The following is a 57,671-nucleotide window of genomic DNA, read 5'->3' as shown; positions in this document are numbered from 1 at the left end:
AATGCGATGCAAAGGCGAAGGGTAACCCGAGCGCGGCAGCCAGCTGAGCGCTGTACAGGCTTGAACCCAGCAACCAGATTGGCACATGCAATCCCTGACCCGGTACGGCCTGAACTGCCTGATGCGGCTGAACTTCACCGAAATACATCTGCAATTCCTGCACATCTTTCGGGAAGTTATCGATTTCGCCGGAAAGATGACGGCGAAGAGCAATCATGGTGCGCTGATCGGTACCCGGCGCACGGCCAAGACCCAGATCGACACGGTTCGGATACAGCGTGGCCAGCGTGCCGAACTGTTCGGCAATCACCAGCGGGGAATGGTTGGGCAGCATGACACCGCCGGAACCGACGCGAATAGATTTCGTGCCGCCCGCGATGTAACCCAGCAATACCGATGTCGCCGCGCTGGCGATGCCGGTCATGTTGTGGTGTTCTGCCATCCAGTAACGTTGATAGCCCCATTTCTCAGCATGTTGCGCCAGTTCCAGGGACGATTTAAAGGCCTGCGCGGGATCAGAACCTTGTGGAACAGGTGCCAGATCGAGAACGGAAAGGGGAACGGTGTGTTTATCAGACATAGTCACGGCTCACTCGTTGAGGGGCGAAAAGAAAGCGGCTCGCCCGCTAAAAATGCTCATAATTAGAACGAGTATTACCCATTCATCGCAGATTGAATACTGCATTTGTGCCTTTCCTGATCCTCTTATTCATACGTAGTGACTATGGATTATGTTCAATTTATCGTTTCAACCAATATGTTGTTTTGTGTTAAAACGTCTTTGTCTGCGCCGCTATGATTGAACGTCACCTATGATGAACTTATTACTCCGAAAATGGAGCGCGGTTAAAACGGACGATAAAGGAATGGAAACTCCATGCCGTTGAAAAAACTGGCGAGAAAAAAGGATCAGGCAACACATGAGCAAACGTATTTTATTGACCCTTCTGCTGGTCGCCGTAGCGGTGTCTTTAGCGGTCTTATTCCGCGCGCACAATCAGGATTTATTGTTGCAGGGCGAAGTGGATGCGCCTGAGGTTATTGTCGCCTCGAAAGCCAAAGGGCGCGTGATTGAGCGCCATGTTGAGCGGGGGGATGATGTCAAAGCCGGCCAGTTGCTGATTACTCTCGACAGCCCGGAAATGATGGCGCAGCTGCGTGCACTGGAAGCAGCACGTGATCAGGCGAAAGCTCAGCTCGACCTCTCCGTAAACGGTACACGTGAAGAAAGTATTCGTAACCTGAAAGCCACGCTGGCGCAGTCTCAGGCCGAATATATCAACGCCCGCGATCTCTACAACCGCAACGCCAGGGTCGCGGCGAAAGGCTTTATTTCTGCCTCTGATTTAGAAGATTCCCGCCGTGCCCGCGACAGCGCCTATCAGCAGGTGCTGGTCGCCAAAGCCAATCTTGATGAAGGCACTAACGGCGACCGCGTTGAACAACGCGAAAGCTACGCCGCACAGCTGCGTCAGGCGGAAGAAAATTTACTTGAGCTGAAAGCGCAAACCGACGACTTACAGGTCAAAGCGCCGGTTGATGGAGAAGTGGGGCCGATCCCGGTAGAAGTTGGCGAGCTGGAAAGTGCTAACAGTCCGTTGCTGACATTAGTCCGCCTGCCGGATGCCTATTTTGTTTTTAACCTGCGTGAAGATATTCTGGCTGGCGTGCGCAAAGGCGACAAAGTGCAAATGCGCGTGCCTGCGTTGAACAATCAGCTGATTGAGGCTGAAGTGCGCTACATCGCGCCGCTAGGCGATTACGCCACCAAACGTGCGACGCGTGCGACGGGCGACTTCGATCTCAAGACCTTCGAAGTGCGTCTGTACCCGGCGAAACCGGTGCCCGGTCTGCGTCAGGGCATGAGCGCGCTGTGGCAGTGGAAGGCGAAGTGAAGCGGGTCAAAGCGCCGCGCAGTGAAAGGATAAAGGCCGGATGGCGCTGCTTTAGCCGTGCTTTTAACCGCGAGGTCAGTTTTGCCTTCCGTAAACCGGTGATTCACTGGCTGTGCTGGATTTTCCCCTTGCTGCTGTTCGGGCTTATCAGCAGCAATTTTTCGGAAGGCACTTTGCTGGACTTACCGGTATCGGTAGTCGATAACGATCACAGCAGTCTCTCGAAAACACTGGTCCGTAAACTCGATGCCGGTTCCCACGCTCATGTGCAGGTTTTCAACGGTGGATTGCAGGAGGCCGAATACCGGCTGCGCACGGCACAAGATTACGCGCTGCTGTATATTCCCACGGATTTCGAAGCCGACGTGTTGGCCGGAAAACAGCCGAGCGTTGTTCTGTACTATAACGCTTTGTTCTATGGTGCCGGTTTATACTCCACGCAGGATTTCAGCGGGCTTATCACCGAACTCAACACCCGCTACCGTTCGATTATCGCCAAGGAAATCGGCAAAACGCTGCCGTCGCTGGCGAGCGTTGATCTCTCCTACGGTAGCCTGTTTAACGCCAGCGGCAGTTACATTTACTACCAGCAGTTCGCCGCCACCATTCACCTGCTGCAACTTTTCACCGTGACTTGCATGATCTACGTGATGGCACGCAGTCAGGCGTTGCTCAGCGCACCGTCGTTTACCCTGGCGTTGCTCGGAAAACTTGCCCCGTACACATTGTGTTTCACGACCTTGCTGATGGTGGAAATCGCCATGCTGGTGGGGTTCTTTGATGCGCGGGTTAGCGGCAATCCGCTCTATATGTTGCTTGTCGGCTTTTTCTATGTGATTGCCGCCCAGAGCCTCGGGCTGCTGCTGTTCACCTTCACTAAAACCACCATTACCGCCTACACCATGATGGGGATCTTCGTCAGTATCGCGCTGACCTTCTCCGGCATGGCGGTGCCGGTGCTCTCGATGCCGCTGCCTGCACGTATTATCTCCGGCATCGAACCGCTCAGTTACGCGCTGGCCGCGATGTTTGACGTCTTCCTGCGAGAGGTCTCAGTGCGCGGCATTCTGATGGTTTGCGCCATCCTGCTGATTTACCCGCTGATCACCGGCTTCCTCGTGCGCAGGCGGTTATACCTGCGGATGAAACAACAGGAGCCAGGAAAATGACCCGTCGTGAATGGTTCAAAACCTGGTGGGGTACGTTCAGCAAAGTGCTTACCGGCCTGCTCGATAAACCAATGTGGATGATGTTGCTGATCTCGCTGTGCGTAATGAGCCTGGTCTACGCCAACCGTACGGTGTGGGATTTGCCGGTGGCGGTGGTTGATCAGGACCACAGCTCCGCCAGCCGGATGCTGACCCGTCAGCTTGACGCTACATCGAAAGTCAAAACCGTGCAGTACGAAAATCTGGCGGATGCGGAACACGATCTGGCGCTGCGCCAGCTGTTCGCGGTGATTATCATGCCGGTCGATCTTGAAAAGAAAATTCTCGCCGGTCAGAACATTGTGATCCCGGTGTACGGCGATGCCACCAACCGGCTGGCGAACGGCCAGATCCAGCAGGATGTACTGGCTGCGTACCAGTCGATCCTTACGCAGTACAATAGCGATCTCCTGTTGCGTAACGGATTCAGCGAACGACAGGCCAGCGTGGTGTTGTCGCCAATGGTCGGCCAGACGCTCGATCTGTTTAACCCCGGCATCAGTTTCGCGGCAATCATTTTTCCCGGTCTGCTGGTGATGTTATTACAGCATTCTCTGTTGATCGCCAGCGTGCGCGTCAGCATCGTTCTTAACAGCGGCCCCTCCGGGAAACCGGCAATCCCGGCATTTCTCGGCGGGATTTCTGCGCTGATCCCGGTGTGGTTATTTTTGTCGATCGTTCTGTTCGTGCTGTGGCCATGGATTTTAGGCTACCGGCAGACGGCGAGTATTCCTGAGATCCTCTTGCTGACGTTTCCGTTCCTGCTGGCCGTGTTAGGGCTGGGTAAACTGGTGACGGAATGCCTGCGCAGCGTTGAACTTATCTACCTGACGTTAGCTTTTCTGACCACGCCTGTCTTCTACATTTCCGGCACTATCTGGCCGCTTCAGGCGATGCCCGCGTGGGTGAGGGGGATTTCTTCCATGCTGCCTTCGACGTGGGCGACCAAAGCGATTGCCGGGGTGAATCAGATGGGGTTGCCGTTCAAAGACGTCGGCGGCGATATTCTGATGCTGCTGCTTCTCTGCGGGTTTTACACCTTTATCGGTATCGCGGTGGGGATGTTGCGCGATGGCGTCCGGCTGCGGACGATGTTCAGACGTAAGCATAAAAGCGCATGATCAAAAAAGGGATATGACCGCAACGTCATATCCCTTTTGCTTTAAGCGCCAGAGTATTACTGACGCAGCTCCAGCCCGGCGACACGCTGCCAGTAACCGTTACAGTCAGCTTTATCGGTCAGATGAAGCGGTGCTAATCCGCGCTCGTTGTTACGGAAGGCTTCCAGCGTGGTGAGGGAATCCATGCTTTCCGGGGACAGCCGCACGATATCCACCAGCCCCTGCATCGACATCAATTCATTGCCGAGATTGTAGCAATAGCCACTCTGTGTCTGGATACCATTAAGCACAAACACCTGCTGATTTTCCTGCGACAGCACTTTGCGACCCTGCGGATAATCAATGCAGCAGGTTTCGCATTCGTCCTTGGCTTTATTTTCCGAACGCGCGGTGAAACAGCGTGCCGAGTACGCCAGCGGCAGGTGTCCGTAGGAGAGCACTTCCACTTCAAACTTATCGCGAATACCCAGATCCTGACACTGATTCAGCAGATTCACCAGCCAGTCGCGGGAAAGCTCGACGGGCATACACCAGCGCACCATCCCCTGTTTTTGCAAAATCTTAAGTGTGACCGCGTTGTAGCAGTTCAGTGCATGGCCAGCCACAAACGGCAGGTTGCGCTCCGCCGCCATATTTACGGCGCCGAAATCATTAGCTTCCAGGAGAAACTCACCGTTTTCGACGTAACGCTTCAGCTCATTCAGTTCGGAAGGCGCCTGTAATAAGGCCAGCGTGGAGATGACGACCTGTTTGCCGGTCGCTGCCAGCTGGCGCGCGATTTCCATCCAGTCGTTCACTTTCATTTCACGGCGTTTGGTGCAGACATTTTCCCCGATATAAATTACGTCGGCGCTGCTTTCTGCGGCGGCCTGATAAAACGCTTCAACCTGCGCTTTCGGCCAGTAATAAAGGATCGCTCCTAAAGAATATTTCATCATCGTCTCTTAAGTCACTGCCATTTGCGGTGATACGCACCGAGCGTGGTTTGCGTACCTTCAGACATTGCACCCAGCGTGCTCATCCACGCGGCATCGGTTTTGAAATTCTGTGGATCGGCCATGCAACGGTCGATCGCCGCACGCCAGACGCGGGCGACCTGGCTGACATACGCCGGGCTGCGCTGGCGCCCCTCAATCTTCACTGACGCAATATTGGCGGCAAACAGTTCCGGCAGAAGCTCCAGCGTATTCAGGCTGGTCGGCTCTTCCAGCGCGTGATACTTCGCACCATCCACCAGATAACGGCCTTTGCACAGCGTCGGATATCCGGCATTTTCGCCTTCGTCATAACGGTCGATCAGCACGTCGTTCAGGCGGGATTCCATGCCCTGTGCGGTTTGCTGCCAGCGGACGAAGCGCGCCGGCGAACACGCGCCAACGGTGTTCGGGGATTCACCGGTCAGATAGGAGGACAGATAGCAGCGGCCTTCGGCCATGATGCACAGGCTGCCGAACGCGAACACTTCCAGCGGCACAACCGTCGTGCGTGAGAGCTGGCGCACCTGATGCATGGAAAGCACACGCGGCAACACCACGCGGGCGACGTCGAAATTACGTTTATAGAAACGGATCGCTTCGTCGTTGGTAGCGGATGCCTGCACCGAGACGTGGCGTTCGACATGAGGATATTTATTGGCGGCGTAATCAAGCATCGCGATATCCGCGAGGATTAAGGCATCGGCACCGAGCTGCGCGGCCATGTCCACGGCGCGTTCCCAGCGCTGATAACCGTCAGGGTGCGCAAATGTATTGATGGCAATATGCAGTTTGCGGCGATGACGGTGAACATAGTTGGCCGCCTCCTGGAGCTTTTTCTCGGTGAAATTCAGGCCGGCAAAATGACGCGCATTGGTATCGTCTTTCAGGCCGATATAAACCGCATCGGCACCATTATCGACTGCCGCTTTCAGCGCAGGTAAATTCCCTGCCGGGCAAAGTAGCTCCATAATCATTCCTTGCTGCAACCGGACAGCGTAGCTGAAGGGTTGATAGTGATGAGAAGCCATTTGCCGACGTAATTCATTCATCAGCGAAGGCTTTGATTGGCTAACCATTTTAGAGAAGCTATAGGTGCAATATTTTGATTTGAGGCAGTTTATGGGGTATTGAGAGGGGGGTTAGGGCCGGGGAGGTTGTACGTGAGGTTTTTCTGTTGCAGTATTTATTGATGCAGGCCGCTGAATGAGTCTGGTGATGTGGCAAAATAGTGCCGAGAGTTGCCCAAAAAGTTACCGAAAGGAGTAGTGCCAGTGTTGCAAAAACTACGTGCACGTATGGTTCGTCAGGGGCCATCCCTGTTAAGTGTGCCTTTAAAATTCACCCCTTTCGCGCTACGGCGTCAGGTTTTGCAGCAGGTGTTGAGCTGGCAGCTACGTCAGGCGCTGGCCGACGGTGAACTGGATTTTTTGGACAGCCGTTGGTTAAAAATTGATGTCACCGATCTCAGTCTGAGCTGGCAGATGTCAGTGGAAGCTGGAAAACTGGTGATCCGCGAAGAAGGCGTCGCCGATGTCAGTTTCAGCGGTTGCGCCAATGATCTGATCCTGATCGCCGCCCGCAAAGAAGATCCGGACACGCTGTTCTTCCAGCGCCGTCTGCGCATTGAGGGTGATACCGAACTCGGTCTGTATGTGAAGAATCTGATGGATTCTATCGATCTTGATACCATGCCTGTGCTGTTGAAAAACGGTCTGTTGCATCTGGCCGATTTTGTCGAAGCGGGTATGCAGGAGGACCGTGAGCCGCAAGCTCCGGTAACTGAACCATGTTAATCCGAACTGAAATTCCTGTTGATGCAGCGGGCATTGACCGTCTGTTGCGTTCCGCTTTCCCGACGGGCGCAGAAGCCGATCTGGTGCAGGAACTGCGCGAAGACGGTTTACTGACGCTGGGCGTGGTGGCAACCGATGACGAAGGCGGCGTAGTGGGGTATGTCGCATTTTGCCCGGTCGATATTCAGGGTGAAGACCGCAACTGGGTCGGACTGGCACCGCTGGCGGTGGAAGAATCTCTGCGCCGTCAGGGGCTCGGCGAAAAGTTAATTTACGAAGGGTTAGATTCCCTGAACGAATTCGGTTACGCCGCGGTGGTTGTGCTGGGTGACCCGGCTTATTATGGTCGCTTCGGTTTTAAACCGGCGGCGTCGCATGACTTGCATTGCCGCTGGCCGGGCGCGGAACAAACTTTCCAGCTGTTCACGCTCACTGACGATGCGCTCACTAACGCCAGCGGAGAAGTGGTCTTCCCGCCTGCGTTCAACCGGTTCTGATTTACCCACGGGTCTGTGTTCAGGCCCGTTGGCTTTCTTCCTGACTGTCGCTTTCTGACCATCCCAGATAACGTTCCAGTGATTCCGGGGCGGCTTTCACCAGCAATTCCTTCTGTGCTTTAGTGAGTTTTTTCACTTTCAGCTCCAGCTTTGACGCCAGCGAGCGATCGCCCGCCGCGCAGTGAAACGCCAGCTGCAATTCGCCTTTTCCACGTAGCGCTTTCGCCCCTTTACCGGATTGATGCTCACCCAGACGCCGTGCAACGTCGGTGGTGATCCCGGTGTAAAGCACACCGGTCGGGGTTCTCAACATGTATAAATACCAGTTCGATGCGGCAGACATAGGCTCGGTGCATTTAGCAAAATTTGCGTAAGTTTACCTGAAGCGCATAAAGGAGTGACGTAAAAACGCAAAGCGGCGCGTTACACTGTGGGCAAAGAATGGAAAGGGCACCGCTGATGAATAATCCTGACGATCTGAGACACATCCTGAAGTTTCTCAATAAAAATCACGTACTGGCGTTGTGCGCCGTTGCCGACGGCGAGATGTGGAGCGCCAACTGCTTTTACGTGACCGATTCAGAAAGCCTGTCGCTGTATTTCATGACCGAAATGAAAACCCTGCACGGCACACTGATGGCAAAATCCCCGCAGGTGGTCGGCACCATCGCCCCGCATCCCAAAACCATCGCGCTAATCAAAGGCATTCAGTATCGCGGAGATGCCACGGTGCTGACCGGCGAAGAAGAGCACCGCGCGCGCCAGCTTTACTGCACGCATTTTCCCGTCGCCATCGCGATGAAAGCGCCGGTCTGGCGGCTAAAACTCAACTACATCAAGATGACGGATAACGCACTCGGCTTTGGGAAAAAGCTGATGTGGGATCGGGTGGTGTCTGACAAACATCCGTAACAAGATATGTCTTATAGCGCCGCTATAACAATCAGGTAACACTCAATTATCTCTCTGTGAAACGCCGTTTTTTAAAAGGAAGTGATATGGCAAAAGTTCTTCTTCTTGGTGGAAGTGGTCTGGTGGGGCGCGAACTGTTGCGCCTGCTACAACTGGATCCGCGTGTCAGCCGCATTGTCGCGCCAAGCCGCCGTCCGTTGCCACCGGGCAGCAAAGTGGTCAATCCGCTGGGAGCGAACTTGACCTCTTTGGTTGTCGCGCTGGATGAACCGATCGATTTGCTGTTTTGCTGTCTCGGCACCACGCGAAAGCAGGCGGGAAGCGCGGCGGCGTTTCGGGCTGTGGATTATGATCTGGTCGTCGACAGTGCCAAAGCGGCCCGGGAACTCGGTGCCCGCCATTGCCTGGCGGTCAGTGCTCACGGAGCTGATGCAACTTCGCGTTTTCTCTACAACCGCACCAAGGGAGAAATGGAACAGGCGCTGATGCAGCAGGGCTGGCCGCTGCTGACGCTGGTCAGGCCGTCATTGCTGGTGGGAAAACGCCATCCGCCGCGTCTGCTCGAGCAACTTAGCGCGCCGCTGTTCAAACTGTTGCCCGGTAAACTGAAAGCGATTGATGCCGATGTCGTGGCGAAAGCGTTGCAGGAGCAGGCGTTTAATGCCGGACTGGGCGGGATTACTGTGCTGGAGTCCGATCAGATAGCCGCCAGTATTGAAGATCTTTAATTGCGAGTAAAGACGTTGCCCAGACAGCACTTTCCTGTGCACCGGGGCAATGTCGTAGATCCGCAGCGGGGATCTCTGTGATAGGGTAGGAGCAAAAAAGCAAAATTTGCCCCCTCCCAATCAGCTCTCCTGCATTTCCCCGTGCGTTCTCTTCTGTCTGCTCAGTAATTCCCGTAAAGCCCTTAGCGTTTCCTGTAATTCTCCGTCGTTGTTCAGCCGCTGACACCCTGAGGGCAATGCATTGTCATACTCTCTCGCACGACGCAGACGACAGGCAATCTGCGTGGCATCTTCGCGTCCGCGCCGGGTCAGTCGTTCCGCCAGCACCGTCTCGGACACCTGCAAACAGACCGGCAGCAAAAGCGTGCCATAACGCTGACGGGCGCTTTCCAGATGCGCCCGCGAACCGTTCACCACCACCTGACAACCGAGCTGCATCCAGCTGTCGATTTCAATCCCGACGCCGTACCAACACTCATGCGCCTGCCATTGCAGCGCGAACAAACCTTGCTGCTGACGTTGGATAAATTCGGCTTCACTCAGCGCGATATGATTCTCGCAACCAGCGTCCGCCGGGCGGGTGATGTAACGATGCGCTACGGCTACGCCCGCCGGTAACTCCCGACGCAGCGCCTCCAGCAGGCTGTCTTTCCCGGAACCCGATGCGCCCATCAGATAAAGTAAACGACTCATCCCGCCTCCGTTTAAAACACCTGAATGCCCTGCCGCCAGACGTTTTGCACATAGTGATGTTCGCCATGCGCCCGCGCCAGCACCAGATCCGCGCGTTTGCCTTCGGCAATTTCACCGCGATCTTGTAACCCCAGTGCGTTAGCCGGATTGCGTGTCACCAGCTTCACCGCCTGCGGCAGGGTGAATGCGTTGCTTTCATCACCGGCGATGCGGAATACCGCGTCGAGGAGGCTGGCGGGGTAATAGTCGGAAGACAATATATCCAGCAGCCCGAGTGACGCCAGCTGATGCGCCGCGACGTTGCCGGAATGCGAACCGCCGCGCACGATATTCGGTGCACCCATCAGCACCTGCAAACCGTTGGCGTGCGAGGCACGCGCTGCTTCTTCGGTGGTCGGGAACTCGGCAATCACACTCCCGAGCGCCAGCGATTCCTCAACGTGCGCGGTGGTCGCATCATCATGGCTGGCCAGTGAAATATTACGCGCGCGGCAATGGGCGGCGATCGCTTCGCGGTTAGGCTGCGCCCAGCGGCGCGACAGCGCGATCTGCTCCTCCTGGAATTCATCCATTTGTGCGTCATTCATGTGGTATTTGCCCTGATAATACTCACGGTATTTCTGCGGCGTAGAGAACTGGCGCTGGCCCGGCGAATGGTCCATCAGGGATACCAGCGACAGTACCGGCGTATCCATTAACTCCTCGAATAGCGGCAGCGTGGTGTTGTGTGGCAGTTCGCAGCGCAGATGCAAACGGTGCTCAGCGCGGTTCAGCCCGGCGTTCTGGCTGTTGACGATGGCGTTGATCATCTTTTGCAGATTATCCAGACGGTGCCCGCCGTCACGTACATCCCCGACTGCCACGGCGTCGAGTACCGTAGTGATGCCGCTGGCAATCATCAGCGCATCGTGACTGCTCATGGCCGAATGCGCTGGCCAGTCCACTTTCGGGCGCGGCGTGAAAAATTTATCGAGATTGTCGGTGTGCAGCTCGATCAGGCCCGGCATCAGCCAGCCGCCCTGTGCGTCCAGCGCCTGTGGCAGCTGACTGCGGGTGTCGGCGAAGGCGCTGATCACGCCATTTTGCATCTCCAGCGATCCTGCGACGATTTGATCGTCGAGCACCAGTTTGACGTTATTGATGATCATACGGACATCTCCGGGGCGGTTTCGGGGTTCATTTCGTACAGGCGATCGGCGACGCGCTCGCGTACATCTGCATCATGGAAAATGCCGACCACCGCCGCACCGCGTTGTTTCGCCTGTTCGATAAGCGTGACGACAGCGGCGCGGTTGATCGCATCAAGCGAGGCAGTCGGTTCATCGAGCAACAGCACCGGATAATCGACCACAAACCCGCGGGCGATATTTACGCGTTGCTGCTCGCCGCCGGAAAACGTCGAGGGCGCAAGATGCCACAGGCGCTCCGGCACGTTGAGATGTGTCAGCAAAGCGCTGGCACGGGCTTCGCTTTGGGCTTTCTCGACGCCGAGCTCCAGCAGCGGTTGCATCACCAGATTCAGCGCGCTGATGCGCGGGATCACCCGCAGAAACTGACTCACCCAGCCAACGGTATGGCGACGTACCGCCAGGATTTCCCGCGCTTCGGCGCTCACCATGTCGATTTGCTGACCCTGATGTTCGACCCAAATCTGGCCGCTGTCCGGCAGGTAATTGCCGTATAACGAGCGCAATAATGTGGATTTCCCGCTGCCGGAATGGCCGTGCAGAACTACGCACTCCCCGGCATTCACCGACAGGCTGGCATTATTGAAAACCGGTAATCTGGCGCTGTTCTGGTTATGCAGCACAAACGTTTTACTGAGATTTTCGACCCTGAGCTTCGTCGTCATTTTGGTCACTCTTTCTCTGAAAGGAGGTTAGGAAAGCACGGAAGAAACGAGCAGCTGTGTATACGGATGATGCGGATCGTCGAGCACGCGGTCGGTTAATCCACTTTCCACCACCTGACCCTGTTTCATGACCAGCAAACGGTGCGCCAGCAGGCGCGCGACGCCTAAATCGTGGGTAACAATCACCACCGCCAGCTGCATTTCCACCACCAGCGTGCGCAGCAAGTCCAGCAACCGTGCCTGAACGGACACATCCAGCCCGCCGGTCGGCTCATCCATAAATACCAGACGCGGATGCGTGACCAGATTGCGGGCGATTTGCAGACGCTGCTGCATGCCGCCGGAAAATGTGGTCGGCAGGTCATCGATGCGTGACACCGGGATCTCGACGTCCTCCAGCCACTGGCTGGCTTTCTGGCGGATATCGCCGTAATGCCGCTCACCGACGGCCATCAGGCGTTCGCCGATATTGCCGCCCGCCGATACCTGACGGCGCAGGCCGTCCATCGGATGCTGATGCACCACGCCCCAGTCGGTACGCAGCAAACGGCGGCGGTCGCTTTCCGCCATGTCATACAGCGACTGCGCCGGTGTCTGGCCGTTGTTGTAAATGACATTTCCCTGCTGCGGCGTAAGCCTCGCGGAAATCGACTGCAACAGCGTGGTTTTGCCGGAGCCGGATTCGCCGACAATGCCCAGCACTTCGCCCGGATACAAATTGAATGACACATCGCAAAAGCCTTTTCCCGGCGCATACAGATGAGTCAGATTATTCACCGACAGCAGCGGCTCAGCGGTGAGATGTAATGGCGTAGTCATCGGCGGTTAACCTCGTTGGAAGCCTGTTGCTCAACTTGCTGAGCGCAGAAATCAGTGTCTGAGCAGACGAACATGCGGTTGCCCTGATCGTCGAGTACCACTTCGTCGAGATAGCTGTGGCGCGAACCGCAGATGGCGCAAGGTTCGTCCCATTGCTGGACGGCGAACGGATGATCGTCGAAATCCAGACTTTCGACTTTAGTGAACGGTGGCAGGGCGTAGATACGCTTTTCACGTCCGGCACCGAAAAGTTGTAAGGCAGGCATCATGTGCATTTTCGGGTTATCAAATTTGGGGATCGGCGAGGGATCCATCACATAGCGATCGTTGACCTTCACCGGATAGGCATAGGTGGTGGCGATATGCCCGAAGCGCGCAATGTCTTCATATAACTTCACCTGCATCACGCCGTACTCCTCGAGCGCGTGCATTTTGCGGGTCTCGGTTTCGCGCGGTTCGATAAAGCGCAGCGGCTCGGGGATCGGTACCTGAAAAATCAGGATCTGATCTTCCTGTAACGGCGTCTCCGGAATGCGGTGACGGGTCTGGATCAGGCTGGCGTCGGCGGTTTTTTCAGTCGTTTTCACGCCCGCTACGCTCTGGAAGAATTTGCGGATCGACACGGCATTGGTGGTGTCGTCGGCGCCCTGGTCGATCACTTTCAGCACATCGTTTTCACCGATCACGCTGGCGGTCAGCTGGATCCCGCCGGTGCCCCAGCCGTAAGGCATTGGCATTTCGCGTCCGGCGAACGGCACCTGATAACCGGGGATCGCCACGGCTTTGAGGATGCCACGGCGGATCATGCGTTTGGTCTGTTCATCGAGATAACCGTGGTTATAGCCGGTGAGCGCTGGCGCTGAATTATTGTTCATTGGCGGAGTCCTTTTTTCTCGAGGCGCGCAGGCGTTTCAGTAGTTCCAACTCCGCCTGAAAATCGACGTAGTGCGGCAGCTTGAGGTGCGAAACGAAACCGGCAGCCTCTACGTTATCGGCGTGTGAGAGCACAAATTCTTCGTCCTGCGCGGGGCTTGTGATCAGCTCGTTGTGCTCGCGGGTTTGCAAAGCGCGGTCGATCAGTGACATCGACATCGCCTTGCGTTCGGCGCGGCCAAACACCAGGCCGTAGCCGCGCGTGAAGTGTGGCGGCTTATCTTCCGGTGCGACAAAACCGTTCACCATCTCGCATTCGGTCAACAGGATCTCGCCGATATCAATCGCAAAGCCCAGTTCCTCCGGCACGATTTCCACTGTCAGCCAACCGGTACGGATTTCCCCGGCGAACGGATGCGTGCGGCCATAGCCGCGCTGGGTGGAATAACTCAGCGCCAGCAAGAATCCTTCGTCTCCGCGCACCAGTTGTTGCAGACGCGCCGCGCGGGTGGCCGGAAACACCGGCGGTGTCCGGGTAATGTCTTCCGGTTCGGATCCATCGTCCTGTTCAGCAATTGCCAGCTGTTGCTGCGTCAGCAAATCAAACACATGGCCGCAGTTTTCCGGCTGCGGTTCGTCGGCAACCGGGGTAAACGGCGCTTCGCCTTCGGCCAGCAACGCAAAATCCAGCAGCCGATGGGTGTAATCGTAGGTTGGCCCGAGCAACTGGCCGCCCGGCAAATCTTTGTAGACTGCTGAAATACGGCGCTCAAGGCGCATCGCAGCGGTGTCGAGCGGCTCGCTGGTCGCCAGACGCGGCAGGGTGGTGCGATAAGCGCGCAGTAGGAAAATTGCTTCGACCAGATCGCCGCCGGACTGTTTGATCGCCAGCGCCGCCAGCTCGCGGTCGTAAATCCCGCCTTCGCTCATCACGCGATCGACTGCCAGACCCAGCTGTTGTTCTACCTGGTCACAGCCCAGTTCATTCACTTGCGGATTGCCCCGGCGTTCGCACGCCAGCAGCTGATGGGCGGCGGCTATCGCCTTTTCGCCCCCTTTCACAGCGACGTACATCAGCACACCTCCACGCGCGTGGTGCGCGGTATGGCAATCAGTTCTTCGCCGCAGGTGAACATAAAGTCCAGTCCCAGCGGGAAACGGTGAGGGCGGCGGGTCAGATAATCGCGCACGGCGTCCGGTAACTGTGGCGAAATCGTCCGGCTGCTTTCGATGCCGGGGCCGGAAAGACGCAAGGAGGTGCCGCCGGTCAGGCCAGCAAGCTGAACGATCACGCTGGTCGCCAGCTCCGGTGACATTTCATCCCCGCAGGGGAAAGCCAGCAGGGTGGCGCTGTCGAGCGCCGGATCGGCGAGAGCGAAACTGACGGCGGCAGGATTGTCGGTCAGCACCGCGCCGGTGTGAAAACGCAGATTTTTGCGCAGAATCTCATCGTTGAGCGAGGCGCTGAGCCACAGCGGCGTATCCTGATCGATAAGCGTCAGCAATATGCAGGCGCTGGCGGAACCGAGCGCGCCAAATCCCTGCATGGCGGGCAACTGAATGCAGACGCCCGGTTCGCTCAACGCTTTGAGTATCCGGCGGAAACTGTATTGCGCATCGGCAACCGGGTTTTGAAAACTGGCAACAAGTGACATGAATTATTCTCCGCGAACCAGGGTAAAGAAATCGACGCGACTGGTCGCCACTTCACGGGCGCGCAGCTCGCGGCGCTCCTGCTGTATGGCCGCCAGCGGGGCGATAATCCGTTTGTGCAGCAGCTCGTCCATGCCTTGTATTTGCAGCAGGGCGTCGATCACCGCGCACAGTTCGGCGTGAGGCTTATTGCGACCGGTGACGTAGCTGTAACCATAAACGCCGCCTTCCATCTGGATCACCGCGCGGGTGACGGTCATATCACCCATCACGAAGCGTTTTCCGGTGCCACCCATGCGGCCCTGAAGCTGCGTCAGGCCGGTTTCAGCAGCGCGTATGCGTTCAAACTGCGGGGATAAATTCAACGGCTGCCAGTGCGCGAGCAGTTCGTCGGGGCGGCTGTGAGCCAGCACCGACATCCAGCGCTGGCGGGTTTGCAGGTGATCCATTCAGTGCTCCATGGTCAGTTCGATCATGTCGGCGCGGGTCAGGCTGACAGAGTATTCCGCCACCGTGTCGCTGCCTTCACGAATGTTCAGAGTACGTACACACAGCAGCGGTGCCTGCGGAACGATTTCGAGTAATTTGCTCTCTTTGGCCAGTGCGCGGCGCGCATTGATGCGGGTCGTGCGGCGGCTGAGTTTCTGCTTAATCTCTTCGCGGATAAAATCGTGCAGCGAGCCGCTGTGGAAGTTTTGTAATGCAGGCCACCAGTCGAGATCCGGCAGATAGTGGTCAATCACGCAGACCGGCACGCCGTTGACGCGGCGCAGCGTACGCAGGTGAATAACCGTTTCGCCCTCCTGTCGCGACAGCGCTGTCGCCACGTGATCGGTACAAGGGCGCAGCACTGCCAGCAGCCGTTCGCTGGTCGGGTGGCTGCCCTGATCCAGCAGGTTCTGGCTGAACCTTGCCTGCGAATGCAGTGGATAATCGTAAGGGCGCATCAGCACCAGCGTGCCAATTCCCTGACGGCGTTGCAGCCAGCCGCGATCGACCAGCTCATCCACCGCGCGACGCAGCGTATGGCGGTTTACCTGAAAACGTTCGGCAAGCTGCTGCTCCGGCGGCAAATAGTCGCCGCAGCGGTAACCGTTGCGCAGTTCCTGTTCCAGCTCGGCAGCGATTTGCTGATACACGGTGGTGTGACTGGTCGGATGTCTAGATAAGTTCATCACAATGAATACCTCGCATGGGATAAACGGGCAGTGGCAGTGAATTTTGAAGACGGGGAGCGGGTCATGATGCGAACCTCAGTAGGGCGTTGGCATCATGTTGGCGCAGCTTAATGACAGTTGGGTGAAGATCAGATTGCAGAGAAGTGAAGATGAGGAATATTGCTGAATGGAATTTGAAAGTATCGAGGGGAAGCGCTTCCCCTCTGAATAGCTCAAATTTTTTATCTCAGGTAATGAATCACCTGATTGCCGCTGCCGCGCCAGATGAGCGACGGGTCTTTCAACTCCTGCACGAATTTTCCGTCGACCAGTACGTTGATGAGCGTGACCACTTCCTGTTGCTTAGCGGTCAGCTCGTCAAGGGTGTAACCGGTCCACATCCACACGTCTTTGCCCGGACACTCAGCCTGTACCCGTGACAGCAACTGGCGGATTGCCGGCAGGTTTTGCGGATGCAGCGGATCGCCGCCGGAGAGCGTCAAACCCTGACGCGGGATCACCGTGTTTTGCAGATCGGCGATGATCCGGTCTTCATCTTCCTGCGTAAAAGGCTTGCCTGAGTCCAGCCGCCAGGTGCTTTTGTTGTAGCACCCACGGCATTCGTGGACGCAGCCGGAAACAAACAGCACGCAGCGTGTTCCCGGCCCGTTAACGACATCGATCGGGTAATATTGATGGAAGTTCAACGTCTCAGCCCAGTTGACCATTGCCTAAATGTTTCACGCGGCGCTTCACTTCTTCCTGCTTACCGGCGTTGAACGGACGTGCGTCCGGGCTGCCGAGATACCCGCAGACACGGCGGGTGACCGACACGCGTGAAGGCTCGTGGTTGCCGCATTTTGGGCAGGTGAAGCCTTTGCTGGTGCACTCGAATTCGCCGGTGTAGCCACAGTCGTAGCATTCGTCGATTGGCGTGTTGGTGCCATAATACGGCACGCGGGTGTAGCTATAATCCCACACGTCTTCAAGCGCTTTCAGATTGTGTTGCAAGTTCGGGTACTCGCCGTAGCAGATGAAACCGCCGTTACTCAGTGGCGGATACGGGGCTTCAAAGTCGAGTTTTTCGTACGGATTCACTTTCTTCTCGACGTCCAGATGGAAGCTGTTGGTGTAGTAACCTTTGTCAGTCACGCCTGCCACCAGCCCGAATTCGGCTTTATCGAGACGGCAGAAGCGGTCGCACAGGTTTTCGCTTGGCGTACTGTACAGGCTGAAGCCGTAGCCGGTTTCGTCTTTCCAGCTTTCGGTGGCGTCTTTCAGGCGGCCGACAATCGCTTCGGCTTTTTCGCGCAGCTGGCTGGCGTCGAAGACATGAGTCTGATTGCCATACAGCGCATTGATAGTTTCATGCACGCCAATGTAGCCGAGGGAAATCGACGCCCGGCCATTTTTGAAGATGCCGGAAATATCGTCGTCAGCTTTAAGACGCACGCCGCACGCGCCTTCCATATACAGAATCGGTGCAACACGGGCTTTGATACCTTCCAGGCGCGCAATGCGGGTCATCAGGGCTTTTTTCGCCAGCAGCAAACGCTCGTCGAGCAGTTTCCAGAACGCGGCTTCATCCTGTTTGGCTTCCAGCGCGATGCGCGGCAGATTCAGGCTGATCACCCCTATATTGTTGCGGCCTTCGTGGATCATCTCGCCGTTTTCTTCATACACGCCGAGGAAGCTGCGGCAGCCCATGGGTGTTTTGAAGGAGCCGGTGACTTTCACCACCTGATCGTAATTCAAAATATCCGGGTACATGCGTTTACTGGCGCATTCCAGTGCCAGTTGTTTGATGTCGTAGTTGGCATCACCCGCTTTATGATTCAGCCCGTCACGTATCGCAAACACCAGTTTCGGGAACACGGCGGTTTTACGGTTTTTACCGAGCCCTGCAATGCGATTGCGCAGGATAGATTGCTGGATCAGGCGCGATTCCCACGAGGTGCCGAGACCGAAACCGAAGGTGACGAACGGTGTCTGGCCGTTGGCGGTGTGCAGCGTATTGACTTCATATTCCAGCGACTGGAACGCGTCATAACACTCTTTCTCGGTGCGGCTGTGGGCGAAGGCCTCGACGTCGGCGACCTGCCATTCCTCGGCGATAGCCCGGTGTTTTTCGTAGCTGGAAGTGACAAATGGCGCGAGCACTTCATCGATGCGGTTAATGGTGGTGCCGCCATAAATATGGCTGGCGACCTGTGCGATGATTTGCGCGGTCACCGCGGTGGCGGTGGAAATTGACTTCGGCGTGTCAATTTCGGCATTCCCCATTTTGAAACCGTGATTCAGCATGCCTTTAAGGTCGATCAGCATACAGTTGAACATCGGGAAGAACGGTGAATAATCGAGGTCATGATAGTGAATTTCACCGCGCTCATGCGCCAGCACCACTTCACGCGGCAAAATATGTTGTTTGGCATAATGCTTGGCAACGATACCGGCCAGCAGATCCCGCTGCGTCGGGATCACTTTACTGTCTTTATTGGCGTTCTCGTTGAGCAGCGCCATATTGCTTTGCTCTACCAGACCACGAATTTCCTGATTCAGACGTCCGCGCATTTCGCGTTTAACGTCGCGATCGTGGCGGTATTCAATATAGGCACGCGCCAGTTTTTTATGCGGGCCAGCCATCAGCTGATTCTCAACCGCATCCTGAATATCATGGATATCGACGCGGGCCTGGTCTTGCAGACTATCAGCCACAACGCGGGCGACCTGCTCACAGTAACCGATGCTGTCAATGCCAGCGGCGGCGGCGGCGCGTTGCACGGCTTGTTTGATCAGAACTTCATCGAAAGGGACCTGACAACCATCCCGCTTGATCACGATGGGCTGCATTTTAGTGGAATTAGCGGGAACGGATCCGAGTCTGTCTGCCTTCACAATGACACTCCTTTTGGGCTCATTCCCGCGCCCCACAAGGCCTGCGGGCCTGTTGTGCGGATTTTGCGTGAAATCGCTATATATTGGGTTTGGTGTGTACTATACACACTACATATAGGAATGGCGCGAGCGTTAATTCTCGTTTTATTGACCGGGGACAAAGAATTTTTTCGTCGGAAGAAACCATGACCAAATGTAAATTCTGGCCCGAATTTTGCCTATTGTTTTTAAAGGAGATGCATTAAAAACAACCGGGCAGGGCGCCCGGTTGAGAGGAAAATTTTCAGACTATTCAGCCAGTAACCAGGCACATTCGTAAGGACGAAGGTGACCGGAAAGCGGCGCATCGGCATAATTACTCAGCAGCGTTTTAGCGTTAAATTCCGGCAGGCTGAGCGCCTGTTCCTGCGCGCTCAGGTTGGCTACAACGCGCAGTGTATGGCCGTTCGCGGAGCGGGAATAGCACCACAACTGCGGATGTTCCGGCGCCATATCCTGATAATCGCCGTGAGTCAGTACGGGCAATGTTTTACGCAGGCGGATCACATGCTGGTAGGTGTAAAATACGGAGTCTTTATCCGCCAGCGCCTGTTCGGTATTAATATCCTGCGCATTGTGGCTGACTGAAATCCATGGCGTACCGTCGCTGAAACCGGCCTGCGGTCCTGCGTTCCACTGCATCGGCGTGCGGCTGTTATCGCGGGATTTGCGCGCCAGAATGCGCAGCAGTTCTTCGTTGCTGCGCCCGTCGGATTTAAGTTCGGCAAACATATTCAGGCTTTCCACATCGCGGTATTGCTCGAGATGTTTAAACCCCGGATTGGTCATGCCGATTTCTTCGCCCTGATAAATGTACGGTGTGCCCTGCAATCCGTGCAGCACCATCGCCAGCATTTTTGCGGAGGTGGTGCGCAGTGCGCCTTCATCGCCAAAGCGCGACACAATGCGCGGCTGATCGTGATTACACCAGAACAGCGCGTTCCAGGCGTGACCGTGCATACCCTGCTGCCACTCGCGGAAAATCTGCTTGAGCTGCACGAAATCCGGCGGCGCGTCGGTCCATTTCTCGCCGTCAGGGTAATCAACTTTCAGGTGATGGAAGTTAAACGTCATCGACAGTTCGCTGCCGTCACTGGCGGCGTACTGGCGGCAATGTTCCAGTTTTGTCGATGACATTTCACCGACTGTCATCAGTCCGAGGGGTTTAAACACATCGCGGCTGAATTCCTGCAAAAACTCATGAATGCGCGGGCCGTCGGTGTAAAAACGGCGGCCATCACCGGTATCGTCGGCCGGGAAATCCTGCTGTTTTGACACCAGATTAATCACGTCCAGCCGCAGCCCGTCGACGCCTTTATTCGCCCAGAACTGGCAGACTTTTTTCAGCGCCTCGCGCACCGGCGGGTATTCCCAGTTGAGATCGGCCTGTTCGGTGGCGAACAGATGCAGATAATATTGCCCGCTCTCTTCGTGCCACTGCCAGGCGCCGCCGCCAAATTTAGAACGCCAGTTATTTGGCGGGCCGCCTTCGGCTGCGCCGTCGCGCCAGATATAAAACGGGCGGAACGCGCTGCCGGGATCCTGCGACTGGCGGAACCACTCGTGGTGCGTCGACGTATGGTTAAACACCATATCCATCACGATGCGGATCCCGCGCTGATGCGCCTCGTGGGTCAGCCGCTCGAAGTCTTCCAGCGTGCCGTAAGCCGGGTCGATCGCACAGTAATCTGCCACGTCGTAGCCGTTATCAATCTGCGGCGACAGGTACATTGGCGTCAGCCACAGGGCATCGACGCCCAGCGTTTTCAGGTAATCCAGACGCTGCGTGATACCGTTGATATCGCCGGTGCCGCTGCCCGTAGTGTCCTGAAAACTCTTTGGATAAATCTGGTAAATCACGCCGTTTTTCCACCACGGCAATTCGCTGTTCATTCCTTTTTCCTTCTTAAATGTCTTACACCACTGCCAGTTCGCCACGGCGGGCTTTGCGCTGATAGACCAGCACGGTCAGGATAATTGGCACCACAATCGCCACCAGCATCGCCAGCGCGTAGATGCTCCAGAACTGCGGTTTGATGGACAAAATGCCCGGCAATCCGCCGACGCCGATGCCGTTAGCCGTCACGTGGAACAGGCCGCAAATCAGACCGGCAAACGCCGAGCCAATCATCGCGCACAGCATCGGGAAGCGATATTTCAGGTTGATCCCGTACATCGCCGGTTCGGTCACGCCAAGGAAGGCGGAAATCGCCGCAGGCACCGAAATCTCACGTTCGTTATGTTTGCGGCTGACGATGATCACGCCGACGACCGCGGCTGCCTGCGCAATGTTTGACAGGGCGATCAGTGGCCAGACCGGGGTTCCGCCGGTGCTTTGCACCATCTGCATGTCGATGGCGAGCGTCGTCTGATGGACACCGGTAATGACCAGCGGTGCGTAGAGGAAACCAAACAGCGCGGCACCGATTGGCGCGAGGCTGCCGGTCATCACGAATTTCACCGCGAAGGCTACGCCGTCGCCGATCATGCGGCCAAACGGCCCGATCAGCGTGTGCGCCAGGAACACGGCAATAATCAGTGACGTGACCGGCACAATCACCAGATACAGGTAATTAGGGATGATGCGTTTCAGACCATTTTCGATCATCGCCAGTGCCATACCGGCGAGAACGGAAGGAATAACCTGCGCCTGATAACCGACTTTTTCGATGGTAAACCAGCCGAAATTCCACACTTGCGGAATTTGCTGCCCGAGGTTGTAGGAGTTCATCAATTGCGGCGACACCAGCGTGATACCAAGCACGATACCGAGGATTTCGGTACCGCCCATTTTTTTGACCGTTGACCAGCAGACTGCCACCGGCAGGAACATAAACACCGCTTCACCGAGCAGCCACAGGAAGTCGTAAATCGACTGCCACAGCGGATGCATTTGTGCCAGCGTCTGGCCGCCACTCATCGGGATTTCACCGATAACGTTGCGGAAACCAAGAATTAAACCACCGCTGATCAACGCCGGTAACAGCGGGAAGAAGATTTCCGCGAAGTGAGAAATGCTGCGCTCAAACCAGCTCATATTCTGACGGGCGGCGATTTTGGCCTGCTCTTTTCCGGCAGCGCTTTTCCCGGTGCTGGCAATCAGAACTTTGTAGTAATCATCCACTTCCGGCCCGATAACCACCTGAAACTGACCGGCGTTGGTGAAACAGCCTTTGACCATCGGCAGGGCTTCGAGCCCTTTCGGGTCGGCTTTCGACGGATCATTGAGGACAAAACGAAGACGCGTAATGCAGTGAGTCACCATCGCGATATTGTCGCTGCCGCCGACGAGGGCGATCAGCTGATCAACATCCTGTTGCTTAACTTTGCTCATAGGAAATGGCCTGTGATTTTTGCGTAAGTGTGTAGGGTACGGTTCAAGCATAGCGAAGGCGGTGGGAACTTGTCCGGGAACGTTCCCGGTTTTGCCGGGACGATCACAAAGTTTCTGCTTTTAAGAAACGCAGGGGCAGAAAGCAGGGGTGATCAGGCGGAGAGTTTTCCGGGAATAATCAATTGCTGCACGGTAGCGGAGCCGCCAAGTTGCGCCAGTAACTGCTTCGCTGCGGCTTCGCCGCCTTCGCCGTAGCCGAGTTCAACTGACAGAGACTCCGGGAAGAGAAAGCGTAACAGCGGGTTGTTACCGATACCGCAGACCTGCACACCGGTAATTTGCTGTTGTTGCAGATATTTTTGCGCACCAATGGCGATAGTATCGGAGGCGCAAATCACCGCCTGCACGTCACTTTTTAGCAATTGCGGAATCAGTTCGAAACCGCTCTGATAGGTGAGTTCGCCCAGCGCAATGTACGGCGTCAGGCTATGTTCCTGGCAAACTGCGCGGTAAGCCTCGCTGCGGCGCTGGCCGGTGGTGGTGTCCTGCGGCGAGACGCCGATAAAACCGATTTCGCGCAGATTCTGTGCCATCAGCTTTTGCATCAGTAACTGCACTGCGCCTGCATCGTCGTAACACACAGAAGACAGCCCGGGAATATCGCGCGCCAGCATCACCAGTTTGTCCTGCCACGGCGTCAGCATCTGCGCGGTTAAGCCGGTGAAACCAAACAGCACCACGCCGTCGATGTTGCGCTGTTTCAGCACCTGCAAATGTTCTTTGACACGTTCCGCGCTGAACTGACTTTCCAGCACAATCGGGTCATAACCCTGCTGATAAAACAGCGGCAGCATGGCGCGTACCGCCTGATTTTCGGAAGGAGAATCAAGACGCGAGACGATGATCGCCACGATTTTATCGCTGAATCCGCGCATCGCCCGCGCCGATTTCGACGGGCTGAAGTGCTCCTGCTCAATAACCTGCAACACCCGCTCCCGCGTCTGCGGACTGACGTTGCCTTCGTTATTTAACACGCGGGATACGGTGGATTTCCCCACGCCGCTCAGGCGCGCAATGTCATTTATGGTCAGGCGATTTTGCATGGTTTGTATAATTATTTTGTATGGTTAAGTTGATCAGGTTTAAAAATCGTTGCAGTTTACAGGCGTATACTCCGCTCAAATATCGAAGTTGCGCAATAGCGAACCGATACCCTAACGGATTTTCCTGCCCGATGCGTATGAATTTCCAAACCGTTCCTTACCGGAGGTGAAAACCCATGGAACCCGACCCCAATTCAGTAGGTCCGTTGTGATCCGGTAAGCACCCGCATTTTTGCTACTGCTTACCGTGACATTAAACGTTATCAGGTAAGCGGTGGCGCACTTCTTTGGTTCGCGCCGTTTTTGTAAACCCTTTTGCCATGTCTGCGGCAGCTTTGCCGTGGACGCAACAAAGGTGCGAATCATGTTCAAAAATTTCACTTCCCGGCTGCTCAGCGCGCTCAGCCGCAATTTACCGCGTCGCTTAGTCCGTCGCGATCCGATGCTCGAAAACGTGTCAGTGCGCGCCGCACAGGCCGTGCCTGCTGCAATGGCCGCGCATTGCCAGGCCTGCGCCCGCGCGAGCGAAGACCAGCTGTACCTGCAATTTGGCAGCCATCCCGAAGGGCTGACCGGGCCGGAGGCGGACGCCATCCGCGACGTGTCCGGCCTGAACCAGACCGGCGATCAGCAGCCAGCACCGTGGTGGCTACATCTGTGGCACTGCTACCGCAATCCGTTCAACCTGCTGCTGACCGTGCTCGGTTTGGTGTCTTACGCCACCGACGATCTCACGGCGGCGCTGGTGATTGGCGCGATGGTGTTTATTTCCACCTTCATGCACTTCATTCAGGAAGCGCGTTCCAACAAAGCTGCCGATGCGCTGAAAGCGATGGTCAGCAACACCGCCACCGTACTGCGCAGTGACGCGCAAACCGGGCGCAGCGAAACGATGGAAATCGCCATCAGTCAGCTGGTGCCGGGTGATCTCATCAAACTCTCTGCGGGGGATATGATCCCGGCGGATCTGCGCATTCTTTCCGCCAAGGATCTGTTTATCAGTCAGGCGGCGCTGACCGGCGAATCCCTGCCGGTGGAAAAACACGCCTGCGAGAAGAAACCCGTTGCTAACGATCCGCTTGAGCTGAACACGCTGTGCTTTATGGGCACCAACGTGGTCAGCGGTACGGCGATCGCGATGGTGATCGCTACCGGCAGCAAAACCTGGTTCGGCCAGCTCGCCGAGCGTGTCGTGCAGGAAGATACTCAGCCGAACGCGTTTCAGGCTGGGATCAGCAAAGTCAGCTGGCTGCTGATCCGCTTTATGATGGTGATGACGCCGGTGGTGCTGGTGATCAACGGCTACACCAAAGGTGACTGGTGGGAGGCGGCGCTGTTTGCGCTCTCCGTGGCAGTCGGACTGACGCCGGAAATGCTGCCGATGATTGTCACCTCCACGCTGGCCAAAGGCGCGGTGAAACTGTCGCGTCAGAAAGTGATCGTCAAACGTCTGGACGCCATCCAGAACTTTGGCGCGATGGACATTCTGTGCACCGATAAAACCGGCACGCTGACGCAGGACAAAATCGTACTGGAACGCCACACCGACGTGCTCGGCGTGACCAGTGACGACGTGCTGCATCTGGCGTGGCTCAACAGCCATTATCAGACCGGACTGAAAAACCTGTTGGATGTGGCGGTGCTGGATGCGGGCGATATCGCCACTGCGCACAACTCGCTGAAAGTCGATGAGATCCCATTCGATTTCGATCGTCGCCGCATGTCCGTAGTGGTCGCCGATAATGATCAGAACCATCGCCTGATCTGCAAAGGCGCGCTGGAAGAGATGTTGTCGATTTGTACGCTGGTGCAGCTCAACGGTGAGATTGTGCCGCTGACCGATGCGCTGCTGACGCGGATCCGCCGCATCACTGATGATCTTAATCAGCAGGGACTGCGCGTGGTGGCCGTCGCGCACAAAGTGATGCCGGCGCGCACAGTGGGGTACGGCGTGCCCGATGAATCCAGCCTGATTCTGGCCGGCTATATCGCGTTTCTCGATCCGCCAAAAGAGAGCACTGCTCCGGCGCTGGCAGCGTTGCAGCGCAAAGGCGTAACCGTCAAAATTCTGACCGGCGATAATCCGCTGGTGGCACGTAAAGTGTGCAAAGATGTCGGCCTCAAAGTCGATACGGTGCTGACAGGCAGTGATATCGATGAACTCGATGACGTGCAGTTGGTGCGCGTTGCCCGTGAAACCACGGTGTTCGCCAAACTGACCCCGATGCACAAAGAGCGCATCGTGCGCGTGCTGCGCGGCGAAGGTCATGTGGTCGGATTTATGGGGGATGGCATCAACGATGCACCGGCGCTGCGGGCAGCAGATATCGGGATTTCGGTGGATTCGGCGGTGGATATTGCCAAAGAAGCGGCGGACATTATCCTGCTGGAAAAAAGCCTGATGGTGCTGGAACAGGGCGTGACAGAAGGGCGCAGAACCTTCGCCAACATGCTGAAATACATAAAAATGACCGCCAGTTCCAACTTCGGTAACGTGTTCAGCGTGCTGGTCGCCAGCGCCTTTCTGCCGTTCCTGCCGATGTTGCCGCTGCATCTGCTGATTCAGAACCTGATTTACGATGTCTCTCAGGTAGCGATCCCGTTTGATAACGTCGATGAAGAACAGCTGGCAAAACCGCAGCGCTGGAATGCCGGCGATATCGGCCGCTTTATGGTGTTCTTCGGACCGATCAGCTCCGTCTTCGACATTCTGACCTTTAGCCTGATGTGGTGGGTGTTTAAGGCCAACACCGTCGAAGCACAGACGCTGTTCCAGTCCGGCTGGTTCATTGAAGGGCTGCTGTCGCAGACGCTGATTGTGCATATGATCCGCACGCGCAAAGTGCCATTTATTCAGAGCCGCGCCTCCTGGCCGCTGTGCATTATGACGCTGATGGTGGTGGTCACCGGTATCGCGCTGATCTACTCGCCGGTCGCTGGTTTCCTGCAATTGCAGGCGCTGCCGCTAAGCTATTTCCCGTGGCTGATCGCAATTCTGGCGGGCTACATGGTGCTGACCCAGTGCGTAAAAGGCTGGTTTGTGCGCCGGTACGGCTGGCAGTAAATACTAAGATGTAACAGAAAGACGGTGATTGTTAACTCAGTCACCGTCTTTTTTTATCCAGTAGGTAATGTACCAACATTAACACCAGCGCATTGACACGCTTAGAAATTGAAAGCGCAAAATTCAGGTTATTACGGAGTATTGCTCTTGAATCAGCCTGTCGTCTGTGGTGCTATTTAACCCATATCAAACGTATGGATACGGTGATTTTATGCAAGCGTCAGACTATTTAAGACTGAAGTTTCAAAGCGACAGACAGCTCGGAATATACATTCAAAGGGGAATGAATGATTACGTCACTGAAACAAAAAACGTCCTTTCTAATATCTCTTCAGGCATGGAAAGGGCAAGTTGGTACACGTCCTGTTTAATCCCCCGGTACGGGGATGTGTGTCAAGAGTTGGTTACTGAAGAAAAGAGAATGCGGCTTTCTATTATTTCAATTTTCAGATACCACGACGTGATACAGCACATGTTGTTCCTGTATTTTGAAATGGTGGTTAAAAACACCGAAAAAGAAAATGCAAGCGGCAAAATTCAGGGCTTAACAAAAGCGATAACGGGGCATCTTGCCAACGCGCAGACAGGCAAAACAGCAAGGTTCGGCATTGCCTACGCGTTATCAAAAAGCTTGTCCGGGTCGGGCATTGTATCGAACGTTGTCGCGGAAAGGGTAGCCAGTAAATCGCCGTATGTGATTTTTGCTTTACAAGCTTTTGGCATTGACCAAAAATCCGCGCTAGCCGCACGAAAATTAAAAACCCTCGATCCCCGCTATTACGGGATTCTATACGCAGCTGAATTAGAAATGCTTTATTACTTCGTTGAACCCGTCCTGGAAGAAGTTATCATTAAAGTTAAGGCTAAAATGCTGCGTGATTTAGATGAAATATATGAATTGCTAGGCGACAAATATAATGTTTAAAAGCCTGGTTTCACTATTTTTCTCAGATCTTTTATTTCCTGTCATCATAATTTTATCATGGCTATTTTTCATCTATATTTTCCCGTCTTATGGGGTGTTGATCGGCGCGATATCGGTGGTCTTTTGGATCATCGTTTTCGCAAAATTCACATCCAAATTTGATAAATATAAGTAAACAAAAGGAGTTAAAAATATCTAATCCGGCTTATCTATGGCTAGTCGATGAAAACGGTTCTCCTATGGTTGGCTCGTCTCTGGTAAACGGCCGTGCGGGGGCTATAGAAGTAAAATCCCTCACGCACAACGTAAACATACCCGTAGACGGGAATACCGGACGGCTGACAGGTACGCGAATCCATGCGCCGATAATGATACAAAAAGAGTTTGACCGTGTTACCCCGCTTTTATACAGGGCGTTAAGTAATAACTTAACCCTTCAGTCAGCAACATTAAAAATGTATCCGATTACTGAAGAAGGGATGGAAAAGGAATATTTTAATATTATTCTCAATAACGTTAAAATTTACTCAATCACGCCAGATTTATACCCCGGCGCTTCAACGGGAACGCATATGGAAACTATTTTACTTCGCTATGAAGCGATAACGTGGAAGTACTGCGACGGCAATATTATTTTTAAAGATGCATGGAATCATCGCGCCGTTGCTTAACGAGAAGCATGAAATTGCTAGCTGTTAGGCTGCCTGATAAGGTCGTGTGCGAACAGCTGGAAAGCTGGCAGCGCACTTCACAGCAGGTTTAAGCGCGACCGGTGAAGCGGCCGCGCTTTTTGTTCATTCTACCCGTTACGAATGACCGGCTTTCTGACGATCGTTGCGACGGTTTACCCAGGTATTAATGAGCAGGGTGACGATCAGAATCGAAGCGATCACGCCCAGCGATACGCCCACCGGAATGTGGAACACGTCGAGCAGCAGCATTTTGATACCGATAAAAATCAGGATCACCGCCAGACCGTATTTCAGCATTGAGAAGCGCTCTGCCACGCCCGCTAAAAGGAAGTACATCGCGCGCAGGCCGAGGATCGCGAACAGGTTCGACGTCAGCACGATAAACGGATCGGTGGTTACGGCGAAGATCGCCGGAATGCTGTCGACTGCGAAAATTACGTCACTTAGCTCGACCATAATCAGCACCAGCAGCAGCGGCGTCGCGAACAGAATGCCGTTGCACCGCACGAAGAATTTCTCGCCATGCAGTTCATCGGTCATCCGCATTTTACTGCGCAGCCAGCGGATGATCGGTTTTTCACCCACCTCGCCGTCGTCTTCTTTGGTTAGCGCCATTTTAATGCCGGTAAACAGCAGGAACGCGCCGAACACGTACAGGATCCAGCTGAACTGCCCCACCAGCCAGCTGCCGGCGAATATCATACCGGTACGCAGGACAATGGCGCCGAGCACGCCGTAAATCAGCACGCGGCGTTGCAGGTTTGCCGGGATGGAGAAATAACTGAACAAGATTAACCAGACGAAGACGTTATCCACCGCCAGCGCTTTTTCCAGCAGGTAACCGGTCAGGAACATGGTCGCCTGCGCGTCCGCCACTTCGCGACCCACCTCGCCGTTGAGATACCACCAGAAGCCGAAGTTAAACAGCAGCGACAGGCCAATCCACACCAGCGACCAGATGGCTGCACTTTTCATGGTCATGACCTGTGCACCTTTGCGCCCCTGCAACAACAGGTCGAAGGCGAGCATGATCACCACCACCACCGCAAACGCACCCCACAACATCGGGTTGCCCACTGAATTCATCATTACGTTATCCTCCGAAAAAACATCAAAAAAAACGGCCAGCGTCGGAAGACGTTAGCCGCTCTCTCTGAGCTATAAGCAAACCTCGCCTTCCGGCAAGGTCTCACTTACAACTCTGAAGCATTCATTAGATGAATCAGTGTTGCCCCGGTAACCGGGTGACTGAGACGGCGTTTTAACGCGGGTCCAGACACCGTAATGACGATTATCCGTCGAAGAAGTTACTCCCCTTTGCAGTTTGAAAATTAATTCAAAGTGTTACTGCTGTCAATATTTTGACATATCTTTGCACATTAACCCGCCAGAGCCTGACGTTTACCCAGCGCACCGACGAAGGCCAGCAGCAATCCCTGACTGAGCGGCGTTTCGCTAAGTCGCTCAGCCTGACGGGCAAAGTCAGTGCTGTCGTCCTCAGCAATTGAACCGAGCCACGACAGATAGGTTTTCATCACCGCCAGACTGAATTCAGGATGGAACTGCGTGCTGATGGCGTTCGGTCCGTAGCGTAGTATCTGATGCGGATCGTGCAGCGTTTTCGCCAACACTGTCGCCGTCGCCGGAGGTGTCACCACGGTTTGCAGATGAATAAGATTCGCGGCGAACTGCGCCGGGAGTTGCGATACCAGAGGATCGAGATGCCCGGCGGGCGTCAGCGTAACGTCGTGAGTGCCGACTTCAATGCCCTGCGGGTGGTAATCCACCTCGCCGCCCAGCGCGTAAGCCATCAACTGATGCCCGTAACACGCGCCAAACATTGGCAGTTCCTGCAACATGCCCAGACGTACCCAGTCTGCGGCTTCCTCGCTCCACGCCAGATGCTCGGTCACCATGCTGCGCGAACCGGTAATAATCGCACCACAATACTGGTCCGGCGGCAGCGGGCGTTCACCGGCCTGTAAATCGACAATCACCACCTGCTGCGGATCGATATCGCCCTGGCGGATAAACATCTGCGGGAAATTATCGTGCGCACGGCGGATAGGCTCCGGTGCGTGACCGGTCTGCAAAATCAACAATGGCTTTGGACTGAGTGCAGTCATCTGTGACTCCCGAACTGGCGAAAAGGTTAAGGCTGATGGTCAGCAGGGAACACCACGCCGGTCTGACGGCGGATTTCCGTCAGCACTTTGGCGGTGATGCGCGACACTTCCAGCCCCGGATGGGCGACAAACTGGTTATCCACCAGAATCGCAAAAGTTTCCGCTTCATACAGCATGGTATTGATGTGCTGTGGCTGCGTCAGATCCAGCTTCTGGCTGCCGCGTGGCGTCAGGCTGAGCGTCTGGCATTCGGAGAGTTTTTCCATCTGCAAGGTACCTTCTTCGCCCTGAATTTCGCTCGGCAGATGGGAATCGCTGATTTTAGAATGGTTGATCACCACTTCGAAGTCGTCGGCATAGGCCAAAATCACCGTGCCCTGACCATCCACACCGCTCTCCAGCAGGGTCGCCGTGGCAGTGACCGACTCAGGTTCGCCAAACAGCGCGATGGTACTGGCCAGACAGTAATAGCCGATATCCATGATTGACCCGTTGGAAAACGCCGGATTAAAAGTATTCGGGTTTTCACCGGCCAGATAACGCGGATAACGCGACGAATACTGGCAGTAGTTGAAAATGGCTTTGCGCAGTTTACCGATCCGGTTCAGCGCGCCCTTCATGTGCAGGAAATTCGGCAAATAGGCGGTTTTGAACGCCTCGAACAGGACGACGTTATTTTCCTTCGCACAGGCGATCAGGCTCTCGGCTTCATGCAGAGTAGAGGCCAGCGGCTTTTCGCAAATAACGTGTTTTTTATGGCGCAGGAACAGCAGCGACTGCTGACAGTGCAGGGAATTCGGGCTGGCGATATACACGGCGTCAATGACATCAGAGGCGGCCATTTCATCGAGTGAATCAAAGAAATGCTCGACCGGATAATCCTCGCCCAGCTTTTTGGCACCTTCCAGGGTACGTGAATAAATCGCCGTCAGTTTCATCTTGCCGCTCTCGTGCGCAGCATCAATAAAGCGTTGGGTGATCCAGTTGGTGCCGACAACAGCAAAGCGAATCATAAATACCTCATTATTATTGTTAAGTTATTGATACAACTTACCGAATATTTCCAGATGCGTCAGGTACATGCGCGTGTCGAATTCTAACTGATGATAGTCGGGCGTCATATGACAGCACAGGCTGTAGAATGCTTTGTTGTGATCTTTTTCTTTCAGGTGCGCCAGTTCGTGCACCACGATCATCTTCAGAAAGGCTTCCGGCGCGCTTTTAAACACGGTCGCGACGCGGATTTCTGCCTTGGCTTTCAGCTTACCGCCCTGAATGCGCGATATCGCGGTATGCAGCCCCAGGGCGTGCTTCATCACGTGGATTTTGTTGTCGTAGGCCACTTTACTCAACGGCGATGAACTGCGCAGAAACTGGTTCTTCAGGTCCAGCGTATACTGATAGAGCGATTTATCGGTGGTCAGCTCGTGCGGTTGCGGATATCGCGTCAGCAACACTTTACCTAAACGTTCCTGGTCGATTAACTGACGCACCTGAGCCTGAAGATGCTCGGGATAGCCTTGCAGATAGGTCAATTCAGGCATAACGGGTTGCTTTGTCTCATATTGACAGGAAAAAGGTGCCGCAGCGATAAGCATGGATTTTGGCGCGATCGCAGGGATCCGGCAGATAAACCCCTTTTTAACTGAAAAAACATTTTACTGATAGCCCAATTTAGGGGATAAACAGCGCAAATTGAATATTGAGGAGGGCCAATGAGCCAATTCGAAACCGAAGTAGGTGGTCAGTTGCTGCAACTGAGTCTGGAACGTTATCCGCAGGATGAAGCGGCAACGCAGTTGCAGGCCTGGGAGGCGGCCGATGAATATCTGCTGCAAACCCTGAACACCGCTGAGCTCAATGGCCGTCCGCTGCTGATTTTCAACGATGCGTTCGGTGCGCTGGCGTGTGCGTTACAGGAATTCAATCCGACCAGCATCAATGACTCTTTCATGAGCCAGCTGGCCACGCGTCATAACCTGCGTCTGAACGGGTTTGATGAAGATGCTGTGGCTGCGCAAAGCAGTCTGGTGCCGTTGCCGATCAATCCGGGTTTAGTCGTCATTAAAGTGCCAAAAACGCTGGCGCTGCTGGAACAGCAATTGCTGGCCCTGCGCGAAGTCGTCACGCCGGATACGCAGATTATCGCCGGTGCGAAAGCTCGTGATATCCACACCTCGACGCTGCAACTGTTCGAAAAAATCCTCGGCCCGACCAAAACCAGTCTGGCGTGGAAAAAAGCGCGTCTGATCCACTGTGAAGCGACGCTGCCAGCACAGGCCGCCGAGCCGGTGATCGCCGAATGGGCGCTCGACGAAACCGAATTCCGCATCTCCAACCACGCGAACGTGTTCTCACGTGGTGGTCTGGATATCGGTGCGCGTTTCTTTATGCAGCATCTGCCGGAAGGCATCGAAGGACGCATGGTCGATTTGGGCTGCGGTAACGGCGTGATTGGTATGACTGCGCTGGCGCTGAATCCGGACGCCGAAATGCTTTTCGTGGATGAATCCTACATGGCGGTGGAATCGAGCCGCATCAACGTCGAAAATAATTTGCCGCAGGATGTCAGCCGCTGTCATTTCGAAGTGAATAATATGCTGGCCGGCGTCGAGCGCGAAACGCTGGACGCGGTATTGTGTAACCCGCCGTTCCATCAGGGTACGGTAGTCAGCGATGACACCGCATGGCGTATGTTCTGTGATGCCAAACGTTGCCTGCAAACCGGTGGCGAGCTGCGTATCGTCGGCAACCGTCATCTGGATTACTACCAGAAGTTGCGCCGTTTGTTCGGTAACTGCACCACCATCGCCACTAACCAGAAGTTTGTGATTCTGCGCGCGGTGAAGACGGCGTCTCAGCATTGATTTTACAGACGTTCTCAATAAGAAAGCCGCTCACGCGGCTTTTTTTTCATCTGTACTTTCTCAGATAGCCAGCGCCAGCCGGGTGCCTTGCTCTATAGCCCGGCGGGCATCGAGTTCGAGCGCAACGTCGGCCCCGCCAATCAGGTGCACGGTTTTTCCTGCCTCCTGTAAAGGCTGATACAGCGCACGCTGCGGTTCCTGTCCGGCACAAATGATGATGTTATCCACCGCCAGACATACCGGTTCGCCGTTCATGATCAGATGCAAACCGGCATCGTCAATGCGTTCATAGCTGACGCCGTTTTGCATTTTCACGCCGCGCTGCAACAGGCTGGCACGGTGGATCCAGCCGGTGGTTTTGCCCAGCCCTGCGCCGACTTTAGTTGTTTTGCGTTGTAGCAGGACGATATCCCGTGCTGCCGGTTCCGGCTGCGGGCCTTGTGGCGCAAGGCCGCCGCGCTGAGTGAGCGTTATGTCGATTCCCCACTCATGACTGAACGCGCGGCTGCTGAGGCTTGAAGACGTGCCGTTGTGGATCAGGTATTCGGCAGTATCAAAGCCTATCCCGCCTGCACCGATGATCGCCACGCGGTTGCCGACCGGCTTTTTATCGCGAAGCACGTCGAGATAGGTGAGTACACTTGGGTGACCGATACCCGGAATGTCCGGCAAACGTGGCGAGATCCCGCAGGCGAGGATCACCTCGTCATAGCCGGTCAGCTGCCCGGCGCTGACGGTTTCGCCAAGGTGCACCGTCACACCGAGCAACGCCAGCTGACGCGAGTAATAGCGCAGGGTCTGGTAAAACTCCTCTTTGCCGGGAATTTGTTTAGCAATGTTAAACTGCCCACCGATTTCACTGTGGGCATCGAACAGCGTGACGTGATGGCCGCGGCTGGCGGCAGTCGTGGCGAAAGCCAGACCGGCAGGGCCGGAGCCGACCACGGCAAGGCGTTTCGGCGCTGGCGTGCGGGTCACTGGCATCTGCGTTTCATGACAGGCGCGCGGATTAACCAGACAAGACGTCACTTCGCCGACGAAAATCTGATCCAGACACGCCTGATTGCAACCGATGCAGGTATTGATTTCATCAGCGCGCCCCTGTGCGGCTTTCTCAACAAAGGCCGGATCGGCGAGGAACGGGCGCGCCATTGAGACCATATCGGCGCAGCCTTCGGCGAGAATTTTCTCCGCCACGTCCGGGTCGTTAATGCGGTTGGTGGTGATGAGCGGAATACCGACTTTGCCCATCAGCTTCTGCGTCACCCAGCTGAACGCCGCGCGCGGCACCATGGTGGCGATGGTCGGAATACGCGCTTCATGCCAACCAATGCCGGTATTAATAATGCTCGCACCGGCCTGCTCAATACGCTGTGCCAGCGTTTTAACCTCCTGCCAGTCCGACCCTTCTTCCACCAGATCCAGCATCGACAGGCGGTAGATAATGATGAATTCCTGTCCGCACGCCTCGCGAACGCGTCGCACCGCTTCTGTTGCGAAACGCATGCGGTTTTCGGCGCTACCGCCCCAGTGGTCGGTGCGCTGGTTGGTTCGGGCAGCCAGAAACTGATTAATCAGATAGCCTTCTGAGCCCATGATTTCCACACCGTCGTAGCCAGACTCTTTGGCAAGCCGGGCGCAGCGGGCGAAGTCTTCCAGCGTGGCGTCGATCTCTTCTTCGCTCAGCGCATGAGGCGTGAACCGGTTAATGGGGGCCTGAAGGGCAGAGGGCGCGACCGGATTGGGCTGATAGCTGTAACGCCCGGCATGGAGGATTTGCAGCGCGATTTTTCCTCCGGCGGCGTGTACTGCGTGGGTTACCACGCGGTGATGCGTAATGTGTTCCTGTTCGGCCAGAATCGAACCGCCCTGATAAACCACGCCCTGCGCGTTAGGTGAAATTCCGCCGGTGACGATAAGCCCGACGCCCGCAGCGGCGCGCTCGGCATAAAACGCTGCCAGCCGCTCCGGCCCGTCTTCCAGCTCTTCAAGTCCTGTGTGCATGGAACCCATGAGCACGCGGTTTTTCAGCTGCGTAAAACCTAAATCCAGCGGCGCCAGCAGGTGCGGATAAAATGGCGAAGCGCGTTCAGTCATGGAATTCTCTTAAGTGGTCGGAGGAGATGAATTCAATTTAGCGGGTGAAGGAGGAATTGGAAAGCGGGTGCGCAATGATTGTGACGCGTATCACTCTGGCCGAAACGCGCAAGCTTTATTAACGCTTTCACATATTATTAATCGGGTTTATTTAATTGAAATGATTATTACTAAGGAGGCGAAGTATTGCGTTTTAGCAGATAAATTCATTCTTCCACCGTTTTTACACAACATTGATTAGATGCAGGTTGTTTATTTTTAACATTTTTTTCCTGTTCCATCCTTGTTAGGAATATTCTTATAAAAACAACTGGAATCGATTCAGTTCAGGTTAGAGCTGGACTAGGCTGGAGCTGCTTCACCCTAAATTTCAATTCTAACCTGGATAAATACTATGAATCTTATTGATCATACAGCCTGCCGCCCGTTTACCGAGGCCGGGCACTTGTCACAAATTGCAGCCTATTATGAAGAAGGCCGTAATGTCATGTGGATGATGCTCAGGTCTTATCCACGTCCTTGTTTTAATCAGGAGCTTATCGAAGACATCATGACGCTGACCTACGCCGCGAAAGCGTCCGGGCTGCGTTTTGATTTTTGGGTTACCGGTTCACTGGTGCCCAACATGTATAACGTGGGGGGTGATCTCAGTTTCTTTGTAGATTCAATCGTCAATAACAAGCGCGAAGCGTTGCGTGCCTACGCCAGAGCCTGTGTGGACTGCGTACACGCCGCCGCGCGCGGGTTTGATGTGGGAGCGATTAGTTTGTCGATGATCGAAGGAACCGCGCTGGGTGGCGGGTTTGAAGCGGCGCTGGCGCACCATTATGTGCTGGCCCAGAACACGGCGCGCATGGGGTTCCCGGAAATCGCCTTTAATCTTTTTCCCGGCATGGGTGGTTATTCACTGGTGTCACGAAAAGCCGGAATGCGGCTCGCGGAGGAGCTGATTACCACCGGCGAATCGCATACCGCGGAGTGGTTTGAAAGTCGTGGGTTAGTGGATGTTCTGTTCCAGCCCGGCGAGGCCTTCAACGCCACGCGTACCTTTATGGATACGCTGCGGCCCAAACTCAACGGGATTAGGGCGATGATCCGGGCGCGTCAGCGTGTATTGCAGTTGTCGCGCTCTGAACTGATGGATATTACGGAGGACTGGGTGGATGCCGCATTTACCCTGGAGGAGAAGGATCTGAGTTACATGGAGCGACTGGTCATGCTGCAAAACCGGCATACGGCGTCACTGCGTAAAACCGGCTAGCTGCAGGCAGAAAAAGCCCGTCACTGGCGCTATTTCTGTTTTGCTTTATGTTTAAACACATTGGGTGAAGCAACGTTTTTATCATCAAGCCAGTGCTCCAGCTCAATCGCGGGCATTGGCTTGGCGTAAAGAAAGCCCTGTTTGCTGTCCACACCGATTTCGTCGATAAGCCTCTCTTCTTCCGCCGTTTCTACGCCTTCCGCCACAACCGTCAGCTGCAAGGTTTTTGCCACCGCCACAATCGCCCGCACCAGCGCCTGCGAAACGGGATCGTTATTAATCCCACGAACAAAGCTCTGATCCAGCTTGATGCAGTCCAGCGGAATACGCGCCAGCTGTGACAGCGAAGAATACCCGGTGCCGAAATCATCCAGATGCACCTGTGCACCCAGCTTGTGAAGCTCATTGATCATCGCCACGGCTGCACCTTCATCTTCTACCAGGCAGCTTTCGGTCAGCTCGAAATCCAGCAGGCAGCCCTTCATGCCTGACGTCTTCATCGCTTCGGCGAGCGTGGTGATAAAGGAGCCGTTATTAAGCTGGCGGCCAGAAAGATTCACCGCCACCCGCAGGTTGAGGCCTTTTTTCTGCCATTCCGTTGCCTGGCGTGTCGCGGTTTCGATTACCCATTTGCCGAGCGGAGTAATCAGCCCGGACTCTTCTGCATAAGGGATAAAGCTTTGCGGCTGAATCAGCCCGCGTTCCGGTGACTGCCAGCGCAGCAGAGCCTCAACGCTGTTAACTGCACCGTACAACGAGACCTTCGGCTGGTAATGCAGCACCAGCTGATCTTTCTCAGCCAGCGCCTTTCGCAAATGTGTATCCAGCCACATATATTCGGCGGCTTTCTCATTCATTTCCGGCGAGAAAACGCAGTAAGAGTTTTTGCCTTTTTCCTTCGCCACGTACATGGCGGTATCGGCGTTTTGCAGCAGAGTATCGCCGTCTGTACCGTGTTCAGGGCAGAGGGCAATCCCGCCGGAGCAGCCGGTATACACTTCGATAAGCCCGATACGAAACGGCATACTCAGACGATGTAAGACCCGCTGGCTCAGCGCTTCCAGCGTTTTGATTTCAGCGTGGGTGCTGAGAATAATAAATTCATCACCGCCGAGCCGGGCAAGCTTATCGTTGGGTGACAGGCAATCCTGAATGGCATCGGATACCGCGCGCAGCAGGTGGTCACCAAGCATGTGCCCGTAGGCATCGTTCACTTTTTTGAAGTTATCGAGATCAAGATAAATCAGCCCGACTTTATTCTCACCACGGTCTTTCAGCGCGGTGGCCAGAGATTCCTGCAACGCGTTGCGGTTGGCGAAGCCGGTAACAAGATCGGTATTGGCCAGTACGCGTAATCGCTCCTGTGCTTTGCGTTCGTCGGTAATATCTGACCCCGAGCAGATCAGATATTTTTGCTGCTTGCCGCTGCCGCTGTGGACGAATTTATTGCGAAACAGAAACAGACGCTGGCCTTTGACGGTGTTGATCCAGCGCTCCACTTCATACGATTGCTGATGCTGGAAGAAGCTGGTGATATTTTGGCGCGATGCCAGACCTTCTTCCATCGACATGAATAAATCATAGGCGCTGCGGCCAATGACATCGACTTCACGCAGGCCGGTGTACTCTTCGCTCAGCCGGTTAAAACGGTGGATTTTGCCTTCCTGATCGATGATTACGATCACGGAATTAGCCTCTGAAACCACCTGCTCAGCAAATGTCAGACCGACTTCTAAATCGTGTGCGACGGATTCAGTGTCCTGATACGCCGAGGCGGTGCCCGCCCACACCTGACTGTCAATTTTCCGACCCACCAGATACAGGCGAACGGAGGAGCCGAACAGAGTAATGTCCAGCGTGAAACTTGAGGTGATCCCGGTCAGTTGTCGGATCTTTCCTGCCTGCCATTGCGTCAGGGAGATGGCGACATTGACGATGCCTTTCTCAGCAGATAACTCCAGCGCATTGCTGTCTGAACCCAGTCGCCAGTATGGGCGGGGCGTACCGAAATGCAGGTACAGGATGGAGGCATCTTGTGAGTCGACCATGAATGTTTCTCCGCAAAGAACGCAAAACGCCGGCATTGTGCGAACCTGGCGACAGTCAGCACAGACGGAGCTTACTCTGTTGAGCCCACTCGCAACGCTCCGCATCCGGCGGATAAAGGCAAAAGGGCATAACACATTGAAATTAAGGTTAGCAACTGTCCGTTATATATCCAGTCTGCGGACAGAAATTGCCGCTTAGCACCGGGGCGTGAGTTGCCTTACGCCGTCAGTGCTAAGCGGGCTTTTGACCGGTTTCCGGGCCTGTATGCCGACCCGGAAATCACTTTCGATAAATTACTTCAGCAGGAAACTGGTTTGCTTAACATTCTGTGAATCCAGACCGATGAATACGTTGAATTTGCCGGGATCAGATGCCCATTTCAGCTGCTCGTTGTAGTAACGCAAGTCCGGTTCATTAATCGTAAATGTCACCACTTTTTCCTCACCCGGTTGCAGTTCGACCTTTTCAAAGTTTTTCAGCTGCTTAACCGGACGGCTGATGGATGCGGTGACATCCTGCAAGTACAGCTGGACGATAGTCGCTCCGCTGCGTTTACCGGTGTTTTTCACCTTCACGCTGGCGGTCAGCGGATGTTTGGCATCCATGGTGGTGGCCGACAGACTGACGTCAGAGACGCTGAAGTCGGTGTAGCTCAGGCCATAACCAAACGGGAACAGCGGGCCATTGGTGATATCGAAATAGCGGGTGGTGTATTTATCCGGGTGCTGCGGATTAAACGGACGGCCGGTATTAAGGAAGCTGTAATACAGCGGGATCTGGCCGACTTCGCGCGGGAAGGTCATTGGCAGTTTGCCTGACGGGTTGTAATCGCCAAACAACACGTCGGCAATCGCATGGCCGCCTTCGGTGCCGCTGAACCAGGTTTCCAGCATCGCGTCAGAAATGTCGTTTTCCCACGTCAGGGTCAGCGGACGGCCATTCATCAGAACGATTACCAGCGGTTTACCGGTCGCTTTCAGCGCTTTCAGCAGGTCACGCTGACTTTGCGGAATGTTCAGTTCAGAACGGCTGGAGGCTTCGTGCGCCATGCCTTGCGCCTCGCCGACGACCGCGACGACAACGTCTGATTTCTCTGCCGTTTTCACCGCTTCGTCGATCATTTCCTGCGGTTTACGCGTGTCATTGATGACCTGTTTGTCGTAGGAGTTGAGGAAATCAACCATCGCCTGGTCGTTTGTGACGTTAGCGCCCCGGGCATACAGCACGCTGCCTTTGTCGCCGAGCACATCCTTCATACCCTGTAATACGGTCACGGCCTGTGCGGCTTTACCTGCCGCCGACCAGCTACCCATCACGTCACGTTTGCTGTCAGCCAGCGGGCCAATCACCGCGATAGTGCCTGATTTCTGCAAAGGTAAGGTCTGATTGCTGTTTTTCAGCAGCACCAGCGAGGTACGCGCTACTTCACGCGCTTCGGTGCGATGCAGGCGACTTTCGGCATTAGTATCCGCAGGGTCGCTGGAGGCCGGGCCTAAATGACGGTATTCATCGACGAACAGTCCCATGTCCCATTTCGCCGCGAGCACGTCACGCACGGCGCGGTCGATATCATTCTGACTGACCAGTCCGTCGGCGAGTAATCCTTTCAGATACTTACCGTACATATTGTCCGCCATGTCCATATCGACACCGGCTTTCAGCGCCATGGCCGCTGCCTGACGATCGTCTTCTGCCACGCCGTGTTTAACCAGGCCGCCAATGGCGCCGTGATCGCTGACGGTCAGGCCTTTGAATTGCCAGTCATCGCGCAAAATATCTTTCAGAAGCCAGGTATTGGAGGTCGCCGGCACGCCGTTAACGCTGTTAAGCGCAATCATCACGCCGCCCGCGCCAGCATCTACTGCGGCTTTGTACGGCGGCATATAGTCGTTGAACATGCGGGTGAGGCTCATGTCCACGGTGTTATATTCGCGTCCGCCTTCGACAGCACCATAAAGCGCGTAGTGTTTAACGTTGGCCATCACGGCGTCTGGCCCTGAAGGGTCTTTGCCCTGATAGCCGGTAACCATCTCATGTGCCAGGCGCGACGTCAGATAGGTGTCTTCGCCGAAGCCTTCAGAAACGCGGCCCCAGCGCGGATCGCGGGTGACATCCACCATCGGTGAGAAGGTCATGTTCAGGCCATCGGCGGCGGTTTCTTTGGCAGAAATCCGGGCACTGGTGGCGACGGCGTTCATATCCCAACTGGCGGCAAGGCCGAGGCTAATCGGGAAAATCGTGCGCTGGCCGTGAACGACATCATAGGCATAAAAAGGTGGGATCTTCAGACGGCTGTTTTTCACTTCATCCTGAAGACGACGGATATCGGGTTTGGTGACGGTATTAAATACGCCGCCGACTTTGCCGTCGCGAATATCTGCCATGATGGCTTCTTTCGGATAATCCGTCCCGACGGTCACCAGATTCAACTGCCCGATTTTTTCATCGAGGGTCATTTTTTTCATCAGATCGGCAATGAACGCATTTCGCTCTTTGACCTGATTTTGGGGGATACCCGCCGTTTCCACTGCCAGCGTAGAAGCAGAACTTACCAGTAACACAAACGCGCCAAGCATGTGATGCGTATTCATCGTAATTCCTTCAGCCATAAGCAGGGATGCCAAAACATTGAAAATTCAGCAGCCTGAAGCAAACAAATCAATGATCATTCTAAGAAAAGTATAGTGTGAGAATCTAATACGACCGTTCAACTATTAGCAATCAATAGTTTCAACCGGCCACACATTATCTTTTACTCGTGGAGACAGATCGCAATTTACAGGTAATCGGGCAGATCGCTACAAAAAGACGTTCGATATACCGCGCAATTTCAAACAATTAGGATTAGGTGAAGAAACGGCGTCGGAATGAACGATTTAATCGTGCAGGGGAATGATTTTGTGCGGGATGAACCGGGCAGAACGCGATGTTCTGCCCGGAAATAAAGCGGGCGAAATGAGATCAATAGTAACGGGATTAATAGTAGAAAGGCATATCCGTCGGGGTTTTGCTCATCACGTCGAAGAACACGTCTTTGGTCATTGACCAGAATTGCGCGATCGCGGCGGCGTTGTAGGTCATGCCCATCAGGCTCATGACAAAGAAACAGGTCACAGTCAGGCCGAGACCACTACAAACGAAAGCCATCGTATTGCGGCTCGACTGGCGGCAAACGATATTGAGCTGGCTGGTGCAGAACATCAGAAAAGCGCTCAGTAATTCCCAGCGCATCATGACGATGCCGGCGGTTAATGTACCCATAGATAAAATCCTTACTCACTACAGCCGGTTGCGCGACGCCAACATCAGCCGGAACGGCTGCAAAAACAGGAGGGCAATGGGCTTATCGAGGTATTAATTAAGTTGAATAGTGTGACTTGGGTCACATTATATCATCGGATTTTATTTAGGAGCAGAGGTAATGAGCAGAAATTGTTCGCTAATACGTTTTATGTATAACGCACCGCCAATTCATGGTCGTGCGTTATCAAAAAGCTGCATTTATGAAAGGATCACGCGCCGTAGCCCATGACCTGTAGCAGATGCTGGGCCTGCTGGACCGCTTCCTGCCGGTGTGCGACGCCAAGTTTTTGATACAAATTTCGGATATGCGTTTTGATGGTGGTAGAGGCGACGTCCAGCTCACCGGCGATCTGATCGTTGCTGTAGCCGGAATAAATCAGGCCGAGCACCTGCCACTCGCGCTGAGTCAGCGGGCTGGTGCGGATAAGTTCCGGCACCTGCGGATGAGTCAGCAGTTTATTCACAAAACCTTCGTCGAAATGCGCAAACTTGTGGCGGTGATGCTGGTTAATTTCGCGCAAAATCTGCTGCGCCCGCCGCTGCTCCAGTTCGGGTAACAGGTTGAGCTGAATCAGCTGACGCAGTTGTTGCGCCATCATTTCCCCTTCGATAACGAAATGGCTGACAAAACCGGTGCGGTTTGCCAGCCCCAGCGCTTCAATCAGCACACGTTGTGCGTCGTTCTTGCGGCCTGTGTGCCAGTAAAGCAGATTACTCAGCAACAGATTGCGGTTCAGATCGCTGGTCAGGCGCAACTGGCGTGCGTTCTGATTCAGCTCGTCGAGCACCACTTCGGCTTCGTCAAATTTCTCCAGTAGTATCTGCATGCGGGCGATATTGCGCCACTGGCCCTGCTGGAAATGGTTGTCCGCCATGTCCGGTTTTCGCGCCTGTTGCAGCCACTGGCGCGCTGCGGCTTTATCGCCAATCATCTGCCAGTAAATCACGCGAGGTTTATCGGTGTTGGTCAGCCAGTCGATGTGATACTGGCCGGTTTTGAGCAGAGTCTCGCAACGCTGTAAATGATGATGAGCATTGTCGAGCTGACCCCGCGCCAGCGAGCATTTCGCCAGCATCGCCAGACACTGTAATTGCTGCTGCGGCTGGAAATTGGTCAGCACGTCGAGGCCTTTTCGCGCGGCGTCTTCGGCATCATCGAGACGCGACCATGACCACAATAGCTGTGAACGCAGACGCAGCAGGAATTCATGCATCGGCAACTGTTCGAGATGCTGCTCGCTGACCAGTTCGAATGCGCGATCCTGCATCTCATAGGCTGCCTGCAAAAAGCCCTGCGCAATCAGGATTTCGCTCTGTTGCAGCAACGCCCATAAGGCATAGTGATAGGCTTCGTAGCGCCGGGCGATCTGCTCTGTTTGCTGCATCAGCGGCAGCGCGCGGGTTAAATCGCCTTTGCAGTGCTGAATTTCGCCAGTCACCGAGGTGGCGACGATGCGGCTGTAATAGCTTTCATACGGCAGGAAACGCAGGGCGTCAGTAGCCAGTTTTTCCGCTTCATCCTGACGGCCATCGTTGATCGCCACCTGCGCGCGCAGGGCATCAAATTCGGCGGTCATATCCTGTTCCATCACGATATTTCGCTGCTGCATCTCGCTTTCGGCGCGCACCAGCAGGGCTTCGACTTCGACATAGCGATGCTGACTTTGCGCCAGCCATGCCTGCAAAAGAACCAGCTTTGGATTCTGAATCAGGCGTTCATATGGCAGCGCGTTCAGGCACTCTTCCAGCAGTGCCAGCTCACTCTGATTAAACAGCGCCCAGGCGTGTTGCAACAGAATATCGCGCAATAAATCAATGTCTTCTGCGCCCAGCGCATGATGAATCGCTTCCGCCGGGAATCCCTGTGCCAGCCAGCCTTCAGCGGCGGCGCGGTGAATTTCAGGCAGTTGTGCCGCCAGTTCCCACTGGCAACGCTGGCGCAGGAAGGTGGCGAATAACGGATGGAAGTTAAACCATTCGCCGGTGTCATCCATCCGGTGGATGAATAACCCCTGACGCTCTAATTCTTCCAGACGTTGCTGACCGTTTTCGCCGCCGGTCAGGCGCACGATCAGCGCATCATTCATCGAACGCAGTAATGAACAGCGCAGCAGAAAATCACGGGTCGGGGCATCCACGCGATCCAGGACTTCATCCACCAGATATTCCGATAAATGGCTGGCATTGAGCCCGGCGAGTTTACGCGCCGATTGCTGGGTGGATTGCTGTGTCGAGGTGGTGGACTGGCGTGCGGAGAGTGCGATCAGCTGCAGCGCGGTGGCCCATCCGGCGACGTCGTCGCACAAACGGCTGCTGTCAGCTTGATCGATCGGATCTTTGAGACGGTTGTCGAAAAACTGCTGCGTTTCAGGGTGAGTGAAGGCCAGATGCGAGGCATTGAGCTCGAGCAGCTGGTCGCGCACGCGCAGGTTGGCAATACCCAGCGGTGGCAGGGTGCGAGAGAGTATCACCAGCGAAATATTTTCCGGCTGATGGCGCAGGAAAAAGCGCATACCTTCATGGATGGCATCGTTGGAAATCAGGTGGTAATCGTCAATCACCAGTAGCAGCGGGCGGTGCCAGTCGGAAAGCTCAACGAACAGTTGCCCGAACAGCGCGGATAAACTGGCGTATTGATGCTTCTGGCTGAGCGCCTCACTTTTTACGCAGTGTCCGCCGCAGGCCTGCTGTACGGCGGCGATCAGATAGCTGGCAAAACGCTCCGGCTGGTTGTCACTTTCATCAAGAGAATACCAGCCCAGATCGCTTTTCCCCGCCGCCCAGTGCGCCACCAGCGTCGTCTTGCCGTAGCCAGCCGGACTGGCTACCAGCGTAAGACGGTAATTAGGCGCAGTCGTGAGCTTCGTCAGCAAACGGTCGCGAACCACTGTGTTTTGCTGCCGCACCGGGCGGCTGAGTTTTGACGGGATCAGCATTTTTTTCGATTCTTTTGACGGTAAGCAGAGGGCGGTTTAATTATTTCACAGCGCGTAATTAATCACTTTTTCTAAAGTCCTCCTTTGAAACATTGATTGCAAGAATGTTACGTTTTTACATGCCGTTAAGTTGCTCTGTATCACAAATTTCAATCAGACTTTTCGTACGTCTACTCTGAAAGCCCGTCTCCTCCGGCTACGCCCCGTTTCTCCTCCCTGTCTAATCTTTGGCGGGATGATGCTGCTCACAGACACAAGCGTCAGCATAGTGATTATCAATATTGTACTTCCCTACAAATTCCCGAATATAAAGAGGCATGTGATGCAGGTGACTTTGGATAAGACACAATTTTTGGCCGCACTGAAACGCCAGTGGCAGGGATTTGGTTTGCAGCAGGCACAGGATATGACGCCGCATCAGTGGTGGCAGGCGACCAGTGCCGCACTGTCCGAACAACTGAGCGCGCAACCTGCTCCGGTGGCTGAGAAAACGCCACAGCGCCACGTTAACTATATTTCGATGGAGTTTTTGATTGGTCGGCTGACCGCCAATAACCTGATCAATCTTGGCTGGTACGACACCGTCTTGCAGGCGCTGAAAGAGCAGGGCGTCGCGCTGGCGGATGTACTGGAGCAGGAAACGGATCCGGCGTTGGGCAACGGCGGCCTGGGGCGTCTGGCGGCCTGTTTCCTCGATTCGATGGCGACCGTCGGACAACCGGCAACCGGTTATGGTCTCAATTATCAGTACGGGCTGTTCCGTCAGTCATTCAGCGAAGGCAAGCAGCAGGAAGCGCCGGACAACTGGCATCGCGAAAGCTATCCATGGTTCAGTCACAACAGCTCGCTGTCGGTGGACGTGGCGTTTGGCGGCAAGCTGACGAAAAACGATTCGGGTGCTGAACAATGGCATCCGGCCTTTACCCTGCGCGGTGAAGCCTGGGATCTGCCGGTGGTCGGATATAAAAATGGCGTCACTCAGCCACTGCGTTTATGGCAGGCAACCGACGTGCATCCGTTTGATCTGACGTTGTTTAACGACGGTGAATTCCTCAAGGCCGAGCAGAAAGGGATTGATGCCGCGAAGCTCACTAAAGTGCTCTATCCGAACGACAATCATGAAGCCGGAAAACGCCTGCGCCTGATGCAGCAGTATTTCCAGTGCGCCTGTTCGGTGGCCGATATTCTGCGCCGCCATCATTTCCTTGGCCGCAAAATTCAGGATCTGCCGAAGTTTGAAGTGATCCAGCTCAACGATACGCATCCGACTATCGCCATCCCGGAACTGCTGCGTATTCTGATTGATGAACATCAGCTCGACTGGGACGCTGCATGGGCGATCACCAGCCAGACGTTCGCCTACACCAACCACACGCTGATGCCGGAAGCACTGGAATGCTGGGATGAAAAACTGGTTCGCAGCCTGTTGCCGCGCCACTTCTCACTGATCAAAGCGATCAACGCCCGCTTTAAAAAAGTGGTCGAAAAACAGTGGCCGGGCGATAAAGCGGTGTGGGAAAAACTTTCCGTCCATCAGAACAAACAGGTGCGCATGGCCAACCTGTGCGTGGTCAGCGGCTTTGCGGTGAACGGCGTCGCGGCGCTGCACTCCGAGCTGGTGGTTAAAGATCTGTTCCCGGAATATCACCTGCTGTGGCCGAACAAATTCCATAACGTCACCAACGGCATCACGCCTCGCCGCTGGCTGAAACAGTGCAATCCGGCGCTGTCATCGCTTATCGACGAGACATTGAAAACCGAGTGGGTGAACAATCTCGACGTGCTGAAAGGACTGGAGAAATATGCTGACGATCAGAAATTCCGGCAGCGTTATCAGGCAATTAAGCGCGAGAACAAAATCAAACTGGCCGACTACGTTCAGCATACGATGGGTCTGACGCTGAACCCGGACGCGATTTTCGATGTGCAGATCAAACGCCTGCACGAATACAAACGTCAGCATCTGAATCTGCTGCATATTCTGTCGCTGTACCGTCAGTTGCGCGATAACCCGGAAATGGACATGGTGCCACGTGTGTTCCTGTTCGGTGCCAAAGCGGCGCCAGGCTATTATCTGGCGAAAAATATTATTTACGCCATCAATCAGGTCGCGGAAAAAGTGAATAACGATCCGCTGGTGCGCGATCGCCTGAAAGTGGTGTTTATTCCGGATTACCGCGTGTCAGTGGCTGAACTGATGATCCCGGCAGCGGATGTTTCCGAGCAGATTTCCACCGCCGGTAAAGAGGCGTCCGGCACCGGCAACATGAAGCTGGCACTTAACGGCGCGCTGACCGTCGGCACGCTCGACGGGGCGAATGTTGAAATCGCCGAACAGGTCGGCGAGGACAACATCTTTATCTTTGGCAATACCGTCGATCAGGTTAAAGCTTTACTGGCTACAGGTTACGATCCGCTCAAACTGCGTAAAAAAGACAAGCATCTGGATAAAATTCTCAAGGAGCTGGAAAGCGGCTTCTTCAGTAACGGCGACAAGCAGGCGTTTAGCCTGATGTTGGACAGTTTGCTGGACGGCGGCGATCCTTATCTGGTGCTGGCAGATTTCGCGGATTACTGCGCCGCACAGCAGAAAATCGATGCCCTGTATCGCGATCAGCAGGAGTGGACGCGTAAAACCATTCTCAACACTGCCCGCGTCGGGATGTTCAGTTCCGACCGTTCGATTCGTGATTATCAGCAGCGGATCTGGCAGGCGAAACGTTAAGGAGTCCCCATGGAGAACAAAGCACTGGAGCAGGCCGCCAGGGAGGCGGGGATTTCCTCTGGTTTTATTAATGCGCACGGCAAACAGCAGGCCATCGCGCCGGAAACCAAACGTGAGCTGTTGTCGGCGATGGGCTGGGTGGCACAACCGCGCCCGGTTATCACGCCGGTGCCAGCGGTTAAAGTGTTCGTCACCGGCAGCCGTCTGGCGTTGCCTGTCGGCGGTGACGGTGAATATGGCTGGACGCTGCGGCTGGAAAATGGCGGGACCACACAGGGGCGCGTCAGCGGCAAAATGACGCTGGCGCTGCCGGGGAAAATCCCCACCGGTTATCACCAGCTGACGCTGACACAGGACGCCCAGGAATGGGCGTGCCGGGTCATTGTCGCGCCGAAACGCTGCTATGAACCGGACGCGCTGCTGGCCGGAAAAAAACTCTGGGGCGCGTGCGTGCAGCTGTATACGCTGCGCTCGGAGAATAACTGGGGCATCGGCGATTTCGGCGACCTCAACGTCTTGCTGAAAAACGTTGCCGAACGCGGCGGGGCGTTTGTCGGCCTGAATCCGATTCACTCGCTCTATCCTGCCAATCCGGTGGCGGCCAGTCCTTACAGCCCGTCCTCGCGACGCTGGCTGAACGTTATTTATATCGACGTTGCTGCGGTGGATGATTTCCGGCGAAGTGAAGAAGCACAGATTTGGTGGCACCGGCCTCTGACGCAACAGCGTTTGCAGGCGGCGCGTGCCAGTGACTGGGTGGATTATGCCGAAGTGATGCCGCTCAAACTGGAAGGTTTACGTCTCGCTTACACCCATTTTCTGACCCGTAAGGCGCAGGATGCGCAGGTGAAATCGCTGGCTAATTTTGTGAAGCAGGGCGGTGAAAGCCTGTATTTGCAGGCGGCGTTCGACGCACTTTACGAGCATCTGGCGAAAGAAACCGACGTGGCGCTCGGCTGGAACCGCTGGCCGGAAAAATATCATGATGCGCGCGGCCCTGCGGTTCGTGCTTTTTGCGAGCAACATGCGCAAGACGTGGAATTTTATCTGTGGTTGCAATGGCTGGCGGAAACGCAGTTCGCCAGTTGCTATCAGACCAGTCAGCAGCAGGATATGCCGATGGGGCTATACCGTGATCTGGCGGTCGGTGTGGTTGAAGGCGGTTCTGAAACCTGGGGTGACGGCGAGCTTTACTGCCTGAAAGCCTCGGTCGGCGCGCCGCCGGATATCCTCGGTCCGCTCGGCCAGAACTGGGATCTGCGCCCGATGGATCCGCATGTCATGGTCAGACGTGGCTATCAGCCGTTCATCGATCTGTTGCGATCCAACATGACCAGCTGCGGCGCACTGCGTATCGATCACGTGATGACGCTGTTGCGTTTGTGGTGGATCCCGGCAGGAGAGACGGCGGATAAAGGCGCTTACGTGCAATATCCGGTGGATGATCTGCTGGCTATTTTAGCGCTGGAAAGCCAGCGTCATCGCTGTATGGTGATCGGTGAAGATCTGGGCACTGTACCGGTAGAGATCGTCAGTAAGCTGCGCGAGGGTGGCGTCTATTCCTACAAAGTGCTGTATTTCGAGCGCGATGAAGAAAACAACTTCCGTGCGCCGCAGTCGTATCCGGTTCAGGCGATGGCGACCATCACCACGCATGACCTGCCGACATTGCGCGGCTACTGGCAAAGCGACGATCTGGCGCTCGGCAAGACCCTTGGCCTTTACCGTGACGAAGACGTTTTACAGGAACTGTACGCCGACCGTGCGCGGGCGCGGCAAGGTCTTCTCGACGGGTTGCATCATTACGACTGCATTGCGAAGAAAACCGGTCGCAAGGCGGAGCTGATGGAAATGACGCCGGTGCTAAATCGTGGTCTGCAACGCTACGTCGCCGACAGTGCCTGTGCATTACTCGGCCTGCAACCGGAAGATTGGCTCGATATGGACGCGCCGGTAAACGTCCCCGGTACCAGTGACGAATACCCGAACTGGCGCCGCAAGCTTTCTCATACGCTGGAAGAAATGTTCGCCGATGAGCAGGTTAATAAGCTGATTAAAGACCTCGATAAACGCCGCAGGAAAGTGTCAGTGAGCTGAGGCTGATGAAGGAAGTGAAAGAAGGGGCTCTGTCTGAAGGCAGAGCCCCTTTTTTATGCGCGAAGGGTGTGAACAGGCTGCTGCATAAAGGGCGCATAAGACGATGCTATAAGGTTCATACCGCCGTTATGGGGTCGGGATAAAGCGATAATCCACCCGGTGTACGCCGTGCTGTTGCATGACCTGGGTGCTCTGTGATGCGAGTTGCCGAAGCCGCCTTCATTGAATCTTTCAGAATGCAGGGCTCAGCTGATGAAAAAAAAGGCGGCTTATTAAGCCGCCCAAGACACAGGGAATCAAACAAGTAGAACACCCATTGCTGGGATTAAGCGCATTAGCTTTTACATCGATTACCCTTTTACGCCTCCCGCCGTCAGGCCACCGACCAGCCAGCGTTGGGCAATCAGGAAGACCGCCGTAATCGGTATGGCGGACAGAATCGCGGCCGCCGCAAAATCGCCCCACAGGTAGTTTTGCGGGTTAAGGTATTGCTGCATACCGACCGCCAGGGTGTAGCTGTTCACATCGCGCAGCAGCAGTGAGGCGACCGGCACTTCGGTAATGGCGGCGATAAACGACAGAATGAAGACCACCGCCAGAATCGGAACCGACAGCGGCAGGAGCACCAGCCGGAACGCCTGCCACGGGCTGGCGCCGTCCAGTGCAGCAGCTTCTTCCAGCGAGCTGTCGATGGTTTCGAAGTAGCCTTTGATCGTCCAGACGTGCAGGGCGATGCCGCCCATGTAGGCGAAAATTACACCGCCGTGGGTGTTCAGCCCGAGGAAAGGCACGTACATGCCGAGGCGGTCGAAGAGGGCATATAACGCCACCAGCGACAGCACCGCCGGGAACATCTGAAAGATCAGCATCCCTTTAAGCAGCGAGCTTTTTCCGCGGAACTTCATGCGGGCGAAGGCGTAAGCGCAGGTGGTGGACAGGGCGACGATCCCGACGGCGGTGATCGCGGCGATTTTGATCGAGTTCCACAACCACAGCATCACCGGGAATGGCGGCGGGGTGATGCTGCCGTCGCTGTTGGTGACGGCGATCCCCAGCGCCAGTTTCCAGTGATCCCACGAGACCTGATCCGGGATCAGGCTGCCGGTGGCGAAGTTACCGGGGCGTAGCGAGATGGCGAACACCATCAGCAGCGGGAACAGGATCAGCGCCAGAAAGCACAGCAGCAACAGGTGTGTCACCAGTAATCTGACTTTTTGCGACTTAGGTTTAACCATTGGCATTGTTTGTTTCTCCTCAGTCGAATTTCATGCGTGAAGCTTTCAGATTCACGATAGCCAGTGCGCCAACCAGCAGGAAGATCAGCGTGGCAATCGCTGCTGCCAGCCCGAAGTCCTGCCCGCCGCCGCCTTCAAAGGCGATGCGATAGGTGTAACTGACCAGCAAATCGGTATGTCCGGCCGGTGTGGTGGTGCCGAGCATGTCCGGACCGCCGTTGGTCAGCAGTTGGATCAGCACGAAGTTATTAAAGTTGAAGGCAAAGCTGGCGATCATCAGCGGGGTCAGCGGTTTGATCAAAAGCGGCAGCGTAATGCGAAAGAAGTTCTGCATCGGTGTGGCGCCGTCCATCGCCGAAGCTTCGTAGAGATCGTCCGGAATCGCCTTCAGCAGCCCCATGCACAAGATCATCATGTACGGATAACCGAGCCAGGTGTTGACGATGATTATCATGCTTTTGGCAGTCCATGGATCGCTGAACCACGCCGGTTTTATGCCAAACAATGCGCTGAGCATCAGGTTTATTTCACCGAAACTTTGGTTGAATAAGCCTTTGAAAATCAGAATGGAAATGAATGCCGGTACTGCATAGGGCAGGATCAGCAGGATGCGGTATGTCGCTTTGCCTTTCAGCTCCTCCCACTGCACCACGCAGGCCAGCACCATGCCGACCGCGACGGTAAGCACTACGGTTAGCAGCGCGAAAACAATTGTCCAGACGAAGATCGACAGGAACGGTTTCTGAATACCTTCATCGTGGAAGACGCGCAGGAAATTCTGCCAGCCGATGCTAACGGTAAAGCCGGGGCTGAGTTTTTCAGCCTGCCATTCGCCTTGTGCGTTTACCGCCTGATAAAAACCGGTGTCCATGTTCGGGCGGTAGAGTGCGCCGGTTTGTACGTTGGTCAGTAGCTTGCCGTCGTCGGTCCGTTTGTACAGCGGCTGGGTACCGGAGAACTGGCGCAGGGAACTCATGCGCAGGGTTTCGCCGTAGGGCAGTTTGGCGACGAGCTGGCCGAGCGCCAGACGGTTTTGCGTCACCACGCGTAACCCGGCTTTGTCACCGGCAGGCATGGCATGCGGCGTCATCTCAAGCGTTTGCGGCGCGGAGGCGTCGAAGGCAAACGGCGCAGATACCAGCGTTTCGCTGTTATCTTCGGAAGTCAGCGCGAGCTGCCATTTCTCACCTGCGGGTAAGAGGGCAAAATTCAGTGCTTTTCCGCCCTGAAACTCTCTGCCCATTAACACCGACTGCGCGCGTTCGAAAGTCAGCTGGTTGGTGCTGCTGTAGTTAGTAAAGGCAATCGCGATGGTACACACCAGCGGGAACAGCACAAATAACGACATCCCGGCCAGACCGGGGTAGACATAGCGCCATGAATAGGCGCGGCGGTTGCCATAAATATAGAGGCCGAGGCTGGAGAGGATCAGCGCCAGAACGGCAAAGAGGTATTCACCCTGCGCATACATCAGCACGATCAGGTAACCGGATAAGCAGGCGAGCAGGCCGATGGCCAGCCATTTTAACGCGTTGCCGAGCGGTCGTTTTTTGGCTACTGGCATAGGGAAATCCTTTTAGTAACGGTGCGGACTTCATCAGGCCGCACCGTTTATTTCATTACCTTAACTTCATTAACGACATCACAATCATTACTTGGTAATGCGTGTTTCTACGTCTTTCAGCGCCTGTGGGACGGTCTGACGGCCATTCACCGCGTTGATGATGGCGCTGCGTTCTGCGTACCAGAAGGCGCTCATCTGCGGAATGTTAGGCATGATTTCGCCGTTCTTGGAGTTCGCCATGGTGGCGGCGATACGCGGGTCTTTTTCCAGCTGTTCCTGATAAGACTTCAGCGCCACTGCACCCAGTGGTTTGTCTTTATTCACCACCGCCAGACCGTCGTTGGTGATCAGGTAGTTTTCGAGGAATTCTTTCGCCAGTTCTTTGTTCGGGCTGGCGGCGTTAATCCCGGCAGTCAGCACGCCGACGAACGGTTTAGACGGTTTGCCGTGGAAGGTCGGCAGCAGCGTTACACCGTAGTTGATTTTGCTCTTGTCGAGGTTTGACCACGCCCACGGGCCGTCGATAGTCATCGCGGTCTGACCTTTGTTAAAGGCGGCTTCGGCGATGGAGTAATCGGTGTCGGCGTTGATATGCTTGTTCTTCACCAGATCGATGATGAATTGCAGGCCAGCCTGTGAACCCGCGTTGTTCACGCCGGTGTCTTTGATGTTGTATTTGCCGTTTTCAAACTTGAAGGCATAACCGCCATCAGCGGCGATGATTGGCCAGGTGAAGTACGGTTCCTGCAAGTTCCACATGATGGCGCTTTTGCCTTTGGCACGCAGCTCCTTGTCCAGTGCCGGGATCTCTTCCCAGGTTTTTGGCGCTTCTTTGATGATGTCTTTGTTGTAAATCAGCGACAGCGCTTCGACCGCGACCGGATAGCCGATCAGCTTGCCGTTAAAGGTCACCGCGTCCCAGGTGAAGGGGAACAGTTTGTCTTTGAAGGTTTGATCCGGGCTGATTTCGGCCAACAGACCGGACTGTGCGTAGCCGCCAAAACGGTCGTGCGCCCAGAAGATGATGTCAGGGCCGCCGCCGGTGGCTGCAACCTGCGGGTATTTTTCTTCCAGCTTGTCCGGATGTTCTACCGTGACTTTAATGCCGGTGTCTTTTTCAAATTTCTTGCCGACTTCCGCCAGGCCGTTATAGCCCTTGTCACCGTTGATCCAGATGACCAGCTTTCCTTCTTCTATTTTGGCAAAAGCGGAAGATGACAACACCAGCGTCGCCAGCGCTGAGAGTGCCAGTGTGTGTTTCACGACTTTCTTGATGAAAGGAACCTTAATGCTGAGAGTCATAATCCAATCCTTTTATTCCTGTAGGGAGTCGGTTTTTCTAACGTCTTAGACGGAAAAGACAGGGTACGACGCCAGTGTGGATTTAACCCGCCGGGGCTTCATCATCCCCCCCTCTACGCCCCCGCCTCTCAGAATGTGATCCCGCCGACACTCTCAGTCGTTATGTGGTTCATCACTCAAAAATATGGTTCGTTTTTTGCCATTCAGATCACGAATTTGATTTTTGATGTGAACTTTCATCCGGTTGCGCGAACCGGTCATCCTCCTTGCTCCTCCCCCATGAAAAACTTTGTTACGGATGATTACGCTTTACCACTAATCCTTCACTCTTCGTTGCATTGAGTTTCATCGCTGGCAGCAAGTACAGGAGTTCAGGATGGCGAGCGTTTCCCTTAACAGCGTGTACAAAGCCTTTGGCGATACCGTGATTTCCAGTGACATCAATCTGGACATCGACGAAGGCGAATTCGTGGTGTTTGTCGGCCCGTCAGGCTGTGGTAAATCGACGCTGCTGCGCATGATTGCCGGTCTGGAAGACATCACTTCCGGCGAACTGAAGATTGGCGAGAAACGGATGAATGAAGTGCCGCCTGCTGAACGCGGTATCGGCATGGTGTTCCAGTCTTATGCGCTGTACCCGCACCTTTCTGTGGCAGAAAACATGTCTTTCGGTCTGAAGCTGGCCGGCGCAAAGAAAGCCGACATCAATCAGCGCGTAAATCAGGTCTCCGAAGTATTGCAGCTGGCGCACCTGCTGGACCGACGTCCGAAGGCGCTTTCCGGCGGACAACGCCAGCGCGTGGCGATTGGCCGTACGCTGGTGGCCGAACCGACCGTATTCCTGCTGGATGAACCGCTGTCAAATTTAGATGCCGCATTGCGTGTACAGATGCGTATCGAAATCTCGCGTCTGCATAAGCGCCTGAAACGCACCATGATTTACGTAACCCACGATCAGGTCGAAGCGATGACGCTGGCCGACAAAATCGTGGTGCTTGATGCCGGACATATCGCACAGGTCGGTAAGCCGCTCGAGTTGTATCACTATCCCGCCAACCGCTTTGTCGCCGGTTTTATCGGCTCACCCAAAATGAATTTCCTGCCGGTGAAAGTTACCGGTGCCGAACCTTCACGCGTGCAGGTCGAATTGCCGAATCGCCAGCAGGTCTGGTTGCCGGTCGAAGGCGGCAACGTGAAAGTCGGCAGCAACCTGTCACTGGGTATCCGCCCGGAACACCTTCTGCCAAGCGACGTCGCCGAAGTGACGCTCTCCGGCGAGGTGCAGGTTGTCGAGCAGTTGGGCAACGAAACACAGATTCACATCCAAATTCCGGCAATTCGTCAAAACCTGGTGTACCGCCAGAACGACGTGGTGCTGGTAGAAGAAGGTGCAACATTCGCCATCGGTTTGCCACCACACCGCTGCCACCTGTTCCACGAGGATGGAACAGCCTGTCGTCGGTTACACCCCGAACCTGGTGTTTGAAAGCACGCGATCCCCTACAGGAGAAAATGATGATTACAATGCGTAGTTCTTCCCTGGCGCTGGCAGTGGCTGCTGGCATCCTTTCTACACAAGCAATGGCAGTGGATTTCACCGGTTATGCCCGTTCGGGCATTGGCTGGACTGGCAGCGGCGGCGAGCAGCAATGTTTTAAAGCCACCGGCGCTGACAGCAAATACCGTCTGGGTAACGAGTGCGAAACCTATGCCGAGTTAAAACTGGGCCAGGAAGTGTGGAAAGAAGGGGATAAGAGCTTCTACTTCGATACCAACGTTGCGTATTCCGTTTCACAGCAGAACGACTGGGAGTCAACCGATCCGGCTTTCCGCGAAGCAAACGTGAAGGGTAAGAACCTGATCGAATGGCTGCCGGGCTCTACCATCTGGGCCGGTAAGCGTTTCTACCAACGTCATGACGTTCACATGATCGACTTCTACTACTGGGATATTTCAGGCCCAGGTGCCGGTCTGGAAGATGTGGATCTGGGCTTCGGTAAACTGTCTCTGGCAGCCACCCGTAACACTGAAAGCGGCGGCTCCTACGGCTATATCGCCGATCAGCGCAACGAAGTGCCAACGTCCAACGACGTGTTCGACGTTCGTCTGGCAGGCCTGCAAACTAACCCAGGCGGCGTGCTGGAGTTAGGTGTGGATTACGGTCGTGCCAATGCGCGTGACGGTTATTCCTTCGCTGACAATGCCACCAAAGATGGCTTCCTGGTGACTGCGGAACACACGCAGAGCATCTATAACGGCTACAACAAATTCGTCCTGCAATACGCCTCTGATTCCATGACCGATCCGGGCCAGGGCGCAGCAAACGGCCACTCTAACGGTGCGGCCATCGACAACAACGGCAGCATGATCCGCGTTCTCGACCACGGTGCTATCGACTTCAACGACACCTGGAGCCTGATGTATGTGGCGATGTATCAGGACGTTGACCGCGATAACAACAACGGCACCACCTGGTATACCGTCGGTGTTCGTCCGATGTACAAATGGACCCCGATCATGAGCACCTTGCTGGAAGTCGGTTACGACAACGTGAAGTCTCAGCGTACCAGCGATCGCAACGGTCAGTACAAAGTCACCCTCGCACAACAGTGGCAGGCTGGCGACAGCATCTGGTCACGTCCGGCCATCCGTGTGTTTGCCACCTATGCAAACTGGGATGAAAAATGGGGCTACGACACCGACAGCGGCTCAAACAATGGCTTAGCGATGAACGACACCAGCACCCGTACCTTCAGCCGTGGTAATGACGATGAAGTGACATTTGGCGCCCAAATGGAAATCTGGTGGTAATCCTCTTCGTCCTTTGAGCCGCAGGTGCGTTGGCTGCCTTCACTCCCCCCGGTCACATACTTGTGTATGCTCCCGGGGATGAGTTCAGTTGCCGCCTTCCTGCAACTCAAATGCCGTTGAGGCCTGTGCCAGTTTTCAAAAGTACATGCAGTAAAGAAGATGTGCTGGCTGGCGGAATACCAGCGGTAGCCGCCGGCCTTCATGGTGATTCAAAAGGAAATAACAATGAGAAAAAATCTGCTGTCACTGTGTCTGTCGCTGAGCCTGATGGGGGCTGTTCCTGCTGTGGCGCATGCCGCGCAAAATGATGCGAATACCGCTCCGGCGATTTCCAGCCAGACCTTACGCAACCTTTCATGGACGCCGCTGGTTCCGCCAGTGACGCAGGATGTGACGCTCGGAACCTCCAGCGTACAGATTAATCAGGGTGATATTCAGGGTGCCGTCGGGGCGTATTCTTTACCTGCCGATCGCGGATCCCTTGAGATCACGCTGACCAGTATTGCTACTGGCAAAACCATTTATGCGCCGAACGTCTTAGTCCTCGATGAGCAAATGCGTCCGGCGGCGTTTTATCCTTCCAGCTATTTCCCGTACCAGAAGCCGGGGATCGTTTCGAGCGATCGTCTGGAAGGCACCCTCAAACTGACGCCAGCGCTGGGTCAGAAGCAAATTTACCTGCTGGTCTACACCACGCGTCAGGATCTGGCGGGCACCACTCAGATGACGAATCCGGCTAAAGCCTTTGCGGCAGGCGTGGGTAACGCCGTGCCGGATATCCCGGATCCGATCGCCCGTCATACCCCAACCGGCACACTGAGCCTGAAAGTCAGTGCCGAACAGAGAACCGGCAACGTGATGATCGGCCAGATCTTCCCGTCTTCCGCACCACCTGCGGCAACGCCAGTGGTAGTCGGTAATACCCAGCCTGCTGCTGCCGCGCCAGTTGCTGCACCGGCGAAGCCGGCCGAGCCAATGCTCAGCGATTCAGAAAGCTACTTCAATGATGCTATCAAGAAAGCGGTGAAAGCGGGCGATGTGGATAAAGCCCTGAAATTGCTGGATGAA

The 57,671-nt window shown here is 55.0% G+C and carries 47 protein-coding genes (2 of these 47 cut by a window edge); 17 read left to right on the top strand and 30 right to left on the bottom strand.

Annotated elements, in window-relative coordinates; genetic code table 11:
• Positions 1-580 carry the 5' portion of a luciferase-like monooxygenase gene (locus GE278_18705; GenBank protein ID QLK62661.1) on the bottom strand. It extends 446 nt beyond the left edge of the window, so 580 of the gene's 1,026 nt are visible here — the first part of the coding sequence; the start codon lies at positions 578-580; its stop codon lies beyond the left edge, outside the window.
• A gap of 340 nt (positions 581-920) precedes the next feature.
• On the opposite strand from GE278_18705, the gene GE278_18700 reads away from it, so the two are divergent.
• From GE278_18700 to GE278_18690, 3 genes are read left to right on the top strand one after another with little or no spacing between them, the layout of a single operon-like run.
• Positions 921-1,895 carry a biotin/lipoyl-binding protein gene (locus GE278_18700; protein ID QLK62660.1) on the top strand — a complete coding sequence of 325 codons (975 nt, stop codon included), beginning with the start codon at positions 921-923 and terminating at the stop codon, positions 1,893-1,895.
• Positions 1,892-3,064: an ABC transporter permease gene (locus GE278_18695; GenBank protein ID QLK63347.1), complete on the top strand. Its 1,173-nt coding sequence runs from the start codon at positions 1,892-1,894 to the stop codon at positions 3,062-3,064. Before GE278_18700 ends, GE278_18695 begins: the two co-directional genes overlap by 4 nt.
• Positions 3,061-4,224 (top strand): ABC transporter permease, encoded by a 1,164-nt coding sequence (locus GE278_18690; protein QLK62659.1) that lies wholly within the window; start codon positions 3,061-3,063, stop codon positions 4,222-4,224. The genes GE278_18695 and GE278_18690 overlap by 4 nt, the downstream gene beginning before the upstream one ends.
• A 56-nt stretch (positions 4,225-4,280) precedes the next feature.
• Here the strand turns inward: GE278_18690 and GE278_18685 are convergent, their stop codons facing one another.
• Together GE278_18685 and GE278_18680 are read right to left on the bottom strand one after the other, a co-directional pair.
• The gene (locus tag GE278_18685; protein QLK62658.1) at positions 4,281-5,159 is read right to left on the bottom strand and encodes a U32 family peptidase; all 879 of its coding nucleotides are present in this window, start codon (positions 5,157-5,159) and stop codon (positions 4,281-4,283) included.
• A 14-nt stretch (positions 5,160-5,173) separates the two neighbouring features.
• Positions 5,174-6,169, bottom strand: a complete 996-nt coding sequence (locus tag GE278_18680) for a U32 family peptidase (protein ID QLK62657.1) — start codon at positions 6,167-6,169, stop codon at positions 5,174-5,176.
• Between the two features lie 303 nt (positions 6,170-6,472).
• Between GE278_18680 and GE278_18675 the strand changes: the two genes are divergently transcribed.
• Positions 6,473-6,994 carry an SCP2 domain-containing protein gene (locus GE278_18675; GenBank protein ID QLK62656.1) on the top strand — a complete coding sequence of 174 codons (522 nt, stop codon included), beginning with the start codon at positions 6,473-6,475 and terminating at the stop codon, positions 6,992-6,994.
• The gene (locus GE278_18670; protein ID QLK62655.1) at positions 6,988-7,491 is read left to right on the top strand and encodes a GNAT family N-acetyltransferase; all 504 of its coding nucleotides are present in this window, start codon (positions 6,988-6,990) and stop codon (positions 7,489-7,491) included. Before GE278_18675 ends, GE278_18670 begins: the two co-directional genes overlap by 7 nt.
• Positions 7,492-7,510: 19 nt before the next feature.
• Here the strand turns inward: GE278_18670 and GE278_18665 are convergent, their stop codons facing one another.
• The gene (locus GE278_18665; protein QLK62654.1) at positions 7,511-7,834 is read right to left on the bottom strand and encodes a hypothetical protein; all 324 of its coding nucleotides are present in this window, start codon (positions 7,832-7,834) and stop codon (positions 7,511-7,513) included.
• Between the two features lie 116 nt (positions 7,835-7,950).
• Here GE278_18665 and GE278_18660 point away from each other — a divergent pair, with 116 nt between their 5' ends.
• Both GE278_18660 and GE278_18655 read left to right on the top strand, forming a co-directional pair.
• Positions 7,951-8,403, top strand: coding sequence for a hypothetical protein (locus GE278_18660; GenBank protein ID QLK62653.1), 453 nt, complete (start codon positions 7,951-7,953; stop codon positions 8,401-8,403).
• A gap of 86 nt (positions 8,404-8,489) precedes the next feature.
• Positions 8,490-9,131, top strand: a complete 642-nt coding sequence (locus tag GE278_18655; protein ID QLK62652.1) for a hypothetical protein — start codon at positions 8,490-8,492, stop codon at positions 9,129-9,131.
• 120 nt (positions 9,132-9,251) lie between these two features.
• Here GE278_18655 and phnN read toward each other — a convergent pair whose 3' ends face one another.
• The 14 genes from phnN to treR form a co-directional block, all read right to left on the bottom strand.
• Positions 9,252-9,824, bottom strand: a complete 573-nt coding sequence (gene phnN, locus GE278_18650) for a ribose 1,5-bisphosphokinase (GenBank protein ID QLK62651.1) — start codon at positions 9,822-9,824, stop codon at positions 9,252-9,254.
• A gap of 11 nt (positions 9,825-9,835) precedes the next feature.
• Positions 9,836-10,972 (bottom strand): alpha-D-ribose 1-methylphosphonate 5-triphosphate diphosphatase, encoded by a 1,137-nt coding sequence (gene phnM, locus GE278_18645; GenBank protein ID QLK62650.1) that lies wholly within the window; start codon positions 10,970-10,972, stop codon positions 9,836-9,838.
• Positions 10,969-11,676: a phosphonate C-P lyase system protein PhnL gene (phnL, locus tag GE278_18640; GenBank protein ID QLK62649.1), complete on the bottom strand. Its 708-nt coding sequence runs from the start codon at positions 11,674-11,676 to the stop codon at positions 10,969-10,971. Before phnL ends, phnM begins: the two co-directional genes overlap by 4 nt.
• A 27-nt stretch (positions 11,677-11,703) precedes the next feature.
• Positions 11,704-12,495 (bottom strand): phosphonate C-P lyase system protein PhnK, encoded by a 792-nt coding sequence (phnK, locus tag GE278_18635; protein QLK62648.1) that lies wholly within the window; start codon positions 12,493-12,495, stop codon positions 11,704-11,706.
• The gene (locus tag GE278_18630; protein ID QLK62647.1) at positions 12,492-13,370 is read right to left on the bottom strand and encodes a carbon-phosphorus lyase complex subunit PhnJ; all 879 of its coding nucleotides are present in this window, start codon (positions 13,368-13,370) and stop codon (positions 12,492-12,494) included. Before GE278_18630 ends, phnK begins: the two co-directional genes overlap by 4 nt.
• A complete protein-coding gene (locus tag GE278_18625) occupies positions 13,360-14,442 on the bottom strand; it encodes a carbon-phosphorus lyase complex subunit PhnI (protein ID QLK62646.1) in 1,083 nt (360 codons plus the stop codon). Before GE278_18625 ends, GE278_18630 begins: the two co-directional genes overlap by 11 nt.
• Complete coding sequence (gene phnH, locus GE278_18620) at positions 14,442-15,023, bottom strand: phosphonate C-P lyase system protein PhnH (GenBank protein QLK62645.1); 582 nt, start codon at positions 15,021-15,023, stop codon at positions 14,442-14,444. Before phnH ends, GE278_18625 begins: the two co-directional genes overlap by 1 nt.
• A 3-nt stretch (positions 15,024-15,026) precedes the next feature.
• Positions 15,027-15,470 carry a phosphonate C-P lyase system protein PhnG gene (gene phnG / locus GE278_18615; GenBank protein QLK62644.1) on the bottom strand — a complete coding sequence of 148 codons (444 nt, stop codon included), beginning with the start codon at positions 15,468-15,470 and terminating at the stop codon, positions 15,027-15,029.
• On the bottom strand, positions 15,471-16,196 hold the full coding sequence (gene phnF, locus GE278_18610) for a phosphonate metabolism transcriptional regulator PhnF (GenBank protein ID QLK62643.1): 726 nt from the start codon (positions 16,194-16,196) through the stop codon (positions 15,471-15,473).
• Between the two features lie 224 nt (positions 16,197-16,420).
• Positions 16,421-16,885, bottom strand: coding sequence for an anaerobic ribonucleoside-triphosphate reductase-activating protein (gene nrdG / locus GE278_18605; GenBank protein ID QLK63346.1), 465 nt, complete (start codon positions 16,883-16,885; stop codon positions 16,421-16,423).
• Between the two features lie 4 nt (positions 16,886-16,889).
• Positions 16,890-19,028: an anaerobic ribonucleoside-triphosphate reductase gene (gene nrdD, locus GE278_18600; GenBank protein QLK63345.1), complete on the bottom strand. Its 2,139-nt coding sequence runs from the start codon at positions 19,026-19,028 to the stop codon at positions 16,890-16,892.
• A gap of 333 nt (positions 19,029-19,361) precedes the next feature.
• On the bottom strand, positions 19,362-21,005 hold the full coding sequence (treC, locus tag GE278_18595) for an alpha,alpha-phosphotrehalase (GenBank protein QLK62642.1): 1,644 nt from the start codon (positions 21,003-21,005) through the stop codon (positions 19,362-19,364).
• A gap of 22 nt (positions 21,006-21,027) precedes the next feature.
• Complete coding sequence (treB, locus tag GE278_18590) at positions 21,028-22,446, bottom strand: PTS trehalose transporter subunit IIBC (protein QLK62641.1); 1,419 nt, start codon at positions 22,444-22,446, stop codon at positions 21,028-21,030.
• Positions 22,447-22,598: 152 nt separating this feature from the next.
• Positions 22,599-23,549 carry an HTH-type transcriptional regulator TreR gene (treR, locus tag GE278_18585; protein QLK62640.1) on the bottom strand — a complete coding sequence of 317 codons (951 nt, stop codon included), beginning with the start codon at positions 23,547-23,549 and terminating at the stop codon, positions 22,599-22,601.
• Positions 23,550-23,913: 364 nt separating this feature from the next.
• Here treR and mgtA point away from each other — a divergent pair, with 364 nt between their 5' ends.
• The 3 genes from mgtA to hcp all read left to right on the top strand — a co-directional run bounded on the left by mgtA (position 23,914) and on the right by hcp (position 28,209).
• Complete coding sequence (gene mgtA, locus GE278_18580; protein ID QLK62639.1) at positions 23,914-26,613, top strand: magnesium-translocating P-type ATPase; 2,700 nt, start codon at positions 23,914-23,916, stop codon at positions 26,611-26,613.
• Positions 26,614-26,824: 211 nt separating this feature from the next.
• On the top strand, positions 26,825-27,538 hold the full coding sequence (locus GE278_18575; protein QLK62638.1) for a hypothetical protein: 714 nt from the start codon (positions 26,825-26,827) through the stop codon (positions 27,536-27,538).
• Positions 27,539-27,729: 191 nt separating this feature from the next.
• Positions 27,730-28,209 carry a type VI secretion system tube protein Hcp gene (gene hcp / locus GE278_18570; protein QLK63344.1) on the top strand — a complete coding sequence of 160 codons (480 nt, stop codon included), beginning with the start codon at positions 27,730-27,732 and terminating at the stop codon, positions 28,207-28,209.
• Between the two features lie 135 nt (positions 28,210-28,344).
• On the opposite strand, the gene GE278_18565 is transcribed toward hcp, so the two are convergent.
• The 4 genes from GE278_18565 to GE278_18550 all read right to left on the bottom strand — a co-directional run bounded on the left by GE278_18565 (position 28,345) and on the right by GE278_18550 (position 31,900).
• Positions 28,345-29,316 (bottom strand): TerC/Alx family metal homeostasis membrane protein, encoded by a 972-nt coding sequence (locus GE278_18565; protein QLK63343.1) that lies wholly within the window; start codon positions 29,314-29,316, stop codon positions 28,345-28,347.
• A gap of 293 nt (positions 29,317-29,609) precedes the next feature.
• Positions 29,610-30,356, bottom strand: a complete 747-nt coding sequence (locus GE278_18560; protein QLK62637.1) for a glutamine amidotransferase — start codon at positions 30,354-30,356, stop codon at positions 29,610-29,612.
• 26 nt (positions 30,357-30,382) lie between these two features.
• Positions 30,383-31,369, bottom strand: coding sequence for a gfo/Idh/MocA family oxidoreductase (locus GE278_18555; GenBank protein QLK62636.1), 987 nt, complete (start codon positions 31,367-31,369; stop codon positions 30,383-30,385).
• Positions 31,370-31,393: 24 nt separating this feature from the next.
• The gene (locus GE278_18550) at positions 31,394-31,900 is read right to left on the bottom strand and encodes a DUF45 domain-containing protein (GenBank protein ID QLK62635.1); all 507 of its coding nucleotides are present in this window, start codon (positions 31,898-31,900) and stop codon (positions 31,394-31,396) included.
• 171 nt (positions 31,901-32,071) lie between these two features.
• On the opposite strand from GE278_18550, the gene rlmG reads away from it, so the two are divergent.
• Positions 32,072-33,223, top strand: coding sequence for a 23S rRNA (guanine(1835)-N(2))-methyltransferase RlmG (gene rlmG, locus GE278_18545; protein QLK62634.1), 1,152 nt, complete (start codon positions 32,072-32,074; stop codon positions 33,221-33,223).
• Positions 33,224-33,283: 60 nt separating this feature from the next.
• Here the strand turns inward: rlmG and GE278_18540 are convergent, their stop codons facing one another.
• Positions 33,284-35,320 carry an NAD(P)-binding protein gene (locus GE278_18540; protein QLK62633.1) on the bottom strand — a complete coding sequence of 679 codons (2,037 nt, stop codon included), beginning with the start codon at positions 35,318-35,320 and terminating at the stop codon, positions 33,284-33,286.
• A gap of 394 nt (positions 35,321-35,714) precedes the next feature.
• On the opposite strand from GE278_18540, the gene GE278_18535 reads away from it, so the two are divergent.
• The gene (locus tag GE278_18535; protein ID QLK62632.1) at positions 35,715-36,581 is read left to right on the top strand and encodes an enoyl-CoA hydratase; all 867 of its coding nucleotides are present in this window, start codon (positions 35,715-35,717) and stop codon (positions 36,579-36,581) included.
• A 29-nt stretch (positions 36,582-36,610) separates the two neighbouring features.
• Here GE278_18535 and pdeR read toward each other — a convergent pair whose 3' ends face one another.
• The 4 genes from pdeR to malT form a co-directional block, all read right to left on the bottom strand.
• A complete protein-coding gene (gene pdeR, locus GE278_18530) occupies positions 36,611-38,629 on the bottom strand; it encodes a cyclic di-GMP phosphodiesterase (protein QLK62631.1) in 2,019 nt (672 codons plus the stop codon).
• Positions 38,630-38,923: 294 nt separating this feature from the next.
• Positions 38,924-41,221, bottom strand: a complete 2,298-nt coding sequence (bglX, locus tag GE278_18525; protein ID QLK62630.1) for a beta-glucosidase BglX — start codon at positions 41,219-41,221, stop codon at positions 38,924-38,926.
• Between the two features lie 385 nt (positions 41,222-41,606).
• The gene (locus GE278_18520; protein ID QLK62629.1) at positions 41,607-41,891 is read right to left on the bottom strand and encodes a hypothetical protein; all 285 of its coding nucleotides are present in this window, start codon (positions 41,889-41,891) and stop codon (positions 41,607-41,609) included.
• A gap of 251 nt (positions 41,892-42,142) precedes the next feature.
• Positions 42,143-44,869, bottom strand: a complete 2,727-nt coding sequence (gene malT, locus GE278_18515) for an HTH-type transcriptional regulator MalT (GenBank protein ID QLK62628.1) — start codon at positions 44,867-44,869, stop codon at positions 42,143-42,145.
• Positions 44,870-45,191: 322 nt separating this feature from the next.
• Here malT and malP point away from each other — a divergent pair, with 322 nt between their 5' ends.
• Positions 45,192-47,594 carry a maltodextrin phosphorylase gene (malP, locus tag GE278_18510; protein ID QLK62627.1) on the top strand — a complete coding sequence of 801 codons (2,403 nt, stop codon included), beginning with the start codon at positions 45,192-45,194 and terminating at the stop codon, positions 47,592-47,594.
• 9 nt (positions 47,595-47,603) lie between these two features.
• A complete protein-coding gene (gene malQ / locus GE278_18505; protein ID QLK62626.1) occupies positions 47,604-49,691 on the top strand; it encodes a 4-alpha-glucanotransferase in 2,088 nt (695 codons plus the stop codon).
• Between the two features lie 350 nt (positions 49,692-50,041).
• Here malQ and malG read toward each other — a convergent pair whose 3' ends face one another.
• The 3 genes from malG to malE form a co-directional block, all read right to left on the bottom strand.
• Positions 50,042-50,932, bottom strand: a complete 891-nt coding sequence (gene malG / locus GE278_18500; GenBank protein QLK62625.1) for a maltose ABC transporter permease MalG — start codon at positions 50,930-50,932, stop codon at positions 50,042-50,044.
• A gap of 13 nt (positions 50,933-50,945) precedes the next feature.
• Positions 50,946-52,490: a maltose ABC transporter permease MalF gene (malF, locus tag GE278_18495; protein QLK62624.1), complete on the bottom strand. Its 1,545-nt coding sequence runs from the start codon at positions 52,488-52,490 to the stop codon at positions 50,946-50,948.
• A gap of 87 nt (positions 52,491-52,577) precedes the next feature.
• Positions 52,578-53,792 (bottom strand): maltose/maltodextrin ABC transporter substrate-binding protein MalE, encoded by a 1,215-nt coding sequence (gene malE / locus GE278_18490; GenBank protein QLK62623.1) that lies wholly within the window; start codon positions 53,790-53,792, stop codon positions 52,578-52,580.
• A 376-nt stretch (positions 53,793-54,168) separates the two neighbouring features.
• Here malE and malK point away from each other — a divergent pair, with 376 nt between their 5' ends.
• The 3 genes from malK to malM form a co-directional block, all read left to right on the top strand.
• The gene (gene malK, locus GE278_18485; GenBank protein QLK62622.1) at positions 54,169-55,278 is read left to right on the top strand and encodes a maltose/maltodextrin ABC transporter ATP-binding protein MalK; all 1,110 of its coding nucleotides are present in this window, start codon (positions 54,169-54,171) and stop codon (positions 55,276-55,278) included.
• A 29-nt stretch (positions 55,279-55,307) separates the two neighbouring features.
• Positions 55,308-56,603, top strand: a complete 1,296-nt coding sequence (gene lamB / locus GE278_18480; protein QLK63342.1) for a maltoporin LamB — start codon at positions 55,308-55,310, stop codon at positions 56,601-56,603.
• Between the two features lie 225 nt (positions 56,604-56,828).
• On the top strand, positions 56,829-57,671 hold the 5' portion of the coding sequence (malM, locus tag GE278_18475) for a maltose operon protein MalM (GenBank protein QLK62621.1). 60 nt of this gene lie beyond the right edge of the window; the window shows 843 of its 903 coding nt (coding positions 1-843); its start codon is at positions 56,829-56,831; the stop codon falls past the right edge of the window.

This window comes from Enterobacteriaceae bacterium Kacie_13 (assembly GCA_013457415.1).
In the GTDB taxonomy this organism is placed as follows: domain Bacteria; phylum Pseudomonadota; class Gammaproteobacteria; order Enterobacterales; family Enterobacteriaceae; genus Rahnella.
This window is presented reverse-complemented; position numbering and strand designations above follow the sequence as displayed.

Excerpts from the sequence above, each read along its gene's own strand:
- GE278_18700 (QLK62660.1), top strand. The coding sequence starts at position 921 with ATGAGCAAACGTATTTTATTGACCCTTCTGCTGGTCGCCGTAGCGGTG.
- GE278_18690 (QLK62659.1), top strand. The coding sequence starts at position 3,061 with ATGACCCGTCGTGAATGGTTCAAAACCTGGTGGGGTACGTTCAGCAAA.
- GE278_18685 (QLK62658.1), bottom strand. The coding sequence starts at position 5,159 with ATGAAATATTCTTTAGGAGCGATCCTTTATTACTGGCCGAAAGCGCAG.
- GE278_18680 (QLK62657.1), bottom strand. The coding sequence starts at position 6,169 with ATGGAGCTACTTTGCCCGGCAGGGAATTTACCTGCGCTGAAAGCGGCA.
- GE278_18670 (QLK62655.1), top strand. The coding sequence starts at position 6,988 with ATGTTAATCCGAACTGAAATTCCTGTTGATGCAGCGGGCATTGACCGT.
- GE278_18665 (QLK62654.1), bottom strand. The coding sequence starts at position 7,834 with ATGTCTGCCGCATCGAACTGGTATTTATACATGTTGAGAACCCCGACC.
- GE278_18660 (QLK62653.1), top strand. The coding sequence starts at position 7,951 with ATGAATAATCCTGACGATCTGAGACACATCCTGAAGTTTCTCAATAAA.
- GE278_18655 (QLK62652.1), top strand. The coding sequence starts at position 8,490 with ATGGCAAAAGTTCTTCTTCTTGGTGGAAGTGGTCTGGTGGGGCGCGAA.
- phnN (QLK62651.1), bottom strand. The coding sequence starts at position 9,824 with ATGAGTCGTTTACTTTATCTGATGGGCGCATCGGGTTCCGGGAAAGAC.
- phnM (QLK62650.1), bottom strand. The coding sequence starts at position 10,972 with ATGATCATCAATAACGTCAAACTGGTGCTCGACGATCAAATCGTCGCA.
- phnL (QLK62649.1), bottom strand. The coding sequence starts at position 11,676 with ATGACGACGAAGCTCAGGGTCGAAAATCTCAGTAAAACGTTTGTGCTG.
- phnK (QLK62648.1), bottom strand. The coding sequence starts at position 12,495 with ATGACTACGCCATTACATCTCACCGCTGAGCCGCTGCTGTCGGTGAAT.
- GE278_18630 (QLK62647.1), bottom strand. The coding sequence starts at position 13,370 with ATGAACAATAATTCAGCGCCAGCGCTCACCGGCTATAACCACGGTTAT.
- GE278_18625 (QLK62646.1), bottom strand. The coding sequence starts at position 14,442 with ATGTACGTCGCTGTGAAAGGGGGCGAAAAGGCGATAGCCGCCGCCCAT.
- phnH (QLK62645.1), bottom strand. The coding sequence starts at position 15,023 with ATGTCACTTGTTGCCAGTTTTCAAAACCCGGTTGCCGATGCGCAATAC.
- phnG (QLK62644.1), bottom strand. The coding sequence starts at position 15,470 with ATGGATCACCTGCAAACCCGCCAGCGCTGGATGTCGGTGCTGGCTCAC.
- phnF (QLK62643.1), bottom strand. The coding sequence starts at position 16,196 with ATGAACTTATCTAGACATCCGACCAGTCACACCACCGTGTATCAGCAA.
- nrdD (QLK63345.1), bottom strand. The coding sequence starts at position 19,028 with ATGCAGCCCATCGTGATCAAGCGGGATGGTTGTCAGGTCCCTTTCGAT.
- treC (QLK62642.1), bottom strand. The coding sequence starts at position 21,005 with ATGAACAGCGAATTGCCGTGGTGGAAAAACGGCGTGATTTACCAGATT.
- treB (QLK62641.1), bottom strand. The coding sequence starts at position 22,446 with ATGAGCAAAGTTAAGCAACAGGATGTTGATCAGCTGATCGCCCTCGTC.
- treR (QLK62640.1), bottom strand. The coding sequence starts at position 23,549 with ATGCAAAATCGCCTGACCATAAATGACATTGCGCGCCTGAGCGGCGTG.
- mgtA (QLK62639.1), top strand. The coding sequence starts at position 23,914 with ATGTTCAAAAATTTCACTTCCCGGCTGCTCAGCGCGCTCAGCCGCAAT.
- GE278_18575 (QLK62638.1), top strand. The coding sequence starts at position 26,825 with ATGCAAGCGTCAGACTATTTAAGACTGAAGTTTCAAAGCGACAGACAG.
- GE278_18565 (QLK63343.1), bottom strand. The coding sequence starts at position 29,316 with ATGAATTCAGTGGGCAACCCGATGTTGTGGGGTGCGTTTGCGGTGGTG.
- GE278_18560 (QLK62637.1), bottom strand. The coding sequence starts at position 30,356 with ATGACTGCACTCAGTCCAAAGCCATTGTTGATTTTGCAGACCGGTCAC.
- GE278_18555 (QLK62636.1), bottom strand. The coding sequence starts at position 31,369 with ATGATTCGCTTTGCTGTTGTCGGCACCAACTGGATCACCCAACGCTTT.
- GE278_18550 (QLK62635.1), bottom strand. The coding sequence starts at position 31,900 with ATGCCTGAATTGACCTATCTGCAAGGCTATCCCGAGCATCTTCAGGCT.
- rlmG (QLK62634.1), top strand. The coding sequence starts at position 32,072 with ATGAGCCAATTCGAAACCGAAGTAGGTGGTCAGTTGCTGCAACTGAGT.
- GE278_18540 (QLK62633.1), bottom strand. The coding sequence starts at position 35,320 with ATGACTGAACGCGCTTCGCCATTTTATCCGCACCTGCTGGCGCCGCTG.
- GE278_18535 (QLK62632.1), top strand. The coding sequence starts at position 35,715 with ATGAATCTTATTGATCATACAGCCTGCCGCCCGTTTACCGAGGCCGGG.
- pdeR (QLK62631.1), bottom strand. The coding sequence starts at position 38,629 with ATGGTCGACTCACAAGATGCCTCCATCCTGTACCTGCATTTCGGTACG.
- bglX (QLK62630.1), bottom strand. The coding sequence starts at position 41,221 with ATGAATACGCATCACATGCTTGGCGCGTTTGTGTTACTGGTAAGTTCT.
- GE278_18520 (QLK62629.1), bottom strand. The coding sequence starts at position 41,891 with ATGGGTACATTAACCGCCGGCATCGTCATGATGCGCTGGGAATTACTG.
- malT (QLK62628.1), bottom strand. The coding sequence starts at position 44,869 with ATGCTGATCCCGTCAAAACTCAGCCGCCCGGTGCGGCAGCAAAACACA.
- malP (QLK62627.1), top strand. The coding sequence starts at position 45,192 with ATGCAGGTGACTTTGGATAAGACACAATTTTTGGCCGCACTGAAACGC.
- malQ (QLK62626.1), top strand. The coding sequence starts at position 47,604 with ATGGAGAACAAAGCACTGGAGCAGGCCGCCAGGGAGGCGGGGATTTCC.
- malG (QLK62625.1), bottom strand. The coding sequence starts at position 50,932 with ATGCCAATGGTTAAACCTAAGTCGCAAAAAGTCAGATTACTGGTGACA.
- malF (QLK62624.1), bottom strand. The coding sequence starts at position 52,490 with ATGCCAGTAGCCAAAAAACGACCGCTCGGCAACGCGTTAAAATGGCTG.
- malE (QLK62623.1), bottom strand. The coding sequence starts at position 53,792 with ATGACTCTCAGCATTAAGGTTCCTTTCATCAAGAAAGTCGTGAAACAC.
- malK (QLK62622.1), top strand. The coding sequence starts at position 54,169 with ATGGCGAGCGTTTCCCTTAACAGCGTGTACAAAGCCTTTGGCGATACC.
- lamB (QLK63342.1), top strand. The coding sequence starts at position 55,308 with ATGATTACAATGCGTAGTTCTTCCCTGGCGCTGGCAGTGGCTGCTGGC.